Genomic DNA, 56,471 nt, shown 5'->3' with positions numbered 1-56,471 from the left:
ACTCCGCAGACCCGGCCCCGGCCGGTCAGCTTGCGGGTGTACAGGCCGAGCGCGACGCCGGTGACCTCGGCGTACGGCGGTCCCTCGGCCTCGTCCCACTGGAAGGTGAGGTTCACGGACGGGTGGGGGACGATGTGGGAGGCGTAGGGCTCGGGCAGGTCCCAGTCGATGAGCCAGTACCACTCGACGTACCGGCGCAGCGGCTCGGCGGGCTCGTGGCGGCGGAACCGTACGCGGGTCAGCAGTTCGGACGGGTCGACGATCCCGCGGGTGTCGTGGCGGGGTGCCTCCATGACGGGATCGTATGTCGCGTTTCTTCAAGAAGGGCGGCCGCCGGGGTGCCTACGGTCGGGGCATGGACGCGAACGGTGTGAAGACGTACGGCATCGGTGAGCTGCTGGCGATGGCGCGCGAGCGGGCGGTCGGGGTGGTGCGGGGCATCCGGGACGCGGACCTCGCCGGTCCGACGCCCTGTGCCGAGTACGACGTGAAGGCCCTGGTCAATCACCTCTACCAGGTGATCGTGCAGTTCCAGCGGCTGGCCGCGAAGGAGGCGTCGGACTTCGGCGACACCCCGGACCGGGTCACGGGGAACGCCGAGTGGCGCGAGGAACTCGCCCGGGAGGCGGACCTGCTGGTGGCGGCCTGGTCCGCGCCCGGGGCCGAGGAGGGGAGGACCGGCGGGATGGACATGCCCGCGCGACTGGTCGGCTCGATGGCGCTGCTCGATCTGACGGTGCATGCGTGGGACCTGGCGCGGGCGACCGGTCAGGACTACCCGGGTGCCGACGAGGCGGTCGTCGCGGAGCTCGCCGGCGCGGTGGACACGCTGGCGCCGACGGCCAGGAAGATGGGGGTGTTCGGGGAGCCGGCTCCCGAGCCGGAGGGCGCGTCACCGTTCGAGCGGCTGCTTGCGCGGACCGGGAGGGATTGCCGCTGGGGCTAGGGCCGAGCGGGGGCGATGGGGGTGCGCCCGCGCGAGGTTGTTCGAGCGTGGGGGAGTCGGCGAGTGACGACAACGCGGCTGGGGTCCCCTCACGTCTTTAGGGCGGTGGGGGAGGGCGTGCCAGACCCCGCGACGCCGGCGTGATCCGCCGGACAGGCTCTGGCCACGACGGGCCGGGAATAGTCCGCCCAGGGTCTCCGTTCTCGGGTATAGTTGAACCGTCAACAACCTGGAGGGTGAGCGACCATGCAGTTCGGGATCTTCAGCGTCGGCGATGTGACGCCGGACCCCACCACGGGCCGTACGCCGACCGAGCGCGACCGCATCAAGGCCATGGTCGCCATCGCGCTGAAGGCCGAGGAGGTCGGACTCGACGTCTTCGCGACCGGTGAGCACCACAACCCGCCGTTCGTGCCGTCGTCGCCGACGACGATGCTCGGCTACATCGCGGCGCGGACCGAGCGGCTGGTGCTGTCCACCTCCACCACGCTCATCACCACCAACGACCCGGTGAAGATCGCCGAGGACTTCGCGATGCTCCAGCATCTGGCCGACGGGCGAGTCGACCTGATGATGGGGCGCGGGAACACCGGCCCGGTCTATCCCTGGTTCGGGCAGGACATCCGGCAGGGCATCAACCTCGCCGTCGAGAACTACGCCCTGCTGCACCGGCTCTGGCGCGAGGACGTCGTGGACTGGGAGGGCAAGTTCCGTACGCCGCTCCAGGGCTTCACCTCCACGCCCCGCCCGCTGGACGGCGTCCCGCCCTTCGTCTGGCACGGCTCCATCCGCTCCCCGGAGATCGCCGAGCAGGCCGCGTACTACGGCGACGGCTTCTTCCACAACAACATCTTCTGGCCGGCCGACCACACCAAGCGGATGGTCGAGCTCTACCGGAGCCGCTACGCCCACTACGGGCACGGCACCGCCGAGCAGGCGATCGTCGGGCTCGGGGGCCAGGTCTTCATGCGGAAGAACTCTCAGGACGCGGTGCGCGAGTTCCGGCCCTACTTCGACAACGCGCCGGTCTACGGCCACGGGCCCTCCCTGGAGGACTTCACGGAGCAGACCCCGCTCACCGTCGGCTCCCCGCAGCAGGTGATCGAGAAGACGCTCGCCTTCCGCGACTACGCCGGTGACTACCAGCGCCAGCTGTTCCTGATGGACCACGCCGGGCTGCCCCTCAAGACCGTCCTGGAGCAGCTCGACCTGCTCGGGGAAGAGGTCGTGCCGGTGCTGCGCAAGGAGTTCGCGAACGGCCGTCCGGCCGAGGTGCCCGAGGCGCCCACGCACGCCTCCCTGCTCGCCGCCAAGGAGGTGACCGTCGCATGAGGATCGTCGTCGTGTCCGCGGGGCTGAGTGTCCCGTCCTCCACGCGGCTGCTGGGTGACCGGCTGGCCGCGGCGGTCGGCAGGCACTCGGGCGCCGCCGTCGAGTTCGAGGTCGTCGAGCTGCGCGACCTCGCCGTGGAGATCGCGCACCACCTCACCAACGGGTTTCCGGGGCGGAAGCTGGGCGCGGCGATCGATGCCGTGACCTCGGCGGATGGGCTGATCGTCGTCACGCCCGTCTTCTCCGCGTCGTACAGCGGGTTGTTCAAGTCGTTCTTCGATGTGATCGAGAAGGACGCGCTGGCGGGCATGCCGGTGCTGATCGCCGCGACGGGCGGCACGGCCCGGCACTCGCTGGTCCTTGACCATGCGCTGCGTCCGCTGTTCGCGTATCTGCGGGCCGTGGTCGTCCCGACCGGGGTGTACGCCGCCTCGGAGGACTGGGGTGCGCAGGGCCTGGACGGGCGGATCGAGCAGGCTGCGGGGGAGCTGGTGGGGATGATGGCCGGACGTGCTGCCAGGAGGACGGCTGAGCCCGAGGTGGTGCCGTTCGCGGAGCGGCTGGCGGCGCTTTCGGGATCGTCCGGAGCCTGAGGATCTCTCAGCCCGTCCGGCGTTTGAGGACGAGGCCGTTCAGGCCGAAGCGGGGGTCTGGGGGCGGCAGCCCCCATGGCGGCGGTGTGAGGGTGAGATCCCAGTAAGAAGGGTGATCGTAAGCTCCCTCACACGGCCGAACCGCCGGAGGCCTTGGCACTATGAACCCGTGTCCCAGACTGTTCTCCTCGCCGAAGACGACCGCGCCATCCGCCACGCCCTGGAGCGGGCGCTGACCCTGGAGGGCTACCAGGTCACCGCGGTCGCCGACGGGGTCGAGGCGCTGGCGCAGGCCCATCGCACGCCGCCGGACGTGCTCGTACTGGATGTGATGATGCCCGGCATAGACGGGCTCCAGGTCTGCCGGGTGCTGCGCGCCGAGGGCGACCGCACCCCGATCCTGATGCTTACGGCGCTCGTGGAGACCCAGGACCGCATCGCCGGTCTGGACGCGGGCGCCGATGACTATGTGGTGAAGCCCTTCGATGTGGAGGAGGTCTTCGCCCGGTTGCGTGCCCTGCTGCGCCGTACCAGTGAGACGAACGGCGCTGCCCCCGTCGACGTACCGAAGCAGCCCGCGCCCGAGGTGTCCGGGCGGCTGATCGAGGCGGCGGGGCTGCGGATGGACCCGCAGGCGCGGCGGGCCTGGCGGGACGGGCGGGAGCTGGAGCTGACGCGGACCGAGTTCGAGCTGCTCGAACTGCTGGTGCGCAACTCCGGGATCGTCCTCGACCACTCCACGATCTACGACCGTATCTGGGGCTACGACTTCGGCCCCGGGTCGAAGAACCTCGCGGTCTACGTCGGCTATCTGCGCCGCAAACTCGATGCGCCGGGCGCGCCGCAGCTGATCCACACGGTGCGTGGCGTGGGTTACGTGCTGCGGGAGGACTGAGTGGGCGCCGGCCGGGCGGGACGCCGGTTCGCCCGGCTGCTGACGGGACGGCGGCGGACGGGGCTGGTCTCGCTGCGCTCCACCTTCGCCGTGTCCTTCGCGGCCGTGACCGCCGTGGTCACCGTCCTCGTCGGGCTGCTGTCCTACACCGCCGCCGCCCGGCTGGTGCGGGTCGACCAGGAGTCCGTGTTCGACGAGGTCGTGCAGGACCTGCGGGGCGAGGTGCGGCAGCGGTCGATGAGCCCGCAGGACTTTTCGTCCTCCGCGCCGGGGCATGATCTCGTACGACCCGCCCGTACGGATGTGCAGGTACTGGGCCCCGATGGCGCTGTCGTCGACCCCGGGCGGCCGGGGCTGCCGGTCACGGCCGGGGACCGGCGGATCGCGGGCGACGGTACCGCCGGGACGATGGTCCAGTACCGGGACGTCGGGGTCGGCAGCGATGTGTACCGCGTCGCCACCGTCGCGCTCGGCGGGGGGCGGGGCGCGGTGCAGATCGCCCAGGAGTTCAGCGACACCGAGGATCTGCTGCGGGCGCTCCAGCAGCGGACGCTGCTGCTGATGGCGGCCGTGGTGACGCTCGCGGGGCTGTTCGGGTGGTGGCTGGCCCGGCGGATCACGCGCCGGCTGGTGGTGCTCACCGATGCCGCCGAGGACGTCGCCCGTACGCGGCGGCTGGGCATTCAGGTGCCGGTCACCGGGTACGACGAGGTCGGCCGGCTGGGGCGGGCCTTCGACCGGATGCTGGGGCGGCTGGCCCAGTCCGAGGAGGACCAGCGGCGGCTGGTGCAGGACGCGGGGCATGAGCTTCGTACGCCGCTGACGTCCCTGCGTACGAACATCTCGCTCCTGCGCCGGATCGATGAGCTGCCGCCCGGCACGCGTGAGGAGCTGGTGGCCGATCTGGGGCAGGAGGCCCGTGAACTGACCGATCTCGTCAATGAGTTGGTCGATCTGGCGGCCGGGCAGTCGGATGCCGAGCCTGTGCGACGGGTGGATCTCGCCGAGATCGCGGAGGATGTGGCCGTCGTCGCCCGGCGGCGTACCGGGCGGCGGATTCTTGTGCGTGCGAGTGGTGATACGGCGGTGCAGGGGCGGGCGGGGATGCTTCAGCGGGCGGTCACGAATCTTGTGGAGAACGCGGCGAAGTTCGACCGTGACGGCAGTGCGGCGATCGAGATCAATGTCGCCGGGCCTGCTCGGCCGGGGGTGGTGCGGGTCGAGGTGCTCGACCGGGGGCCCGGGATCGCCGAGGACGATCTGATTCGGGTTTTTGACCGGTTCTATCGGGCTGCTGATGCGCGGTCGCTGCCGGGGTCGGGGCTGGGGCTCTCGATTGTGCGGGAGGTGGCGTTGGCGCATTCGGGGGCGCCGTTCGCGGTGCGGAGGGAGGGTGGGGGGACGGCTATCGGGTTCACGGTGGGTGGGGTGGGCTGAGGGCGGGGGTTTGTGCGCGGGTGTGGGCGTGTGCGGGTGGGTGGGCACGCGGCCTTCGGCCGCGTCGGGTGTTCCCACCCGCACCACCCGCACCGCCCGTGCGAGTTTCGTGGTCGGGTGCGGGTGGCCCTTGTGGGGCCTCTTCGCCGTCGGCGGCTGCGGATGCCTCGTCCGAATGCGGCACCATCTGATCGGGCGTGCTGTGCGTCGCGTCATGTCGGTGGCCGTGGGGAGGAGTGTCATCGTGCTCAGTGATGTCGAGCGGGCCGTGCTCGACGGGATCGATGAAGCCGGTATCGGGCGGGCGCTGCTGGAGTTGATCTCCGTGCCCAGTGTGACCGGTAGTGCGGCCGAGGCGGAGCTTCAGCATCTGCTGGCCGGGCGGCTGGAGCGGCTCGGGCTGGACGTCGATCTGTGGTCCATGGATCTGGACGCGCTGCGCGCGGATCCGGGGTTTCCGGGGGCGGAGGCCGAGCGGGAGGAGGCCTGGGGGCTGGTCGGGGGCATGGGGGACGGTGGGGACGGGCCCGTATTCGTGCTGCAAGGGCATGTGGATGTCGTACCGCCGGGGGATCCTGACGCCTGGGACGGTGATCCGTTCGTGCCGAGGGTCGTCGGGGACGTCGTGCACGGGCGGGGTGCCTGTGACATGAAGGCGGGTCTTGCCGCCCATCTCGCCGTGCTCGGCGCGATACGGGCCGCCGGGGTGCGGCTGCGCGGGCGGGTCGGGGTGCACTTCGTGGTGGGGGAGGAGGACGGCGGGCTGGGTGCCTTCGGCACGCTGTGGCGCGGTCACCGGGGTGACGTGTGCGTGATCGCCGAGCCGACCGGCGGCGACCTCGTCACCGCCAACGCCGGCGCGCTGACCTTCCGGCTCGCCGTGCCGGGCAGGGCGGCGCACGGCAGCGCCCGCGACCAAGGCGTCAGCGCCGTCGACCGCTATCTGCCGCTGCACCGGGCACTGGCCCGGCTCGAGACCGAGCGCAACCGCGACCCACATCCCCTGATGGCCGGGCATCCGATCCCTTACGCCCTGTCCGTGGGCACCGTGCGTGCCGGGGACTGGGCGAGCAGCGTGCCCGATCTGCTGGTCGCCGAGGGGCGGTTGGGGGTGCGGCTCGGGGAGGACCCGGCCGGGGCGCGGGCCGACTTCGAGCGCGTCGTCGCCGAGGCGTGCGCCGCCGACCCCTGGCTCCGGGCGCATCCGGCGACGGTGACCTGGCCGGGCGGGCAGTTCGCCAGCGGGCGGCTGCCGGAGGGGCATCCGCTGCCGGACGTGATCCGGGGCGCCCACGCCGATGCCGGGGGAGTCGCGGAGCCGCGGGAGTGCGGGGCGCCGTACGGGAGCGATCTGCGGCTGTACACCGGGGCCGGGATACCGACCCTGCAGTACGGGCCGGGGGACATCCGGGTGGCGCACAGCGCGCGGGAGCGGGTGGCGGTCCGTGAGGTGGTGGAGGTGGCCCGGACACTGGCGGTCACCGTCCTGCGAACCGTGGGCACCAAGTGAGCCGGGACCTTGAGAGGGTCCTGTGCTCGTCCGTATGAAGTCCCGTGAAAGCGGTCACCGCCGGGCGGGCACTCCGTACACTCCGTGACCGTGTTGACGCTGAAAGCCGGGCACCAGGTCGCCGGCCGCTACCTCCTCAAGGAACCCATCGGCAGAGGCGGGATGGGCGTCGTGTGGCAGGCCTGGGACGAGACGCTGAAGCGGATCGTCGCGGTCAAGTGCGCGCGCCCGGACGACGATCAGGCCGCCAGGAGACTGAAGAAAGAGGCGCAGTACGCCGCACGGCTGCACCACCCGAACATCGTGCCCGTCTTCGACTTCGTCGAGGAGAGGGAGGAGGGAGACGGGGAGGGCAGCGGGAGCGGCGAGGCCACCTGCTGGATCGTCATGGAGTACGTCCCCTCCCGCAGCCTCGCCCAACTCGTCGAGGCCGAGCTGCTGTCGCCCGAGGACGCCGGTTCCGTCGGCTGCCAGATAGCGGCCGCGCTCGCCAAGTCCCATGCCCTCGGCGTGGTGCACGGCGATGTCACCCCGGAGAACATCCTGGTCACCGAGGACGGCGTCGCCCGGCTGACCGACTTCGGCATCGCCCGCGCCCTGTGGAGCGATGTCACGCTGACGCACACGATCACCGCCGGGGTGGTGCGGGGCAAGCCCAAGTACCTCGCGCCCGAGCTGGCCAAGGGGCGGCCCGCGGACGAGAAGGCCGACGTGTTCTCGCTCGGCGCCAGCCTCTTCGCCGCCGTCGAGGGGCACTCGCCGTACGGCCAGGTCGACCACCCGATGGCCTACGTCGCCCGTGCCATCCAGGGCCATCTCGAACCCGCCGAACGCGCCGGCCGGCTCACCGACCCGCTGACCGCCCTGCTGGAGCTGGACGCCCGGCGCCGCCCCGACGCCGCCGAGGCCTACCGGCTGCTGACCCGGGCCGCCCCGCCGCCCCCCGAGGTGCAGAGCCGGCTGGTCGACCACAACACCCTCCACCTCGCCTCGCTCACCCTGCGGCTGCCGCGTGCCGTACGGCGTCGGCGGCGGCCCCTGGGCCTCGCGGCGGGGGCGCTGGCCGCGGCGATCGGGATCACGGCCGGGATCATCGGCCTGACCTGGGGCGACGACAAGGGCGCGGGGCCCGACCCGAAGCCCTCCGCCCCGGCCAGTGCGCACGCCGGCGCGATCGGCGACGTCTTCACGGCCGACCCCTGCGGGCTGCTGGACGCCGCCTCCATGAGCCGGTTCGGGAACACCGAGATCGACCCGGACTACGGCGAACTGGACCGCTGCGATGTGCTCGTGCTGAGCGACGACGGTGACGAACTGGCCGGCGTCGATCTCAACTTCTCCAGCGACGGCCGGCAGTTCGACGCCGGTGTGCCGATCCGGCGGGTCGGTAATGTCGAGGTCGCGAGCCTGACGCGGGCCGGCGACGACTGCGAGCGGTTCATCTCGACGTCCGACGGCCGCGGCATCTTCGTCGTCGGCACCCGGCGGGAGGCCGCCGCGCCCGACCCCTGCGCCCTGGCCGACGCCGCCACCGACCACGCCGTCGCAGTCCTCGACCAGGGCCCGGTGCCCCGGCGCCCCGCTCCCTGGCCCACCACCTCCCTGGCCCGGCTCAACGCCTGCCAGCTGCTCGACACCGCCGCGCTCAAGCGGCTGCCGGGCCTGCGGACACAGCCCTCGGACCACGGTTTCGCCGACTGGGAGTGCGACTGGTCGAGCGTGGACGGCGACCAGGCCTTCGTACAGCTGTCGTTCACCCGCGACAACCAGCTGGAGGACAACGGCGATCCGACGACCATCGCCGGCACCAAGAGCTACGTCTCGCCGGAGGAGGACGGCGAGCGCAGCTGCGCGGTCTACGTACCGCACCGCACCTACACCAACTCCGTCGGCGACGGCACGACCGAGCTGTTCCGGCTGACGGTGAGCGGGGAGCAGCCGACGGAGAAGGCGTGCGCGACGGCCGAGACGCTGTCCGCCATCGCACTGAGGAACATCCGCGACCGACTGCCGGAGGACAAGTGACCGTCGGCCACCGCGCCCAGGGACGCACCCGCCCCGCCCCCGGTGACGGCCGTACTCTCCCGCCCACCCACGGCAGCCTCGCCCGCGGCGCCTCTTCCCCCGTACCCGGCACGCTCTTCGCCCTCGCGCTCGGCGGTGGCATGACGCTGGGCCCGGGGGAGGGCCGTGAGGTGCTGTTCGGGCGCAACCGGCCCGAGGTGCACGTCTGTCTGGGTGAGGACGACCCCCAGGTCAGCCGTCATCACGGCACGCTCACCCATCGCGCCGGGCGCTGGTGGGTGAGCAACAGCGGGCGGCTGCCGATCCGTTGCGCGGCAGGAAGGCTGTTGTTCCGCGGCGAGGAACCACTCCCCCTGGACACCGGCTACACCCCGCTCTTCGCGGGCGGCTCGCGCGGCCGTGAGCATCTGCTGGAGGTCTTCGTCACCGACGCCGAGGGTGGCCAGCGGCGGCCCCGGCACGAGGACGTCACCCGGCCGCCCCGCGTCTGGACCCTCACCGACGCCGAGCGCCTCGCCCTGATCGCCCTCGGCCGCCGCTACCTCCTGCACGAACCCCGCCCCCAGCCCCTGACCTGGCGCCAGACGGCGGCCCAGCTCGCCGAGGTGCGGCCCGACGAGGGCTGGACGGACAAACGCGTCGAGCACCTGGTAAACGCCGTACGCCTACGCCTCTCCCGCGACGGCGTCCCCGGCCTGACCCGGGAGGAGGTCGGCGAGCCGGTCGGCAACTCCCTCAACGACCATCTGATCCGGGCCCTGCTGGCGTCGACGACGCTGGTGCCGATGGACCTGGCCGTGATCGACGGGGCGTGAGCCGCTGGCCGCCCGCTCGCCGGGTTTCCGCCGTCGCCCCCGAGGACCCCGTCGGCCGGGTCTGCGCCGTCGCCCCCGGGAACCCCGTCGGCCGCCCACCAGCCGGGCCTCCGCCGTAGCCCCCGAGGACCCCGCCCGCCGCGTCTCCGCGAACAGCCCCAGGGACCCCTCCCCTCCCGGCCCCCTACCCTCCCCCGCCATGACGACGACCACCTTCCGACGCCGCCTCGCCCCCACGGCCGTGGCGGCGCTGCTCGCGGCCCTGGCCGCCCTGCTGCCGCCCGAGGCAGCTGCCGCGCCGTCGCGGCTGGTCATCACCGAGGGCGGTACCGCCGAGCGCCCCGCCGTGTACCGGGGGCAGGGGCGCACCGTCGACGGCATCACCGTCGAGGCCGACCATGTGATCGTCGAGGGCTACACCGTGGACACGCCCGAGGCCCCCGGCATCGAGGTCACCGGTGACGACATCACCGTTCGCGGCAACACCGTGACCCGTCCGCACGGCGGCGACGGCGACGGGCTGCGCTTCTTCGGCGACGACCTGCGGATCCTGCGCAACACGATCCGGGGCACCTCCAACCGGCATGGCCACGCCGACTGCATGCAGACCTTCGCCGACGACACCCCGTCCAGCCGCCGGGTGCTGATCGAGGGCAACCGGTGCGAGGACATCGACAACATGTGCCTGATGGCCGAGGGCCCGAACGACGGTGAGGGCGACGGGCGGGGCCACACGTACGGCTTCACGATCAGGGACAACTACTGCGAGACCCTCAAGGCGTCGCAGACCCTGATGTTCGAGGACGTCCAGAACGCCACGATCACCGGCAACACCTTCGCCGCCGCCCCCGACCACGCGATCGGCCTCGCCATCGGCTCGACCGGCGCCCATGTCGAGGGGAACGAGGTCGATCCGCGGATCCGCTACGAGGTCGGCATCGACGAGTCCTCGCTGCCGGGCTACGAGGGGCCGGAGCCGGGTGGGGCGCCCTGAGATGACGCCGGGCTCGCCGGGGGTCACATGTGCACCACGGGTGCCGCCAGCAGCTCACCGCCACGGCCGAGACGCTGGCGGCGCTGGTGGTCAACGGGCTGCTGGCGACGGGGCCGGTGCCGCGCTAGCCGGCGTCTCGTGACCCCGCGGCCACCCCGAGGACATCGAGCATCGCCCGCGTCGCCGGGCTGGGGTTGAACCGGCTCCACACCAGGTACTCCAGCCGGTGCGGCCCGTCGAGCACGCGGACCAGGGCGAGTTCGGGGTCGTCGGCGGCCAGCGGGCGGGCGTACGCCGAAGGCAGCAGCGCGATGCCGAGTCCGCGTACGACCAGCCGGGAGATCAGCTCGACGACCCCCGCCTCGTAGGCGACGTCCCGGACCAGACCCGCGGCGGCGAAGGCCCGGTCGGACTGGGCGCGGGCGGGTGTCCCGGCCGCGAAGTCCACGAAGGTCTCCTCGGCGATCTCCCGCAGCGCGATCCGGGTGGCGCCCGCGAGCCGGTGACCGGCCGGCACGATCAGGGCGTGCTCGTCGTGATCGAGGACGAGGGCCTCCACACCGGACGGCCGTTCGCCCTCGGGCAACCCCAGGAAGGCGATGTCCAGTTCGCCGTCCCGGACCGCCGCGGCCAGCTCGTCGCTGCGTCCGGAACGCAGCACGACCCGCACATCCGGGTACCGCTCCCGATACCGCCGCAACAGCTCCGGTACGTCCACCGCGGCCGTGGTCACGATCACGCCCACCGCGAGCCGGCCCCGTACGACTCCGGTCGCGGCGGCGGCGTCGGCGACCGCGCGGTCGGCGGCGGCCAGGCACTCGCGCGCGGCGGCCACGAACGCCACTCCGGCGCTGGTCGCCTCGACGCGGCGGCTGGACCGGGCGAACAGCTTCACCCCGAGCTCCCGTTCCAGCGCGGCGATCCGGTGGCTGAGGGACGACTGCACCACGAAGCAGCGCTCCGCCGCGCGCGTGAAGTTACGGGTTTCGGCCACGGCGACGACGTAGCGCATCTGCTGGAGGTCCACGGATCGATCGTCACCGTTCATGGCTGCGATGACAACCATGTGTTGGAGTCATGGGGCGAGGCTGCGGAGACTGCTTCTCATGCATCCCTCGACCGAGCGGTCACCGGGCCCGCCGCGCAGCTCCCGTGCGCTGCCGCTGGCAACCGTCGCACTCACCGCCCTCGCCCCCGCGGCCTGGGGCACCACCTACGCCGTCACCACCGAACTCCTCCCGCCCGGCCACCCCATGTTCGCCGGGCTCGCCCGCGCCCTGCCCGCCGGACTGCTCGCCCTGGCCATCACCCGACTGCTGCCGCGCGGCGACTGGTGGTGGAAGGCCGGTGTCCTCGGCGCGCTCAACATCGGCACCATGTTCCCCCTGCTGTTCCTGGCCGCCGAACGCCTCCCCGGCGGTGTCGCCGCCACCCTCGGCGCCGCCCAGCCCCTCCTGGTCGCCGGGCTCGCCATCGGGGCGCTCCACGTCCGCCCGACGGTCTGGCGCTGGACCTGGGGCGTGCTCGGCGTGGCCGGGGTCGGACTCGTCGTGCTCGGTCCGGACGCCCGGCTGGACACCGTGGGGGTGCTCGCCGGTCTCGGCGGTACGACGGCCATGGCCTGCGGCACCGTCCTCACCAAGCGCTGGGGGCGACCTGCGGGCGTCGGCCCCCTGACCCTGGCCGGCTGGCAACTCACCTTCGGCGGCGTGCTGTTGCTCCCGCTCACCCTCGTGATCGAGGGGCTGCCGCCGAGTGTCGACACAGGGGCGGCGGCGGGCTACCTATGGCTCGGCAGCGTGGGCGGGCTGATCGCGTACACGCTGTGGTTCCGCGGCATAGGGAAGCTGTCGGTGGGCGCGTCGGCCCCGCTGGTGCTGCTGTCTCCGCTGGTCGCGGCCGTGGTCGGGCTGGGGCTGGGGGAGTCGCTGAGCGTCGTGCAGTGGGTCGGGTTCGCGGTGGCGTTGGCCGCGTTGCTGGCGGCGCAGTGGGAGGGGCGGGCGACGGTACCGGCAGTGGCGCCGGGATCGGGTTCGGGATCGGCGGATGCGGCGGTCGATGTGCCGGTCGTCATAGCTCGGAGGTAGCTGGCGGATCGCCATGCTGGGCGCCCAGGTGTTGTACCCGTAGCTATGGTGGACGGTAAGTGGACAGCAGTCCGGTACCGGGGGTGCCGTAGTGGAGGAGGACCCATGGGGTCGAGGAGCGACGCCCCTCAGCGTTCGGACGCGCAGCGCAACCGCGAGCGGATCCTGGAGGTCGCGCTGGCGGAGCTCTCGCGCTCCCCGGACGCCCCGCTGAGCCTGATCGCCAAGAAGGCGGGGGTGGGGCAGGGCACGTTCTACCGGAACTTCCCCGACCGTGAGGCCCTCGTCCTGGAGGTCCACCGCCAAGAGGTGCGGCAACTCACCGACAGCGCCGCGGAGTTGGTGCGGACGCGGGAACCCGACCGGGCGCTGCGCGAGTGGATGGACCGCCTCGCCGACTTCGCCATGGCCAAGTCCGGCCTGGCCGACGCCCTGCGGCAGGCCACCAGGGCGACGGGCGCCCCGGCCCGGCCGGGCTACGAGTTCGTCGTCGCCGCGATCGACCTCCTGCTCGACGCGTGCCGGGAGGCCGGCGCCATCCGTCCCGACGTCACCGCCGACGACTTCGTCCTCGCTATCGCCGGTATCTGGCAGATCGACCCCGAGGGGGAGTGGCGGGTGCGGTCGACGCGGCTGCTGGACATCGTGATGGACGGATTGCGGGCGGGGGCGAAGGGTGCCCGGGGCTGAGCGCGGCCTTGCTAAGCGGACAGCTGTCCGTTACGTTCTTTCTCGTAGCGGACAGCTGTCCGCTTAACGTGCCCCCTTCGGGAGGAAGCCCAGCATGAAACTGCTCATCCTCGGCGCGACCGGCCCCACCGGCCGCCATCTCACCGACCTGGCCCTGCGATCCGGCGACACCGTCACGGCCCTGGTGCGCAACCCGGCGGGCCTCGGTGACCTCGCCGAACGCGTCACCCCGGTCACCGGCGACGCCACCTCGCACCGCGATGTGTCCGCCGCGGCGGCCGGGCAGGACGTGATCCTCTCCGCGCTCGGCAGGGGCAACTCGGTGCGCGCGGACGGCCTGTTCACGCGGGCCGCGACGGCCGCGATCGACGGCGCCAGGGACGCCGGCGTCGCGCGCCTCGTCTGGCTCTCGTCCTTCGGCGTCGGCCACACCTTCGACTGGTCGAGCACCGCGCAGAAGCTGATCTACGGCACCCTGCTGCGGTCCCTCTACGCCGACAAGGCGATCGCCGACGAGGACATCCGCTCCAGCGGCCTCGACTGGACCGTCGTCCTGCCGACCAAGCTGACCCACGGCCCGGCCAAGGGCACCTTCCTCGCGGACGACCGGCTGCCGATGAAGGGCAACCCGTCGATCAGCAGGGCGGACGTGGCCGCGTTCATGCACCGGGCGGCGCACGGTGACGAGTGGAACCACCGCAGCCCGGTGATCACCGACTGACGGCTCACCGCTTTCCGATCGCCGTCTCGATGAGCGCCCGCAGCTGCTCGGCGGTCCGGTCCAGCGGCTCGGTGCTGCGCTTGGCCCGGCACATGGCCACGGTCCCCTCGACGGCCGCGACGACGAGCGTCGCCAGCTGAGCGGCCTGCTCGGGCTCGGCCCCGTGCTCCCGCAGCGACCCGGCCAGCAGCCCCTCCCACTCCTCGAACACCTCGGCCGCGGCCAGCAGGGCGGCCGGAGTCTCGTCGACGGGCGGTTCCTCGATGGATACGGCGAGGACGGGACACCCGGCCCGGAAGTCGGTGTCGACGACGATCCCGCGCCACAGATCAAGGAAGGCGAGCAGCCCGGCGACGGGCCCTGCCGCGAGCTCCTTGCGCAGACTCCGAGCCACCCACGCACCCGTGAAACGGACGGCCTCGGTGGCCAACTGCTGCTTGCCGTCCGGGAAGTAGTGATACGTCGAGCCGAGCGGCGCCTTGGCGTGCTTGGCCATCTCGCGGATGCTCGTCGCGTTGAGACCACGCCGGCTGATCATGTCGGCCGCACCGGCCACGATCCGCTCACGGGCTGTAGGGCTGGGCTTGCTCACGTACGCGGTCCCTTCCGACCCCACTGGCTATAACGGCCGTCATAGTCTAGCGTGACTGCCGCCTATAACGACTGTCATAGGGCGGAGAGGGGTGTGCCCGGGGTGTGCCCCTCACTGTCATAGATCAGAGAGAGGGGTATGCCCCCATGCCGATGATCCGGCTCACGGCCCCGGCCGGTGCCCTGACCGAACAGGGCCGCGACAGCGTCCAGCGGGACCTCGCCGCCGTACTGCTGCGCTGGGAGGGCGCGCCCGACACGGCGTTCTTCCGCGCCCAGGCCTGGAGCTACCTGGCCGAACTCCCGGCCGGCGCCCAGACCACCGCCGAGGACGACGACCCGCGCTTCCTGGTGGAGGTCACCGTCCCGCAGGGCGCCCTGTCCGAGCGCCGCAGGGCGGGCCTGGTGGAGGAGGCGACGAAGACGGTCCTGTCCGCGACCGGACTGTCCGCCGAGGAGGCCCTACGGGTGTGGGTCCTGGTGCACGAACAGCCCGACGGCACATGGGGAGCGGGCGGCTCGGTCATCCGCCACGCCGACCTGGTGGCGCTGGCCGCCGCGGGGACGAAGGGACAGCGGACCGATGCGTGAACTCACCTACGTGGCCCGCCGTACCGTCGAGTGGCGCGAGGCACCGGACCCGAGGCTCCAGTCGGACGGCGAGGCGATAGTCGCCCCGATCGCCGCGACCCCCTGCGACGTGGACTCGGCGATCCTGGCGGGCCACGGCTTCGTGGACCCACCGTTCGCGCTGGGCCACGAGTGCGTGGCAAGGGTGGTGGACGTGGGCGCCACAGTGACCGCGGTCGCCCCCGGCGACCTGGTGGTGGTCCCCTGGTCCATCAACTGCGGCACCTGCGACCGCTGCCGTGCGGGCCTGACCGCGCACTGCTCGACCGTCCCCTACATGGCGATGTACGGCGCCCCGATCGGCGGCACCTGGGGCGGCCTCTTCTCCGACCTGGTCCGAGTCCCGTACGCCGACGCGATGCTCGTCCCGCTCCCCACGGGGTTGGACCCGGTGGCGATGGCCTCGGCAAGCGACAACTGGTCCCTCGCCTGGCGCCTGGTGGCCCCCCACCTGGAGGCCCGCCCCGGCGCCCGGGTCCTGGTCGTGGCCCGCGGCAGTATCGGCCTCTACGTCTCCGACATCGCCCGCGCGCTGGGCGCCTCGGACGTCCTCTACGTCGACCCGGACCCCGAACACCGAGCGCTCGCCCGCGGCTACGGCGCCGCCACCGCCGACTCCCTGGACCCCCTCCCCCAGAACTACGACATCGCCGTCGAGGCCACCGGCCGCGTCGACCAACTCGCCCTCACCGTCAAGTGCCTGACCCCCGAGGCCATCTGCGAAAGCGCCGGCAACCACTTCCGCCCCGGCGAACTCCCCCTCCTCGACATGTACCTCACCGGCACCACCCTGCGCATCGCCCGCGACAACGTCCGCGCCCACATCCCCGACGCCCTGAAACTCGCCGCATCCGGCAAGGTCGCCCCCGAGAAGGTCGTCTCCCACATCATCGACTGGGAGAACCTGCCGACGGCCCTACCGGAGCAACACCTGAAGCCGGTGTTCGTACGCCGCGACGCCTAGCATTCGGCGCTCATCCGCTCCCGACACATGACGAAGGCGGGGTCCGAAAACCCCGCCCGAATCCACGGAAACCCCAGTTCAGCGCCGATCAGAGTCGATCAGGGCCACACCAGGCAATAAGGCTGATGCCCCGCCTCATGCAACCGATGGCTGAAGTCCTGCCACTCATGCAGCAGTTGGTACACATTGAACGCATCCCGGGGCCCACCCCGGTCCGGCACCGTCGACCAGATGAACGCGGCCGCGCCGACCGCTTCCTCTCCTATGCCCCGCAGCGGGTCCACCACCGTCATGGGCAGCTTGACCACCGCGTAGTCGGGGTGCAGGACCACGAGCTCCAGCGGGGGGACCTTGTGCAGTGGTACGCCCTCGATGCCCGTGAGGACCATCGCGGCCATCGTCTCCGGCTTGATCTTGGTGAACATGCCGTTCATGCCGAGCTCGTCGCCGCCCAGCTCCTCGGGGCGCATCGAGATCGGGACGCGGGCCGCGGTGGCGCCGTCCGGCGCGCCGAAGTACTTGTACGTCACCCCCACCCGACCACCATTCCTGCTCACCCTCAGCCGATCGCGTCGGTCGGCCCGCTCTGACTCGTCAGGTACACCCGGCATATCCGGTACTACGTGTTCCTTGCGCGCTTCGTTCGAATCCTCCGCGTCGCGTCGGTGCTTGCCTCGCCGGGCACGTCGAGGACCCAGGTCATCAGTCCCCTCGCCCAGCCCGCCACCGCGATGCATATCTCCACCCGACTGCTTTTCTAGGACGCGTGGCCCCCGCCGCGCAACCCGATCATCGTGTCAGTGACCTCCCCCACGGCCGCCCGCCGAAACGTGCGTTGAAACACCTGTCCGCGGGATCTTTTCAGTCCCCGACCACCACGCCCCGCATGAGCTGTGTGTATCACGTCCAGTCTCGCAGATCCCCGGCGAGGTGACGGGGGGTGAGGGGAGGACGGGAGGGGCGTGAGGGGGCGGGAAAGGGTGGCGGAGGGCGGGGGACGGGGGGTGTCCGGGGCCGGGGGCCGTAGCGGGCCGCTGGCGTCCTCGCCCCCTGGCCTACCCTGAGTAGGTCACTGGCAACCGGAGTCCGAGATCGTCGGAGTAGGTCAGAGAAGGTCGGAGTAGTCGCAGGTCATGAGCGAAGCGCCCTCTAATCAGGCTTCAGGGACGCCCTCCGCGGGAGCCCCTTATCCATACGATGCGCCTGCCTCGCAGGCTCTGTTCGACCGTGCGGCCGCCGTCACCCCCGGCGGCGTGAACTCCCCGGTGCGCGCCTTCCGCGCGGTCGGCGGCACGCCCCGGTTCATGGTGTCCGGCACCGGCCCGTACCTGACCGACGCCGACGGGCGTGAGTACGTCGACCTCGTCTGCTCCTGGGGGCCCATGATCCTCGGGCACTCCCACCCGGAGGTCATCGCCGCGGTCCAGGACGCCGTATCGCGCGGTACATCCTTCGGTACGCCGGGGGAGGGCGAGGTCCTGCTCGCCGAGGAGATCGTCGACCGTATCGAGCCCGTCGACCAGGTGCGGCTCGTCTCCAGCGGTACCGAGGCGACCATGTCGGCCATCCGGCTCGCCCGCGGGTTCACCCAGCGGTCCAAGGTGATCAAGTTCGCCGGGTGCTATCACGGCCATGTCGACTCGCTGCTCGCCGCGGCCGGGTCCGGGGTCGCCACCTTCGCGCTGCCCGACACCCCGGGCGTCACCGGTGCCCAGGCCGGCGACACCCTCGTGCTGCCGTACAACGACCTCGAGTCCGTGCACGAGGCCTTCCACCGCTACCCCGGTGAGATCGCCTGTGTGATCACCGAGGCCTCGCCCGGCAACATGGGCGTCGTCCCGCCGCGGCCCGGCTTCAACGAAGGGCTGAAGGATGCCTGTCAGAAGAACGGCGCCCTCTTCATCTCCGACGAGGTCATGACCGGGTTCCGGACCTCCCGCGCCGGGTGGTACGGCGTCGACGGGGTCAAGCCCGACCTCATGACCTTCGGCAAGGTCATGGGAGGCGGCTTCCCCGCCGCCGCCTTCGGTGGGCGCGCCGATGTCATGGGCCACCTGGCGCCCGCCGGGCCCGTCTACCAGGCCGGCACCCTCTCCGGGAACCCGATCGCCACCGCCGCGGGCCTCGCCCAGCTGCGGCTCCTCGACGAGGCCGCGTACGCCAAGGTCGACTCGGTGTCGGAGACCATCCGGTCCCTCGTCACCGAGGCCCTCACCAAGGAAGGCGTCGCGCACCGGCTGCAGAACGCCTCCAACATGTTCTCCGTCTTCTTCACGGACCGAGAGGTCCGCACCTACGAGGACGCCAAGCGGCAGGAATCCTTCCGCTTCAACGCCTTCTTCCACTCGATGCTGGCCCAGGGCGTCTATCTGCCGCCCTCGTCCTTCGAGTCCTGGTTCGTCTCCACGGCCCACGACGAGCAGGCGATCCAGCGCATCGCCGACGCCCTCCCGGCGGCGGCCCGAGCGGCGGCGGAGGCCACGGCGGAATGAGCAGCGAGATCATCAGTAACAGCAGCAGCGACGTCACTGTTGTCCACGTCATGCGGCACGGTGAGGTCGCCAATCCCGACGGGATTCTCTACGGCCGTCTGCCCGGCTACCACCTCTCCGAGCTCGGCCGGCAGATGGCCGACCGGGTCGCCGAGCATCTCGCCTCCCGTGATGTGACGTACGTCTGCGCCTCCCCGCTGGAGCGGGCGCAGGAGACGGCCACCCCCATCGCCAAGGCGCACGGCCTTGACCTCGCCACCGACGGGCGGCTCATCGAGGCCGGCAACGTCTTCCAGGGCAAGACCTTCGGCGTGGGCGACGGCGCGCTGAAGAAGCCGGCGAACTGGAAGCACCTGGTCAACCCGTTCCGGCCGTCCTGGGGTGAGCCGTACGTCGACCAGGTCGTCCGCATGATGGGGGCGCTCGACGCCGCCAAGGACGCGGCGCGCGGGCATGAGGCCGTGCTGGTCAGCCATCAGCTGCCGATCTGGATCGTGCGCTCCTACGCCGAGAAGCGGCGGCTGTGGCACGACCCGCGCAAGCGGCAGTGCACCCTCGCGTCCCTGACGACCTTCACGTACCAGGGCGACAAGATCGTGTCCGTCGGCTACACCGAGCCCGCCATCGACCTCGTGCCCGCGCATCTGCGGGCCGGCGCCAAGCCGGTGCAGGGGAAGGACAAGGCCTTCGGCGCCTAGGCGTCCAGACGTCCAGGCGTCCGGGACGCGTTACGCATTCGCCCACCTGACGCCCATGACACGTTTGTGACATTTGTTGCGAATCCTCCGTGATCCGGAGGAACCTCCCCGTTCGCCGTGCCCTCTGACTGGGTGACCACCCACAGAAGCACGACGGACGGGGCAGTAATGCGCAACTTCAGCCGAAGGGGAGTTCTCGGACTCGGTGCCGGAGCGGCCGCCGGCCTCGGACTCGCGGGGTGCGGCACGCTCACGTCGTCAGACGGGTCGAACCACTCCGGAGGTTCCACCGACGGCGCGGACAACAAGCCCGGCGCCCAGGCCGACCGCGCCCGCCCCATAGGCGACGGCTCCACGTCGTACACCGGCAAGCAGCCGAACCAGCCGGGCAAGCCCGAGCCGCTGGAGCCGGGACAGGAGCCCCCGCAGTTCGTCGTGTTCTCCTGGGACGGTGCCGGCGAGGTCGGCAACGGCCTCTTCCCGCGCTTCCTCGAACTCGCCAAGGAGAACGAGGCGCACATGACCTTCTTCCTCTCCGGGCTGTATCTGCTGCCCGAGAGCAAGAAGCGGCTCTACGACCCGCCGAACAACCCGCGCGGCGCCTCCGACATCGGCTACCTCACCGACGAGCACATCAAGGCGACGCTGAAGGGCGTGCGCCAGGCCTGGCTCGACGGCCATGAGATAGGCACCCACTTCAACGGCCACTTCTGCGGCGGCACCGGCACCGTCGGCAACTGGACCCCGCAGCAGTGGCGCAGCGAGATCGACCAGGCCAAGTCCTTCGTCAAGGAGTGGCGAACCAACTCAGGCTGGACCGATCTGCCCTCGCTCCCCTTCGACTACGACAAGGAGCTCGTCGGCGGCCGCACGCCCTGCCTCCTCGGCCAGGACAACCTCCTGCCCACCGCCAAGGAACTGGGCTGGCGCTACGACGCCTCCTCGCCGGGCGGGCGTCAGGTGTGGCCCACGAAGAAGCAGGGGGTGTGGGATCTGCCGTTGCAGCAGATACCTTTCCCCGGACGTTCGTTCGAGGTCCTCTCCATGGACTACAACATGCTCGCCAACCAGTCGGTCAACTCCACGAACGCCCCCAGCCACAACTACCCGGGCTGGCGCGAGCAGTCGGCGCAGGCGTACATCCAGGGCTTCAAGCGGGCATACGAGACAAACCGCGCCCCCTTCTTCATAGGCAACCACTTCGAGCAGTGGAACGGCGGCATCTACATGGACGCCGTCGAGGAGGCCCTCAAGCACATCGCACGCGAGAAGGAGAAGGGCGCCGACATCCGCCTCGTCTCCTTCCGGCAGTTCGTGGACTGGATGGACGTACAGAAGCCGGATGTTCTGGACAAGCTCCGCACTCTGGACGTCGGCCAGCAGCCCGCCGGGGGCTGGAAGTCCTTCACCAGGGGCGGCTCTTCCATGAGCACTCAAAACGCTGCCTGAAATGCGGGTTTACGTCCGGGAGGGGGGTGCGCAAGATCCCCGGAACGGGCATGCGAAACTTTTCACATGAGTGCCGCCCGTCGCGCCCGTAGCCGTACCGCCCTGCTCGCCGTCACCAGCACCGCAGCCGCCGCGCTGGCCCTGTCCGCGTGCACCTCGGGCGGTACGTCCGGTGGCGGCGGCGACACCAACTTCGTCACCGGTAACAACGGCATCGACACCGCCACCCAGGGCAAGCGCGCCGCGGCGCCGGACCTGTCCGGCGAGACCATCGACGGCAAGCAACTCGACACCGCCACCTATAAGGGCAAGATCCTCGTCATCAACGTGTGGGGATCGTGGTGCCCGCCCTGCCGCGCCGAGGCGAAGAACTTCCAGACCGTCTACGACGACGTCAAGGACCAGGGCGTCGAGTTCGTCGGCATCAACACTCGTGACACCAGCACCACCCCCGCGAAGGCCTTCGAGAAGGAGTTCGGGGTCACCTACCCGAGCCTGTACGACCCCACGGGCAAGCAGATGCTCCGCTTCGGCAAGGGCACGCTCAACCCGCAGGCGATCCCCTCCACGCTCGTCATCGACCGGGACGGCAAGATCGCCGCACGTGCGCTGCAGCCGCTGAGCGAGGAACGGCTGCGCAGCATGATCAAGCCCGTCCTCGCGGAGAAGTGACGTGAGCGCTGTCACCCTGCTCGCCGACGGGCCGAACCAGACGGTGATGAGCGGCGCCCTGCTGCTCGCGCTGCCGATCGCCCTGCTCGCCGGACTCGTCTCCTTCTTCTCTCCCTGCGTTCTGCCGCTGGTGCCCGGCTATCTCTCCTACGTCACCGGCGTCAGCGGTACCGATCTGGCCGAGGCCCGGCGGGGCCGGATGGTCGCCGGTGCCTCCTTGTTCGTGATCGGGTTCACCGTCGTGTTCGTCTCCGGCGGGGCGCTGTTCGGCTTCTGGGGCGAGACCCTTCAGGCGAACAAGGATGTTCTGACGAAGGTCCTCGGTGTCCTCATGGTCCTCATGGGCCTCTTCTACATGGGCCTGATGCCCTGGCTCACCCAGCGGGAGTTCCGCTTCCACACCAGGCCGGCCACCGGGCTGGTCGGCGCTCCGCTGCTCGGCGCCCTCTTCGGGATCGGCTGGACGCCCTGTCTCGGGCCCACCCTCTCCTCCGTGACGATCCTCGCGGCCAACCAGGGCAGCGCGGGCCGGGGCGCCCTACTCACCGTCGCCTACTGCCTCGGCCTTGGTCTCCCCTTCGTGCTCGCTGCCGTAGCCTTCCGCAAGGCCCTCGGTGCCTTCGCCTGGGTCAAGCGGCACTACGTCTGGGTGATGCGGATCGGCGGCATCATGATGATCGCGACCGGCGCGCTGCTGCTGACCGGCGCCTGGGACCGCATCGTGCAGGAGATGCAGGTCTGGTCCAATGGCTTCACTGTGGGGATCTGATCGATGAGCAACACGACCGACAAGGCCGCCCCCGCCGCCGGTGAGGAGGACCTGGACGCCGCCGGCTCCCAGCTCTCCACCGCCCCCACCGAGGAAGCGCCGGGTCTGCCGTCCCTCGGAGTCATCGGCTGGGCCCGCTGGTTCTGGCGGCAGCTGACCTCGATGCGGGTCGCTCTGCTGCTGCTCCTGCTGCTGTCGCTCGGCGCGATCCCCGGCTCGCTCATCCCGCAGACCGGCATCGACGAGATGAAGGTCGCCGAGTTCCGCAAGGCCCATGAGACCCTCGCGCCGATCTACGACAAGCTCGGCCTCTTCAACGTCTACAGCTCGGTGTGGTTCTCCGCGATCTACATCCTGCTCTTTGTCTCCCTCATCGGCTGTATCGTCCCGCGCACCTGGCAGTTCGTCGGCCAGCTGCGGGGCCGTCCGCCAGGCGCACCCAAGCGGCTGACCCGGCTGCCCGCCTACACCACCTGGCGCACCGAGGCCGAGCCCGAGGAGGTCCGCGCCGCCGCGCTCGCCCTGCTGAAGAAGCGCCGCTTCCGTGCCCACGCCTCCGGCGATGCCGTCGCCGCGGAGAAGGGCTATCTGCGTGAGGTCGGCAACCTCGCCTTCCATATCGCGCTGATCGTGATGCTGATCGCCTTCGCCTGGGGCCAGCTCTTCAAGTCCGAGGGCAACAAGCTGATCGTCGAGGGCGACGGCTTCTCCAACACCCTCACCCAGTACGACGACTTCAAGTCCGGCAGTCTCTTCAGCCAGGACGACCTCGACCCGTTCAGCTTCCAGGTGAAGAATTTCGTCGGCACCTACGAGGCATCCGGCCCCAACCGGGGCACCCCGCGTGTCTACAAGGCGGACGTCACCTACAGCGTGGGCGCCGACGGCAAGGAGCGGAAGTCCACCATCAAGGTCAACGAGCCGCTGGAGATCGGTGACTCGAAGGTCTACCTCGTCAGCCATGGCTACGCTCCCGTCATCACGATCCGCGACGGCAAGGGCACCGTCGTCTACAGCGACGCCGCACCCCTCCTTCCTCTCGACGGAAATGTCACCTCCACCGGTGCGATCAAGGTCATGGACGGCTACCGCAACGCCAAGGGCGAGCGGGAGCAACTCGGCTTCCAGGCCTTCTTCCTGCCCACCTACGTCAAGGGCAACGAACTGGCCTCGCAGTTCCCCGCACTGCTGAACCCGGTGCTGAACCTGGAGGCCTACCACGGCGACCTCGGTGTGGACGCGGGTATCCCACAGAGCGTGTACCAGCTGGACAAGAAGAACCTGAAGGGCTTCAAGGACGCCAAGGGCAAGCAGGTCAGGGAGAACCTGAAACCCGGCGAGACCATGAAGCTCCCGAACGGCGCCGGCACGATCACCTTCGAGAAGGAGATCAAGGAGTGGGCCGGCTTCCAGGTCGCCCGCCAGCCCGGCAGCGGCTGGGCCCTCGCCGGTTCCCTCGCCGCGATCTTCGGTCTCGCCGCCTCCCTGTTCATCCAGCGCCGCCGTGTGTGGGTGCGGGCCACCACCGGCGCCGACGGTGTCACGGTCGTCGAGATGGCCGGCCTCGGCCGCAGCGAGTCCGCCAAGGTGCCCGAGGAGCTCGGTGATCTCGCCGCGATCCTGTACGAGCAGGCGCCGGGGGCAGCCGACCCCGACGACGACCCCGCAGAATCCGAAGCTTCCCCCGACCCTCAAGTCGACCCCCAAGTCGCACCCGCCGAAGGGGCTGAGACCAAGTGACTCTCGCCGCCGCGACCGAGCTGGCCGCCGCCACCAACGAAAACCTCGCGAACATCAGCAACACGCTGATCTACTCGTCGATGGCCGTCTACACCCTGGCCTTCTTCGCCTACATCGCCGAATGGCTCCTCGGCAGCCGCAGCAAGGTCGGCCGCACGGCCGCCGCGCTCACCCCGGCCAAGGCCAAGAAGGCCGAGGCACCCGCCGTCACCGTGAAGAAGGGCGGCTCCACGGCCGTACTGGAACGGCCGAAGGTCGTCGTGCGGGCCACGGCCGGGCAGCGGGACGTGCCGGACGGGCCCGGGGCACACGGGGGTGACGCGCAGGGCGACCTCTACGGGCGTATCGCCATCTCGCTCACCGTCCTCGCCTTCCTGATCGAGTTCGGTGGGGTGCTCACACGGGCCCTGTCGGTCGAGCGGGCGCCGTGGGGCAACATGTACGAGTTCAACATCACCTTCTCCACGGTCGCCGTCGGTGTGTACCTCGCACTGCTGGCCCTGAAGAAGAACGTGCGCTGGCTGGGGCTGTTCCTGGTCACCACGGTCCTCCTCGATCTCGGCCTCGCCGTCACTGTCTTGTACACCGCCAGCGACCAGTTGGTTCCCGCCCTTCACTCGTACTGGCTGTACATCCACGTCTCCACGGCGATCTTCTGCGGCGCGGTGTTCTACGTCGGCGCCGTCTCGACGCTGCTCTACCTCTTCAAGGACAGCTACGAGAACAAGCTCGCGAACGGCGGCACCCCCGGCCGTTTCGCGAACTCCGTCCTGGACCGGCTCCCCGCCTCGGCGTCCCTCGACAAGTTCTCGTACCGCGTCAACGCGGCCGTCTTCCCGCTGTGGACGTTCACGATCATCGCGGGCGCCATCTGGGCGGGCGACGCCTGGGGCCGCTACTGGGGCTGGGACCCCAAGGAGACCTGGTCCTTCATCACCTGGGTCGCCTACGCCTGCTACCTGCACGCCCGCGCCACGGCCGGCTGGAAGGGCCGCAAGGCCGCCTACCTGGCCCTCATCGCCTTCGGCTGCTGGCTGTTCAACTACTACGGCGTGAACATCTTCGTCTCGGGCAAGCACTCGTACGCCGGGGTGTGACCGCCCCGGCCGGTCCGTAAGCGTGTGACAAAGGCCCCGGCCGGGGCCAGGCTGGTGTCATGACCGGTTCCATCGAGCAGGGCACCAGCCAGACCCACGGGAACACGCACATCCTGCATTTCCTGGTGCGGCTTCCCCGCCCCATGGACGCGGTCTGGCCCCGGCTCGCCACCCCGGAGGGCCTCACGGCCTGGTGCACCCCGGTCGACACCCTCGAACCACGCCTCGGGGGCGCGATCGACCTGCGGGACCTCGGCGGCGGGCGGATCACCGCCTGGGACGTGGACCGGGTCGCCGAGTACACGGTGGAGGGCGGCCGGATCCGCTTTCACCTGGAACGGGACGGCGACGACGGGACCGCGCTCCGCTTCACCCATGAGTTCCAGGGCGAGGCGGAGACGGAGCAGCGCTGGCGGGCCCGCTTCGAGCGGCTGATCGAGGTGCTGGAGAGCCCCTGAAGCGGCCCACGGGAGACCTACGCCGTCGAGGCGATGATGTCCCGCAGCCGCTCCACGTACAGCCGCATGTTCTTCTGCGCGACATCGGTGTCCGGGTAGCGCCCCGCGAACCACAGGCCCTCGTGGAGCCTGGTGACCCAGGCGCACAGCTGGTCGCCGTAGGACACCCTGATCAGGCCGCTCGCCTTCTGCCGGACCCAGTGCTCGGAGCCGGGGATGTCGCGGGTGTCCACGTAGGAGACGGTCGAGTAGAGGTCGGGCGAGGTGGGACGGAAGTCCGTGCCGAGCAGTCTGAGGACCCGGGGGAGCGGCATGCGGGCCATGTGGCGGTTGGCGTGCAGCGCGTCACGGGCCGTCCGCAGTGCGGTGGGGAGGTCGCGGGCCTCGGTCATGGGGATCTCGACGGGGGCGCCGCCCACGTACCAGCCCACGGAGTCCGACCACCGTGACTTCACCCGGGTGTGGAAGGGCACGACCGTGCGGTAGACGGGTTGTCCGCCGATCTCGTGGACGATGAGGGCGGTGGCGGCCAGCACCCCGACCGCGCTGCCACCGTAGGGGCGGCAGTAGGCCTCGAAGGCGGCGGCGGCGTCCGGGTCGGTGAGCGGTTCGCACACGAGCTTCTGAGTCGGCAGCGGGCCCTCGGGATCCAGGCCGAGGTCGACCGGAAAGGCCGGCGGCTTCCCGCCGCAGCGGCGGATGAACTCCCGCCAGCGGGCGACGATGTCGTGGCTCTCGTCGATCCGGTCGGCGTCCGTCCGCTCGATCTCGCAGAAGTCGACATAACTGCCGGCCGGCGAGGGCTCCATGTCCCGGCCCGAGGAACCCGCCGCGTACAGCTCGTGGATCGCCGCGGGGATGCGGTAGATGGAGTAGGCGTCGACATTGCTGTGGTCGAAGGCCATGTACACGCTGGTGGAGTCGTCGCGTACGACGGCGGTGTAGATCAGGTTCGGCCAGCGCAGCGCGTCCGCCGTGGCGTCGAAGCGGTCCTGGAGATGCCGCACCAGGTCCTCGGGATCGGTGAAGTCGCCCACCTCGGTGCGCTGCAGGGACACCGCGTCCGCGTCGAGCGTGAACCGGCGCATCCCGTCGCCGCTCTCGCCGGTCCAGCGGAAGCCGCTGCGCAGCGTCTCGTGCCGCAGCGTCCAGCGGCGCAGCGCCTCCTCCAGCGCGTCGAGGTCGGCCCGGCCCGCGATGTCGAAGGCGGCGCCGATCCACGTCGGCGCGAACATGCCGTCGTCCCGCATGGTCCGGGCCGTCCTGAGATGCGACTCCTGGTTGTACGCCGGTGGCCTGGAGTCCTCCGGCAGGCCCGTCGCCGTCGCGATGGTCGCCGAGCTGAGCGTCCATTCGACGAGTCGCCCGGGCCGGACGTCGCAGCGCTGGATGTCAGTGATTCGCACGGGCGGCTCCATTCACGGCAGGGGCACCCGAAAGGGTGGTATCCCGCCCAACGAGGCAACCCATACTCAGAAACGGTTCGCCGATCAGCCGAATCACCGGCCCCCGGCCGGATCAGTCGACGGTGATCGAGTCCAGTTGCCGGCGCAGATACACATGCGAGTCGACCGGTTCGTACGCCACCCGCCCCACCGGCGCGGGCACCGACTCCACGCGCGTGCCGGGAGTGCACTCCCCGAAGTACACCAGTGACATCAGTTCCTCGGCGGGCGCGTCCGCGGGCGGCGGCAGCACCCGGTGCCGTCCCGACCGCCACCGGTCACCGGTCCAGCGGGCCATCAGATCACCGATGTTGATGGTGAAGGCCTCCGGGTCGTAGGGCGCGTCCTCCCAGCCGCCGTCGTCCGTGTAGACCTGCAGCCCGCCCTTGCCGGCCTGCCGGTCGAGGACCGTCACCGTGCCGAAGTCGGTGTGCGGTCCGATACGGAACTGGCCGGGCTCCGGGTCACCGAGGACCTCCCTCGCCGGATACCAGTTGATGTTGAAGCCGTACGTCGGGCGGTCCATGTGCCGGGTGAAGAAGTCGGGTTCGAGGCCGAGGGCCTCGCCGAGCAGGGAGAGCAGCCGGTTCTCCAGCTCGCCCATGCGCGCGAGGTACTCCTCGACCAGCGCCCTCAGCTCGGGCACCTCGCCGGGCCAGACGTTCGGCGCGTACCACTCGGCGTTGACCGCCGGGTCCTCGAAGGGCTCGTGCGTCGCGAAGCTCAGCGACTCCTTGAGGTCGGGCGGGGTCTCGGTGCCCTCCGCGTACCCGTTGGCCTCCGCGCCGGGCCCGAGCCAGCCGCGTCCGCCGACCTTCACCGCGTACGCCTCCTTGGCGTCGGCGGGGAGCGTGAAGAAGGCTCGGGCGGCGGTGCGGATACGGGCGCGCAGGGCGGGGTCCACGCCGTGCCCGGTGACCAGGAGGAAACCGGCGGTCTGCAGGGCCTCGTCGACGGTGCGGGCGATGGCCGCGCGGGTCTCGGCGTCGCCGCTCACCCAGGGGCGGAGGTCGATCGTGGGGATACGGGGTTCAGGCACCGATGTCCTCGTTCCAGAGAGCCGGGTTCTTCTCGATGAAGTCGCGCATCAACGCGACGCACTCGGGGTCGTCCAGGAGCACGATCTCCACACCGTGCTCGGCCAGCCAGTCGTGCCCGCCCCGGAAGGTGACGGCCTCGCCGATCACCACCCGGGAGATGCCGAACTGCCGGACCAGTCCGGAGCAGTACCAGCACGGCGAGAGCGTGGTGACCATCGTCGTGCCGCGGTACGTCCGCTGCCGTCCCGCGGCCCTGAAGGCGGCCGTCTCCGCGTGCATGGAGGGGTCCCCGTCCTGCACCCGCCGATTGCGTCCCCGCCCCAGCGGCACCCCGTCGGCCCCGTACAGCGCGGCGCCGATCGGGATGCCGCCCTCCGCCAGCCCGGCCCTGGCCTCCGCGAGGGCGGTGCCGAGCAGGCCGTGTGCCTCTGTCCGACCCATGCCCTCACTCTCCAGTGACGGGAGTGCCATGGCAACGGCGGACGGGGGTGAGCCGGCTCAGCGGCGGAGCGTGACCAGGCTCTCGCCGTTGAACGGGGCGAAGCAGGTCACCGTGTCCGGGGTGCGCAGGGTGTCGTCCTCGGCGAACAGCCGCCGCGCCTCCTCGTGGGACACCTCGCCGCACACGACGGGGGAGACACGGTCGTACAGCTCACGGGCCGCGTCCGACAGCGGCTGCCCGGGCTCGCCGTCGTCCTCGCCCCAGACGTCCCACAGCAGGGTCTCCACCTTGTTGAGCGCCGCGAGGTCGAGCCGGACGTTGCCCGCGACGAACCGCTCTCCCCAGAACGGCCCCTCCTGCGGCGGATGGAGCCCGAACGCCCTGTGGTCGGCGCCGCCTTCGCGGATCGCCCGCCAGGCCTCGCCCGCGACCAGGAAACGGTCGCGCGGTACGTCCATCGGGTCGAAGTCGACATGCCAGTTCCCGGTGATCGCCGGGTCGGCGAGCTGGGCGTCGGCGAGGAGCCAGGCGCCGCGCTTGTCGTCCCAGTACTCGGTGACGACATGGTCGACATGGAAGTCGTCCGAGCCGTCTTTCCTGAAGTAGTCGGCGAAGCCGGACCGGATACGCGCCGGGACGCCCATGTGGCGCAGGAACGAGCAGTGCAGCAGGGCGAAGTCCCGGCAGACGCCGACGAACCGGTCGCCGGTCGCGCGCCGTCGGCCGAGCGGGGCGTCGTCGCGGTCGACGAGGATCCGCAGGATGTCGTCGACGTAGCGGGTCTCGGCGTCGTTGTGAAGCCGGTCCGTGGGGTGGGTGTGGCCGAACAGCTCGCCCTCTCCGCGATGGATCATCAGATCGCGTACGACACGGGCGAGTCCGGCCGGATCGGCCGGCAGACCGGCGTACCGGGACACCAGGTCGCCGGGGTCGGAGAACGGGCTCTGGGCGACGTAGAAGGCGGAGGCGGGGGGAGGGGCAGGGGTGGCAGTCACGGCTGTACTCCCAGGGGGCATCGACCACGCGTTCGATTGCGGGGCGGTGCACCTCACCGTGTCAAAATTCGCCGCGAATTGTCCAGGGTCCGGCAGTTGACCGGAGCCCTGGTACCGAGGTGACGTCCGGTCAGGGCTCGTCGCGCTTGTTCTTGTCGTCGTCCTCGTCCGTGGACTTGTCGTCGTCGCCCAGGGACTTCAGGAAGTCGGGGTTGTCGTCCGGCGCGACCCACTGCCGGCCCTTGCCGCCGCGGTCCCGTACGCCGGACCAACCCTCCGCCGCGGGGCTGCGCTTCTTGCCCGCGATCAGCCAGGAGATCGAGCCGACCAGCGGGAACACCAGCACGAGGATCGCCCACAGCGGCTTGGGCATGTGGCGGATGTCCTCCTCCTTCGTGCTGATGCAGTCGATGAACGCGTACACGCTCAGCGCCAGTGGCACGAGGAACATCAGCACCCGGAGCATGGGTCCTCTCCAGCGAAACGGTCGTCGGGCCGGGGGCGCGGCCCCCGGGTTCAGGGCCAGGGTAGCCGCTCGGGGATACTTGACCCCATGGCTTACGACGATCTTCGTTCCCTGCTCAGGGCGCTGGAGCGCGAGGGCGACCTCAAGCGTGTCAAGGCTGAGGTCGATCCATATCTGGAGGTCGGGGAGATCGTCGACCGGGTACAGAAGTCCGGCGGTCCCGCGCTGCTCTTCGAAAACGTGAAGGGCTCCTCGATGCCCCTCGCGATGAATGTCTTCGGCACCGACCGACGGCTGCTCAAGGCCCTCGGCCTGAAGTCGTACGGCGACATCTCCGACAAGATCGGCGGGCTGCTCAAGCCCGAGCTGCCGCACGGCTTCGTCGGTGTGCGCGAGGCCTTCGGCAAGCTCGGCGCGATGACGCACGTGCCGCCGAAGAAGGCCAAGGAAGGGCCCGTCCAGGAGGTCGTGCTCACGGGCGACGACGTCGACCTCGACCAGCTGCCCGCCCTCTTCACCTGGCCCAAGGACGGCGGCTCCTTCTTCAACCTGGGGCTCACCCACACCAAGGACCCGGAGACGGGCGTACGGAATCTGGGCCTTTACCGCCTCCAACGCCACGACAAGCGCACCATCGGCATGCACTGGCAGATCCACAAGGACAGCCGGAACCACTACCAGGTGGCGGCGCGGAGGGGCGAGCGGCTGCCGGTCGCGATCGCCTTCGGCTGCCCGCCCGCCGTGACGTACGCCTCCACCGCCCCGCTTCCCGGTGACATCGACGAGTATCTGTTCGCCGGCTTCGTCGCGGGCAAGCGGATCGAGATGGTCGACTGCAAGACCGTCCCGCTCCAGGTGCCGGCGCATGCCGAGGTCGTGCTGGAGGGCTGGCTGGAGCCGGGGGAGATGCTCCCGGAGGGCCCCTTCGGCGACCACACCGGCTTCTACACCCCGCAGGAACCCTTCCCCGCGCTGAAGATCGACTGCGTCACGATGCGCCGCCGACCCCTCCTCCAGTCGATCGTCGTAGGCCGCCCCCCGACGGAGGACGGACCCCTCGGCCGTGCGACGGAACGCTTCTTCCTCCCCCTGCTGAAGATCATCGTCCCGGACATCGTGGACTACCACCTGCCGGAGTCCGGCGGCTTCCACAACTGCGCCATCGTCTCGATCGACAAGAAGTACCCCAAGCACGCCCAGAAGACGATGCACGCGATCTGGGGCGCGCACATGATGTCCCTGACCAAGCTGATCGTCGTCGTCGACTCCGACTGCGACGTCCACGATCTGCACGAGGTCTCCTGGCGGGCCCTCGGCAACACCGACTACGCCCGTGACCTCACGGTCGTCGAAGGCCCCGTCGACCATCTCGACCACGCCTCCTACCAGCAGTTCTGGGGCGGCAAGGCGGGCATCGACGCGACGAAGAAGTGGCCCGAGGAGGGCTACACGCGCGACGGCGGCTGGCCGGACATGGTGGAGTCCGACCCCGAGACGGCGGCGAAGGTCGACCGCCGCTGGAAGGAGTACGGACTGTGAGCAGCGCCTCCGCCGCGATTCCGCAGCCAGGACGCACCAAGGCGTTCCTCCGCCTCGTCATGATCGAGCACTCGGTGTTCGCGCTGCCCTTCGCGTACACCGCCGCGCTGACGGCCATGTTCCAGCTGGACCGGAACATCCACTGGGGCCGGCTGCTCCTGGTGACGATCTGCATGGTCGGCCTGCGGACCTTCGCGATGGCCGTCAACCGGATCATCGACCGCGAGATCGACGCGCGGAACCCCCGGACCGCGCATCGCGAGCTGGTCACCGGCGCGATGTCGGTCCGGCACGCCTGGACGGGCGCCCTGATCGCCCTGGTGATCTTCCTGGGCTCGGCGGCCCTGCTGAACCCCCTGTGCCTGGCCCTCGCCCCCATCGCCGTGATCCCGATGGTGGTGTACCCGTACGGCAAGCGGTTCACGAACTTCCCGCAGGCCATCCTGGGTCTCGCCCAGGCGATGGGCCCGGTCGGCGGCTGGCTGGCCATCACCGGCACCTGGTCCTGGGACGCGGTGATCCTCGGCCTCGCCGTCGGCATCTGGATCGGCGGCTTCGACCTGATCTACGCCTGCCAGGACGTCGACACCGACCGCGAGGTCGGCGTGATGTCGGTGCCGGCCCGCTTCGGCATCCCGGCAGCGATCTGGGGAGCACGGGTCTGCCACGCCGTCACCACGGCCCTGTTCGCCTGGTACGCCCTCGCCACCGACGCGGGCGCCTTCTTCTGGCTGGGCCTGCTGATCGTCGCCGGCGCGTTCGTGTACGAGCACTCGATCGTCCGGCCCCATGACCTGTCCCGCCTCAACAGGGCGTTCTTCAGCGTCAACGGGTTCATCGGGATCGCCCTGTTCGTGTGCGCGCTGCTGGATCTGCTGGTGCGGGGGCTGACGGTTTAGCGGGAGGCCGGCCGCCACGGCGAAGGCCAAGCCGGTAGTGCCGCCCCGGCGGGCGTATGCCTTTCCGGAACCCCAGACACGGACCGGTCCTGAACGTCCCCCCGCCCGCCGGTAGGCTCAGGGTGTGAACGCAGGAGAAACGCAGCGAGTGCCTTGGATCGTGGGGGTTTCCGGGGCGTCCGGTACCCCATACGCCGCCGCCGTGCTGCGTGCGCTCCTTGACGCCGGGGAGAGCGTCGACCTGGTCGTCAGCCGGGCGTCGCGGCTCACCCTGCTGGACGAGACGGGGATCTCCTTCCGGGACGCCCACTGGCAGGACGACCTGCGGGAGTGGCTCGCCCGGGGCGCCGACGGCAAGCCCGGCACCTTCGACGTGGACATCGAGGGCGTCCGGTACTGGAACGCCGGGGACCTCGCGGCCGGGCCGTCCTCGGGGTCGTATCGCACCAAGGGCATGCTGATCGTGCCCGCGTCCACCGCCGGTGTCGCCGGAGTGGCCCTCGGGCTGTCCAAGGACCTGCTGCAGCGGGCGGCGAGCGTGACCCTGAAGGAGGGGCGCCCCCTGGTCGTCGCCGTGCGGGAGACGCCCCTGAACGGGCAGATGCTGCGCCACCTCGTGACACTGGACGACGCGGGCGCGAGCGTCGTACCCGCCTCGCCCGCCTTCTACGCGGGAGCCACCCACATCCAGGACCTGGTGGACTTCGTCGCCGGACGCGTCCTCGACGCGGCGGGCGTCGAGCACCGGCTCTACCGCCGCTGGAAGGGCGAACTGGGCGGAGGCGCCCGGACCGACTGAGCGGCACACCACCGCATCACGCGGCTGCAGTAGCACTCATCACTTCAAGGCTCAGTTCAGCAAGTACGTCAGACCTCTTCAGCGGAAGGCTTTCAATCGCATGGACGCGGTGGACAGGCAGCTCATCCAGGCCCTGAGGGAGAACGGCCGGGCCTCCTACGCGGAGCTGGGACGCCTCGTCGGCCTGTCGGGCCCCAGCGTCACCGACCGCATCAACCGGCTGGAGGCGGCCGGAGTCATCACCGGCTACCGCGCCACCGTCGACGCCGCCTCGCTCGGACTCGGCGTGACCGCGCTGATCGGCATCTCGCTCTCCGACGCCACCGACCACGAGGACGTGGCGAACCGGCTGCGGGACCTGGGCGAGATCGAGGACTGCTGGTTCATCGCGGGCGACGACTCCTACATGCTCAAGGTGCGCGCGGCGGACGTCGACGGACTGGAGAAGATCATCCGGCGGCTCAGCGGGACCACGGGTGTCTCCAGGACCCGTACCACCATCGTGTTGTCCACGAAGTGGGAGAACCGGGTGGGCGGGCTGCCTGAGGAGGTCTGAGGAGCCCAGGGGGACGCCCACAGGGCTGGGCGTACGGTTGACGGAGTCTGATCGAGAGAGGTGCACGCATGGATGTCGGGCTCAAGCGTGAGCTGGAGGACAAGGTCAGGGCGGGTGTTCGTCTGACCCGTGAGGACGGCATCGCGCTGTACGAGTCGGACGACCTGGCGTGGCTCGGCGGCCTCGCCCACGAGGTGCGCACGCGCAAGAACGGCGACGTCGTCCACTTCAACGTCAACCGTCACCTCAACATGACCAACGTGTGCACGGCCTCGTGCGCGTACTGCTCCTTCCAGCGCAAGCCGGGGGAGAAGGACGCGTACACGATGCGCATCGAGGAGGCGGTGAAGCTCGCCAAGGCGATGGAGGGCGAGAACCTCACCGAGCTGCACATCGTCAACGGCCTGCACCCCAACCTGCCGTGGCGCTACTACCCGCGCTCGCTGCGGGAGCTGAAGGCCGCCCTGCCGGACGTCTCGCTGAAGGCCTTCACGGCGACGGAGATCCACCACTTCGAGACGATCTCCGGGCTGTCCGCCTCCGAGATCCTCGACGAGCTGATCGACGCGGGCCTGGAGTCCCTCACCGGCGGCGGTGCGGAGATCTTCGACTGGGAGGTCCGGCAGCACATCGTCGACCACCGCACCCACTGGGAGGACTGGTCGCGCATCCACCGCCTGGCGCACGAGAAGGGCCTCAAAACCCCGTGCACCATGCTCTATGGCCACATCGAGGAGCCGAAGCACCGGGTCGACCATGTGATCAGGCTCCGTGAACTCCAGGACGAGACCGGCGGCTTCCAGGTCTTCATCCCGCTGCGCTACCAGCACGACTTCGTCGACATGAAGGACGGCAAGGTCCGCAACCGCCTTCAGGAGCGCACCCAGATGGCGACCGGCGCGGAGGCCCTGAAGACCTTCGCGGTCTCCCGTCTGCTCTTCGACAATGTCCCGCACGTCAAGGTCTTCTGGGTCATGCACGGCGTCCAGACCGCGCAACTGGCCTTGCAGCACGGCGCGGACGACATGGACGGCTCGGTCGTCGAGTACAAGATCACCCACGACGCGGACAACTACGGCACGCCGAACAAGCTGACCCGTGAGGATCTGCTGGACCTGATCCGGGACGCCGGCTTCCGGCCGGTGGAGCGGAACACCCGGTACGAGATCATCCGGGAGTACGACGGTCCGGACGCGGCGCGCCGGGAGTCGCCGCAACCGATGCGTCTCTGAGTGCGACGGAAGTCTCCCCGTCCGCGGGTCGGTAATAGGTACGATGAGCCGGTGTCCCTTACTTTCACACTCGACCCGGCCGTCACTCCCGCCCTGCGTGACGGCATCCTCGACCTGTGGACCGATGTCTCCAACGCGGGCGGAGCCGTCGGCTTCGTCCCGCCGGTGACACCGGAGGAGATCCGGCCGGAACTGGTGCGCCAGTTCGCCGCGATGGCCGACGGAAGCAGAAGGCTCCTCGTCGGCCACGACGAGGAGGGACGGGTCGCCGCGACCGCGTTCCTCACCTTCAACTCGCACCGGCTGATGACCCACTGGATCTGGCTGTACACAGTGATGGTGCATCCCCGCCACCAGGGCCGGGGCTACGGCCGCGACCTGCTGGCGGCCGCCGAGGAAAGCGCCCGGACCTTCGACGGCGTCGACGCGATCCGGCTCACCTGCCGCGGCGGACTCGGTCTGGAGCGCTTCTACGGCTCCTGCGGCTACAAGGAGGTCGGCCGGATCCCGAACGCCATCCGGGTCGCGCCGGGCGACGACCGCGACGACGTCATCATGTTGCTGCCACTGCACTGAGGCCGGTGCCGCGCACCCCCCTGCAAGATCGGGGGCCGACCGTGCTTCACTGGACAGTGGCCCTTTTTGGAATCGGAAGACTGGATTGAGATGCTCCGCTACACGCTGATGCGCCTCGGGATCTTCGCGGGCTGCCTCGTGGTCGTCTGGGGCCTCGTCTACTCCGGCCTCGCCCCGCGCGGCCTCGGCGACTCCAACGGCATGTGGATCATCATGCTAGCCCTGGTGATCTCGGCCCCGATCAGCTTCGTCGTGCTGCGCAAGGAGCGCGACCGCGCGTCCGTCGGAATCGTCCAGCGCGTCGACCGGATGAAGGCCAACCTGGACGCGAACCGCAGCCAGGAGGACTCCGTCGACGACACCGCCCAGGCGCAGGGCCAGGCCTCTTAGCGTCCGGTCGCTTCCGGATCCCGGCAGTACTACCGCCGGGTAACTGTCAAGGGTGCCCCCCTTACCCTTGTCCGGATCATGTTGTGGGATGACTGGAACCACATCGGCTCGACCGGTGTAACACCAGTAGGACCCACGGCCAACGGGCTGGGGAACACAAGGGGGAACCGTGGCACGAGCGCGAGCCCGCGCGAAGCAGGGCGCACAGCGCGTCGCCGACGCCGTCGTATCCGGTACCGATCCGCGGCAGGCCGCGCGGGACGAACTGCGGCGACAGGCCGGCGGACGCGCGGAGGGCGGCACCGAGTACGACGCCGAGGGCTGGGGCCTGGACCCGGCCGACTTCCCGGCCGCCCGGGAGCAGGGCGGCGGCGCCACCGCCACCGTCATGCGGCAGAAGACGGTGCCGCTGGACGAGGCCGGAGAGGCGCTCGGCCGCAGCGAACAGGTGCGTGAGGGCACCGAGATGGTGCACGCCATCTGCCCGATGGTGATGCCCAAGGGCCGCTCGTTCGTCTCCATGCTGCCGGTGCTGTCACTGCTCGTGCTGGGCGTGATCGGCGCGTCGATCGTGGGCGCCGCCGGAGCCGATGTCCTGACCAACCCGCTGTTCGGCGTGCACTACTGGGTCGTCTCGGTCCTCGCCGTCGGCTTCGTGTGGTGGCGCCAGGGCATGGTCATGGTGCCCGACGGCTGCCAGGCGCTGATCACCAAGTTCGGCAAGCTGGAAAAGGTCGTCGGACCGGGCCGGGTCGTGCTGCTGAGCCCGTGGAAGCGGGTGTCGTACATCGTCAACACCACACGCGAGTACCCGTTCAACGCGCCGGTGCGCGAGGCGCCCACCAAGGGCGGCGTGAAGGCGTCGATCGACCTGTTCATCCAGTTCCGGATCAGCGACCCCACCGAGTTCGTCTACACCCTGGGCGCGGTGCGCGGCTTCGAGGAGAAGCTGAGCAACGCCGTCAGCGAGACCATCCGCAGCCTCATCTACGAGCAGGAGGCCGCCGGAATCTACGACATGGTCGGCGAGGACAGCGGCCGTCTCCTGGAACAGCTCAACCAGCAGTTCCGCCCGGCCGTCGAGCTGACCAACGCCAACATCACCCACGCCGAGCCCTCCGACCAGCGCTACCGCATGGACCTGGCGGCGCCCGAGATGGTGCGGGTGGCCAAGGAGGCGTACACCCACGAGTACGCGCTCCAGCTCCGCAAGGAGCAGGACGAGGGCGACCTCACCCGGGAACTGGCCTCCAGCCAGGAGACGCTCTCCGCGATCCAGGCCGACATCGCCCAGTACCAGGCGCAGATGGACACGGCCGTCGAGCGCGAGACCAACCGCGCCGAGGCCCTCGCCCGGCAGCGCTATGTCCAGGCCGAGTCGGAGGCGAAGGCCAACGCGGCCCTCCTGGAGGCCCAGGCCCTCGACATCCGCGCGGTCACGGCGGCGGAGGCGCCGGAGATCCTGGAGTACCGCTACCAGCAGCAGGTCCTGGACACCCTGGAGCAGGTCGCCGACCATCTGCCGCGCCTGGTGCGCATCGGCGGTGCCTCGGACGGCGGCGTCGCCGGGATCGACTTCCTGGAGCTGGCCCGTGAACTGGTCGGCGAGCGCGGCACGGAGCTGTTCAGCGACGAGGACATGGCCGCCGTACGGGCGCGGCTGAGCGAGGTGTCCGAGCGGATCGCCGCGCGTGAGGCGGAGATCGGCGTGCTGCTCGCCGCCGAGCGGCCCACGGTGCCGCAGGTGCCGGAACAGGCCGTGGCGACCGACGTTTCCACCGCGCCCGCCGCATCCGTCTCGACCGACCCGTCCGAGCCCGCCGAGGAGGCCGACCAGTGAGCAGCGCCCGCACCAACCGACGGTCGGTCATCTCCGAAGCCGTCGCCCCCTGGACCGATATCGCACGGCTGCTGCGCGGCGGCGAGGCCGACACCCTGATCCCGGTCATCATCCCCCGCCACCGGCGCCGAGTGTGGTGGATGCTGCCGCTGTGGCTCGGCGTATACGCCCTGCTGACGGGCCTGGTGCTGTCCCTGGGCGAGGCGGACTCGACCGCCGGGGAGCTCGCCTACGGCACCCTCGCCGCCCTCTGCTTCGCCGGCGGTGCCGTCCTGGTGCTGATCGGCGTCCTGTGGTGGTGGCGTTCCTCGATCGTGGAGATCGAGCAGGGCACCCACGGCGTGCTGACCCGCTACGGCGCCGTCACCCGCACCCTGGACGCTGGCCGCCACTATCTGTGGCACCCCTGGTCCCGGGTCGACTTCGTCGTCGACACCGCCACCGAGATCCCGTACTCCGCACCGGTGATGGCCTGCCCCACCCAGGAGAACGTGCCGCTGCGCTCCATCGAGTTCTTCCTGAAGTTCCGCATCACCGACGCTGTGCTGTTCGTCCGCACCATCGGCGCGGGCAATTTCGACCTGGTGCTCTCCAGCGCCGTACAGGACGCGATCCGCCAGCGGGCCCGGAAGATGCGCACCGAGCGGGCCTACGATCTGCGCGGCTCGGACGTGGCCGATATGCAGGAGCTGCTCAACCGCCAACTGTCCGGCTACGGCGTGCGTATCACCGGCTCCAACATCCCGGATGTCCAGCTGCCGACGCAGTACCAGCAGCACCTGGCCACCAGGGAGCGGATCGCCAAGGAGCGCACCGCCTACGATCAGGAGTGGGGCCTGATCCGTAAGCGCCGGATCGACCAGCTGGGTATGGACATCGAGCGGGCCAAGAAGGTGCGGGACGCCCGGATCGTCGAGGTCAGGGCTGCGCTGAACCGGGCCCGCGAAGAGGTGGCCCAGCTCCTGGAGCAGCAGGAGACCAACGCCCAGCGCGTGCGGTTCGAGATCGAGACGCGGGGCCGCAGCGGCCTGATCGCCGCGGAGAACGAGGCCCGCGCGCAGCGCGCCCTCGCCAAGGCCTACCGCGACAACCGCGCGGTCCTGCAGTACGAACTGGCTCGGCGCCGACTGGAGGTGGGCGCCAAGCTCGCCGGCAGGGCCCCGCAGCCGGTGGTCGTACGGACCGACGGCACCGGCGCCGACACCTCGGCCCTGTCGACCCTCCTCACCGCCCAGCTGCTGCCGAGGCTGACGGCCCTGCCGTCCGCGGCCGTGGACGGGCAGCCGTGGATGGACCGGGTGGCACGACTCGCGGACGATGTGAGCGGCGACGAGTAGGGACGAGAGGGACGAGTAGGCAGGAGTAGCACAGTGGTTGGCCGCGGGCCGGGTGGGATCGCCCTCCCGGCCCGTACGCTAATCGGCATGGGTGCTGTCAAGACCAAGCGGATGCCGCGGGCCGTCCGTGAGCAGCAGATGCTGGATGCCGCCGTGCGGACCTTCGGGCAGCGCGGGTACATGGCCGCGTCGATGGACGAGATCGCCGAACTCGCCGGCGTGTCCAAGCCGTTGGTGTACCTGTATCTGAACTCCAAGGAAGATCTGTTCACCGCCTGCATCCGCCGCGAGGCCGCCGCGCTCACCGCGGCCGTGCGCGCCGGCGTCCGGCGCGAGCTGCCCGCCGACCGCCAACTCTGGGAAGGCCTCGGCGCGTTCTTCGCGCACACCTCGCTGAACCCGGACGGCTGGTCCGTGCTGCACCTCCAGGCCCGCACCCATGGCGAGCCGTTCGCCTCCGAGGCCGCCGCGATGAGGGCGGAGATCGTGGCGTTCGTGACCCAGCTGATCCTCGCCGCCGCCCGCGAGGCGCACCGCGACCCCGACTTCCCCGAGAGCGATGTCGTCGGTCTCGCCGAGGCCCTGGTGGGGGCCGCCGAGGCGCTCGCGGACTGGGCCAACGCCACCCCGGGCGTGACGGCGCGACAGGCGGCGGCCACCTTGATGAACTTCGCGTGGTCCGGGCTGGGCAACCTGATGGACGGACAGCCCTGGACACCGCCGGACGCCGCTCACGAGGCGAGCGGATAGACCTCCCCGGCCACATGCAGCCGGTCCGCGCCGCCCCGCAGCTCGAACCGGCCACCCTCGGCCGCGTAGGTCACCGTCCCCGGCAGCAGCACCGGCGCCCGGAACCGGGCGTCCACCCGGACCCGTTCGGGCACCCCGTGCGCGGCGAGACAGCGGGCCACCGTCCACATGCCGTGCGCGATGGCCCTCGGGAAGCCGAACAGGCGGGCGCTGAGAGGGTGCAGGTGGATGGGGTTGCGGTCGCCGGAGGCGGCGCCGTAGCGGCGGCCGACATCACCGGCGAGGCGCCACTCGGCGACATCGGGCAGCGGCTTGCGCACGTCCTGCGCCGACTCGGAAGCCTCAGCGGCCTCCGCGATCGTGGGGGCCTGGCGTGACGTGCGATGCCGAGCCAGATACGTACTCCTCGACTCCCACACGACCTCGTCACCGGCCCGCAGCTCGGTGATCACGGCGGCTTCCGTGCCGCGCCGATGCGGCGCCAACCCGTCGACCCGCACGGAGAGTTCGTACTCCCCGGTGGCCGGGAGAGCTGTGTGCTGGGTGATCGAGATCGACGTGTGGACGAGCCCGAGCAGCGGCAGCGGGAACTCCCGGCCGCTCATAAGCCGCATCGCCAGCGGAAAGCCCAGCACATGCGGATACGTCACCGGCAGGGCGTCCTCCCCGGTGGGGAAGCCGCACACCCTCTCGTACGAGGACAGCCGGGCGAGGTCGATGCGAAGTCCCGGCAGAACGAGGCGGGTACGCGGGAACTCGGCGTCGGGCCCCGGACGTTTGAAGAGTGACAGCAGGGCGCCCTGCGTGAACAGCGGCGGAAGGGAAGGAGCACGGGTGAGGACGAGATCCATCAGGCCCCCAGAAGGCTCTGGCCGCATACGCGTACGACCTGCCCGTTGACGGCTCCTGAGCCCGGGTCCGCCAGCCACGCGGTCGTCTCGGCGACATCGATCGGCAGCCCGCCCTGCGCCAGCGAGTTCATCCGCCGCCCCGCCTCCCGGATGAACAGCGGGACGGCGGCGGTCATCCTCGTCTCGATGAAGCCCGGCGCGACCGCGTTCACCGTCACCCCGTGCTCAGCCAGAGCACGCGGCGCCAGTGAGCGGACCAGACCGGCGATGCCCGCCTTGCTCGCACCGTAGTTGGTCTGCCCGGCGTTCCCGGCCAGCCCCGCGATCGACGCCGTCGCCACGATCCGGCCGCCCCGCCGGAGCGTCCCGCCGGCCAGCAGCGCGTCCGTCGTGCGCAGCACACTCGCGAGATTGACGTCGAGCACCGAACTCCAGCGCTCGGCGGGCATGTTGACCAGCCGTCGGTCACGGGTGATGCCGGCGTTGTGCACCAGGACGTCCAGTCCGTCCGGCAAGGCGTCCGCGATGCGCGCGCCGGCGTCGGGGGCGGTGATGTCGAGCGCGAGCGCGATGCCGCCGAGCCGGTCGGCCACCCGCCGGGCATCCTGCTCGGCTGACGGCACATCGAGCACGACGACCCGGGCACCGTCCCTGGCCAACGTCTCGGCGACGGCCTCACCGATACCCCGCGCGGCACCGGTGACGAGGGCGATGCGACCGGCGAGGGGGTGCTCGGGGTCGGCGGGGGAGCGGTCGGGGACGCCGGGCACGGCACCGGCGGCGCGCGGCGAACCTGCCTGGGTCGAGCCTGCTTCGGTCGAGCTTGCCTTGGCCAAGCCCGCTTCGGCCAAGCCCGCCCTGGTCGAGTCCGCCTCGGTCGAGCCCGTGTGGGCCGAGCCAACCGCGGCCGTCCCGACCCCGGTCGTGCCCACCTCGATGACCTGCCCACTGACATAAGCCGACTTGGGAGAAAGGAGGAAACGGAGAGTCGACCCGGCGGCGGGTGCGTCCGTCAGGCGGATGAGGTTCACGGTCCTGCCCCGGCCGACCTCCTTGCCGAGCGAGCGCGTGAAGCCCTCCAGGGCCTGCTGGACGGCGGCCTGGTGATGGTCGGCGGGGTCGAGGGGAGCGCCGAGGACGACGATCCGGCCGCTGTCGGCGACCGACCGCAGCACCGGGTGCAGGGCGGCGTGCACCTCGGCGAGCGTCTCGACGTCCCGGACCCCGGTGGCGTCCAGGACGACGGCGGCGGGCTTCTCGGCGGGGGCCGTCAGTTCGGGTCCGGTCGTGGTCAGGGCCAGGTCCGTCGAGGCCAGGTCCAGGTCCGACTTGCCGGCGGTCAGCAGGAGCCGGGCGCCCTCCAGTGCGGGCCTCTGTGGTGACCAGCGTTTGAGGGCCGCGGGTTGCGGCAGTCCGAGCCGGCGGGTGAGGAAGCGGCCGGGCGCTGTGCCCGTGAAGCTCAGATAGCGGTCGGCCATGTGCCACTCCCAGTGCTCCGGTACTGACTCCGGAGTAAGGTTACCCGAGGTAAGTCCATGGTGGAGGTGAGGAGAGGGTGGAGATGAGCTCCCTGTTGGCGCCGGCGGTCCGGCGCGTGGCGGTCATCGGCGGCACCCGTATTCCGTTTGCCCGCTCCGACGGCCCGTACGCCACCGCGTCCAACCAGGACATGCTCACGGCGGTGGTCGACGGCCTGGTCGAGCGGTACGGGCTGGGCGATCCGGGCATGGTCGGTGAGCTGGTCGCCGGGGCGGTGCTGAAGCACAGCCGTGACTTCAATCTCGCCCGCGAGACCGTGCTCGGCTCGAAGCTGGACGCGCGTACGCCCGCGTACGACATCCAGCAGGCCTGTGGCACCGGACTTCAGGCCGTCATCGCCGCCGCGAACAAGATCGCGCTCGGTCAGACCGAGTCGGCGATCGCGGGTGGCGCGGACACGGCGAGCGACGCGCCCCTCGGCGTCAATGACGAGCTGCGTCGCATCCTGCTGGAGGCGCGGCGGGCCAAGTCGCTGGGCGGGCGGGTCAGGGCGCTGGCCCGGGTGCGGCCGTCCCACCTCGTCCCGGACATCCCCCGCAACGCCGAGCCGCGCACCGGGCTCTCCATGGGCGAGCACGCCGCCGTCACGGCCCGTGCCTGGGGCGTTTCCCGGGAGGCGCAGGACGAGTTGGCGGCGACGAGCCATCGGCGGTTGGCTGCGGCGTACGAACGCGGCTTCTTCCAGGACCTGGTCGTGCCCTTCCGGGGTCTGGAGCGGGACCAGAATCTGCGGCCCGGTTCGACACCGGAGAAACTCGCCGGGCTGAAGCCGGTGTTCGGCCTGGACAGGGACGACCCGACGATGACGGCGGGCAATTCGACGCCGCTGACGGACGGGGCGGCGGTGGTGCTGCTGGCGAGCGAGGAGTGGGCGGAGCGCAGAGGGCTGGAGCCGCTGGCCTACCTCACGGCGTACGAGACGGCGGCCGTGGACTTCGTACGGGGTGATGTCGCCGATGGTGAGGACGGGCTGCTGATGGCACCGGCGTACGCTGTCCCGCGCATGCTGGAGCGTGCCGGGCTCGGCCTCGCCGACTTCGAGTTCGTGGAGATCCATGAGGCCTTCGCCTCCCAGGTGCTGGCCACGCTGGCGGCGTGGGAGAAGCGGGGGCTCGACCCCGTGGAGCGGGCTCGGCTGAATGTCACCGGCTCGTCGCTGGCGACCGGTCATCCCTTCGCGGCGACCGGTGCGCGGATCGTGGCGACGCTGGCCAAGACGCTGGCGGAGCAAGGGGGTTCGGGGCGCGGGCTGATCTCGGTGTGCGCGGCCGGCGGGCAGGGGGTGACCGCGATCCTTGAGCGAAGGTAAGGATCAGGTGAGGCGAAGCTGAGTACCCCTCACATAACCCCCGAGGTTGCACATACCCGGCTCCGTACCACCGCCGAACCCGCACAACCCCCACACGCGCGAGCCGTACGATCACCTGCCTAACCAGCGGTAACCCCTTTCCGCAGGCCTCCGCAGGTGAACGCCATGGTGCGCGAGGCACGTACCTCATGCAGCAAGCAGTTTTCTCCGCTGCAAGCCCGTCGCAGGAGCCGCCCGTGTCGACCTCGCTTCCGTCCTTCGCCCCCTCGGCCGCCTACGACGACGCCCCCGGCCCGAACCTCGTACAGCCCGAGACACGGCGGCTGGACGGTGTCGTGCGGGAGGCGTACGTACCGCCGTTCGCGCCGTCGGTGACCCATGGCTCCCTCGGGGATCTGCCGTTCGACAACGCGGCCGCCGCACCCGACGCCGTGGTGCTCAGCCGCAGGGCGGAGGACGGGCGGTGGGTGGATGTGACGGCGGCTCAGTTCGCCGAGCAGGTGCAGGCGGTGGCGAAGGGGTTGATCGCCGAGGGGATGATGCCCGGCGACCGGATCGCGATCATGGCCCGCACGGTCTATGAGTGGACGCTGCTCGACTTCGCGGCATGGGCGGCCGGGCTGGTGACGGTGCCGGTCTACCCCACCTCCTCCGTCTTCCAGACGCGTTGGATCCTCCAGGACTCCGGCGCGGTGGCCCTGGTCACCGAGACCAGTGCCCAGGCGGCCGCCCTCGGCCCCGAGCTGGACCGGGTACCCGATCTGCGGCACATGTGGGTGATGGACAAGGGCCACGTCGAGCGGCTGGGCGAGCTCGGCGCGCAGCAGCCGGACGGGGAGGTGGGCGTCAGGCGGGGCATGCTGGTGCCCGACACGCTGGCGACGCTGATCTACACGTCCGGTACGACGGGCCGCCCCAAGGGCTGCGCCCTGACCCACGGAAATTTCTTCGCCGAGGTGGACAACGCCGTCGAACTGCTCTACCCGATCTTCAAGACCCGGACCAGCGAAGAGGCCTCGGTGCTGCTCTTCCTGCCCATGTCGCATGTCTTCGGACGCATGGTGGCCGTCGCGTGCATTCGGGCCAGGGTGCGCCTCGGCCACGCGCCGAGTCTGAAGGCCGAGGAACTCCTCCCCGACCTGGCGGCATTCCGCCCCACCTGTCTCCTCACCATCCCCTACATGCTGGAGAAGGTCTTCAACAGAGCCCGCGCCAAGGCCGAGACCGGCGGCCGTGTCTCCTCCTTCGACCGCGCGGCATCGGTGGCCGAGCGCTACGGCGAGGCGCTGGAGGCCAAGGCGGGCGGCACGGGATCGGGCCCGGGCGCGGCGCTGAAGACGGCCCGCGCCTTCTACGACCCGTTGGTCTACCGCCGTATCCGCAACGCGATGGGCGGCCGCGTGAAGTACGCGATCTGCGGCGGCTCCCCCCTCGGCCGGCGCCTCGCCGCCTTCTACGCCGGGGCGGGCATCGAGATCTACGAGGGCTACGGCCTGACCGAGACGACGGGCGCGGCCACGGTGACACCGCCGCTCAAGCCCCGCCTGGGCACGGTCGGTTGGCCGCTCCCCGGCACCCGTATCCGTATCGCCGCCGACGGCGAGATCCTCATCGCCGGTGACCAGGTGCTGCGCGGCTACTGGGACCCGGCCGCGGGCGGCGTCGTCCCGGCGGCCGCGGACGGCTGGCTGCCCACGGGAGACATCGGCGCCCTCGACGACGAGGGCTACCTCACCATCACCGGCCGCAAGAAGGAACTGCTGATCACGGCCGGCGGCAAGAGCGTGGCCCCGGCGCCCCTGGAGAACTGGCTGCGCTCGCACCCGCTGATCTCCCAGTGCATGGTCCTCGGCGACCGCCGCCCCTATGTCTCCGCCCTGATCACCCTGGACATGGACGGCGTCACGCACTGGCGCCGGATGAACGGCAAGCACTCCGTCCCCGCCGAACTCCTCGTGGACGACCACGAGTTGAAGGCGATCCTGCAACGCGCCATCGACGAGGCGAACAAGCTGGTGTCCCGCCCGGAGTCGATCCGCCGCTTCACGATCCTGCCGACGGACTTCACCGAGATGGACGGCCATCTGACCCCGTCGATGAAGCTGCGCCGGGAAGCGGTGATGCGGGACTTCGCGGCGGAGGTGGAGGGGTTGTACACGAGCGACACCGACCGTGGATAGCGGCTCGGCCGCCGTCGATCACCACCTCGCGGGCACCGTCGCGGAAAACGGTTGCACTCTCGTTACGACAACCGCTTGACGTGACATGGCGTCCCCGCGTTGGCTACCGCCAACCCGGGTAGCACCGCCGCTCCTCCGCTCGGAAGGCCCAGTAGTGAACGCTCGTACCCCCCACACCTCCCCCGCGCACCGCATAGGCACGGCCCTCCTGGCCTGCGCCTCGGCCCTGTCGCTCACCGCCTGCGGTGTCATCGACGGCATCGGAGGCGGTGACAGCTCGGCAGCGCCGGAGAAGGGGGACGACATCACGGTGGGACTGCTGCTGCCCGACAAGGACACGGCACGTTTCGAGAAGTTCGACTACCCGCTCATCAAGAAGGAAGTCGGCACGCTCACCAAGAACAAGGGCAAGGTCGTCTACGCCAACGCCGAGGCGAGCCCCGAGAAGCAGAGCCGGCAGTTCCAGCAGATGATCTCCGACGAGGTGGACGTCATCCTGGTGGACGCGCTGGACTCCAAGGCCATCGCGTCGGATGTGCAGAAGGCGAAGGACGCCGGCATTCCGGTCATCGCCTACGACCGTCTGGCCCAGGGGCCCATCGACGCCTATGTCTCCCACGACAACGAACTCGTCGGCGAGGTCCAGGGCCGCTCCCTCGTCGAGGACCTCGGCTCCAAGGCCGCGACGAGCAAGGTCGTCATGATGAACGGCGACCCCGCCGACCCGAACACGGGACTGGTCAAGAAGGGCGCCCTCGGCGAGCTCGACGGCCAGGTGAACATCGTCAAGAAGTACGACACCGACAAGTGGTCGCCCGAGGCCGCCCAGGCCAACATGAAGAAGGCGATCGCCTCCGTCGGCATCGGCAACATCGCCGCCGTCTATTCGGCGAGCGACGGCTTGGCGGACGGTGTCATCAAGGCCTTCAAGGAGGCGGGCGCGAGCAAGATCCCGCCGGTGACCGGGCAGGACGCGAACCTGGACGCGGTGCAGCGGGTCGTCTCGGGCGAGCAGTTCATGACCGTGTACAAGTCCTTCCTGCTCGAGGCGACCAACGCCGCGAAGATGGCCGTGTACAAGGTCCAGGGCCGCGACATCGAGTTCGACGCGCTCACCCAGGACTCGGTCGACAGCCCCACCCAGGACGACATCCCGGCACAGCTGGTGTCGGTGGTCGCCCTCACGAAGAACAACATCGAGGAGACGGTGATCCGGGACGGCGTCTACACCGCCGACCAGATCTGCACCCCCGAGTACGCGGCGGACTGCGCGGCGATCGGACTGAAGTAGCCGCTCAGGGCCGGGTGCGACAGCTCTCCACCAGGTCCGCGAAGGCCCGCGCCGGCGGGCTGAGCGCCTCCCAGCGGCGCACGGCCCAGCCGACCGGCAGCGGCCGCAGCCCGGGGACGGGGACGAGCCGCAGATCGCCGTCGCCGGGCACCCGCAGCCCCGGCAGCGCGGGCACCACCGCCCGCCCGACCCCCAGCTCGGCCAGCAGCAGCGCCGTGTCCCAGTCGGCGACGCTCGTGTCGTGCGCGAACCGGACGCCCGACTCGGCGCAGGCGGCGTCCAGATGAGCCGCCGAGGCCGAGTTCGGCGGCAGCCGGATCAGCCGTACGTCCGCCAGATCGGTGCCGGCGTCGACGTACGGCCGCAGGGCCAGCGGATCGTCGGCCCGTACCGCGAGGACCCACGGCAACTCCACCACCGGCCGCTGCTCGATACCGCGCACCGGCGGGCCGAGGGTGATCCAGGCCAGGTCGAGCGTGCCGTCGGCGAGCGCGTCGAAGCTGCCCCGGCCCGAACTGACCGTGCGGAACTCCAGGTTGACCCGGGGATGGCGGCGCCGGTACGCGACGACGGCCTCCGACATGAAGTGCCGTACGGTCGTCGCCCCCGTCGCCACCCGTACGGACCCGCTGTCGCCGTCGAGGAGATCCCGCAGCTGTCGTACCGCGAGGTCCAGCCCGGATATCCCCTCGGCGGCGGCCGCCTCCAGCACCCGCCCCGCCTGCGTGGGCACCACGCCCCGGGGCTGGCGCTCCAGCAGGGCGACGCCGGTCTCCCGCTCCAGCCGTTTCACATGCTGGCTCACCGCGGACTGGGTGCAGCCCAGCTCCCGCGCCACCGCGCTGAGACTTCCGGCCCGGCACACGGCCACGAACACCCGTAGGTCATCGAGGGTCATGACCTCCAAGTTAATGCTTGGGTCCGATGACAAATCCCAAGGATTGACTGGGCTTTGCCCGATGGACGACGATTTCGGAAGGGCCCGGGCGGCAACCCGCTCCTCGCCTCCGCCGGAGTCCGGACCATGGCGGGGGAGGGGGGCGGGTGCCGACCCACCGCGCATGTCGCACGTCAACTGCCGTGCTCCGCGCTTGACTTCACAAGGCATCCGCGTCACATTCGCATTTCTGACACACCCTCAGAAATGCGGAGCCGTCCAGGCGGGAGCTGGCCCATGACCATCAGCGCGCACCCTTCCCGAAGACACGTCCTCGCCGCCGGTGCCGCGGGCACGGTCACGGCCTCCCTCGGGCTCACCGCCGCCCACGCGGCCGACCTGCCCCTGCTCGGCACGTACGACGTCGTGGTCGTCGGCTCCGGGGCCGCCGGCATGACCGCCGCGCTCACCGCCGCCCGGCAGGGCCTGAGCTGTGTGGTGCTGGAGAAGGCGCCCACCTTCGGCGGATCCGCCGCCCGGTCCGGCGCCGGGATCTGGATCCCCAACAACTCCGTGCTGCTCGCGGCGGGCGTACCGGACACCCCAGCGAAGGCCGCCGCCTATCTCGCCGCCGTCGTCGGCCCGGACGTGCCCGCCGACCGGCAGCGGGCCTTCCTCGCCCACGGCCCGGCGATGCTCTCCTTCGTCATGGCGAGCAGCCCCCTGCGCTTCCGCTGGATGGAGGGGTACAGCGACTACTACCCCGAGCTGCCAGGCGGCCTGCCGAACGGTCGCTCCGTCGAGCCCGACCAGCTCGACGGCAACCTCCTGGGCGCCGAACTTGCCCGGCTGAACCCGCCGTACATGGACGTGCCCGCCGGCATGGTCGTCTTCAGCGCCGACTACAAGTGGCTCGCCCTGGCCGCGGTGAACCTCAAGGGGGCCGCGGTGGCCGCGGAGTGCCTCGCGCGGGGCACGGCGGCGGCGCTGCGCGGGGAGAAGCCGCTGACCATGGGGCAGTCGCTGGCGGCCGGGCTGCGACTGGGGCTGCGCTCGGCCGGGGTGCCCGTGTGGCTCGGCACACCGCTGAGCGACCTGTATGTCGAGGGCGGTGCCGTGAGCGGAGCGGTCGTCACCCGGGACGGTGCTCCCGGCCTGGTTCGCGCCCGCCGCGGCGTCATCGTCGGCTCGGGTGGCTTCGAGCACAACGCGGCGATGCGCGCGCAGTACCAGCGCCAGCCCATCGGCACGGACTGGACGGTCGGCGCGAAGGAGAACACCGGCGACGGCATCCGGGCCGGTCAGCGTCTGGGCGCCGCCCTCGGCCTCATGGACGACGCCTGGTGGGGCCCCGCGATCCCGGTTCCCGGCCAGCCGTACTTCTGCCTGGCCGAACGCACCCTCCCCGGCGGCCTGCTGATCGACGCCGGCGGCACCCGCTTCGTCAACGAGGCCGCGCCCTACAGCGACGTCGTCCACACCATGTACGACGTCAACGGCACCGACCCCGCCATCCCGTCCTGGCTGATCGTCGACCAGAACTACCGCAACCGCTACCTCTTCAAGGACGTCCTGCCGGCCCTGCCGCTGCCCGCCGACTGGTACGCCTCGGGCACCGCGCACAAGGCCTGGACCCTGGATGCGCTCGCCGGCTCGATCGGCGTCCCGGCGGCGGCCCTGCGCACCACGGTGGACCGCTTCAACTCGCAGTCCCTGAAAGGGAAGGACCCCGACTTCCATCGGGGCGACAGCGCCTACGACCACTACTACACGGACCCGTCCGTGCTGCCCAACTCCTGCCTCGCCCCGCTCTGGCTGCCCCCGTACCACGCCTTCCGTATCGTCCCCGGCGACCTCGGCACCAAGGGCGGCCTCGTCACGGACGCCCGCGCCCGGGTACTGCGGGAGGACGGCTCCGTCATCCGGGGCCTGTACGCCGCGGGCAACGCGAGCGCGGCCGTCATGGGGCACAGCTATGCGGGCGCGGGCTCGACGATCGGGCCGGCGATGACGTTCGGGTACATCGCGGCGAGGGACCTGGCGGGGAGCCTTTAAGCCGCCGGTTTCCGGGCGATCAGGAACGCCTGCGGGACCGTCTCGTCCAGCGCCGGGTCCGGCTCGCGGACCGTACGGGAGACGAGGGCGAAGCCGGCCCTCGTCAGCAACTCGACCATGTCCTCCGGCCGCCGCCGCTGGAAGGTGAGTGCGACCGGGTGGCCGAAGGGCCGGTCGTGGTGCCGGTGTTCGTCGCCGGCCTGGAAGGCGACGAACAGCGGCGCGCCCGGGGCCAGCACACGGTGGAACTCCGCGAAGAGGGCGGGCAGCCGGTCCACCGGTGTGTGGATGGAGGAGTAGAAGGACAGCGCGCCGGCCAGTGCCCCGTCTTCCAGGTCCAGTTCCATCATCGAGCCCTGCTCGAACCGCAGCCCCGGGTTCTCGCGGCGGGCGATCGCGAGCATCGACTCCGACAGGTCCAGCCCGAACACGGGCAGCCCGAGACCGGCGAGGCGGGCGGTCGTGCGACCGGGGCCGCAGCCGAGGTCGGCGACCGGGCCGTCCCCTTCCACGAGTTCGGCGAACATGGTCAGGAGCGCCCGCTCCAGCGGCCTTCCCACCAGCTCGTCCTGGAAGAGGGTCGCGTAGTCCTCGGCGATGGCGTCGTAGAAGGTGCGGGTGGTGGTCAGGAAGTCTGCGTCGGTCATGGCCGGGGACCCTAGCGAACGCCACTGACAAGGCCGACGACTATGCGCCGTCCTGCTCTTCCGGTTCGCCGCCACCGCCGCGCGCCGCGCTCGCCCCGATCGCGGTGCCGATCGCGAGACCCGTGCACATCCCCAGGGCGAGCCCGAGCCCCAGGTCGAAGACGGTCATCCCCAGGACGAGTCCGATGGCCGTGCCGAAGGAGATGCCCAAGGACATCCCCATCGCCAGCCTGTTGTTGGCGGGGGTGCCGCCGCTTTCCCCGTGATCGTTCTCTTCACCGCTTGTCACCTGGTGATTTTCCCAGCCGGGTCGGCTCAGGCCAAGCCCGCCGCCCGCAGTACCGCCGTGACCCCCGCCGCCCCGAGGACCACCACCGGGAACGGCGCCCTCCGCCACGCCAGCACACCCCCGACCAGCACCCCGGCCGGCCGCGCCCACCCAGCGAAGCCCCCGCCCTCGGTCAGCGCCCCCGTCGCCAGCAGCGCCACGAGCAGCACCACCGCGGCCGCCGCCAGCAGCTCCTGGACCCGCGCGGGCAGTTCCACCCGCCCGTGCAGCGCCGGGCCGACCAGCCGGAAGGCGTACGTCCCGACCGCCAGCGCCAGGATCATGGCGACCGTGGCGTTCACGCCGACGCCTCCTTGCGGCCGTACCGGACCAGCCCCGCCAGCGCCAGCAGCACCGGCACCCCCGCCGGGACGGCCGGTGTCACCGCGAGGGCCACCGCGGCGCCGAGCAGCGCGCAGCGCCGGACGCGGGCGTCGGTGCGCAGGGTCGGCAGGACCAGAGCCACCAGTACGGCAGGGAAGGCGGCGTCGAGTCCGTACGTCGCCGTGTCGCCGAGCGCGGTTCCGGCGAGCGCGCCCACCAGGACCCCGGTGTTCCAGGCGGCGAACAGACCGAGCCCGTTCACCCAGAAGGCCGCCCGGCGTCGTACGGGATCCGGCTGGGCGAGGGTGAAGGCCACCGTCTCGTCGGTGACGAGGTGGGCGCCGAGGAGACGGGCGAGACGGCCGCGGCCACCGAGGACATCGGAGACGGCCAGGCTGAAGGCGGCCGTACGGGTGTTCAGGAGCAGCCCGGTGGCAGCCGCGGCCAGCGGTCCGCCCCCGGCCAGCAGTACGCCGACCGCGCTGAACTGCGCCGACCCCGCGTACACGACCAGCGACATCACCACCGGCACCCAGACCGGCAGCCCGCCCGCGACCGAGATCGCGCCGAAGGAGAGCCCGACGACACCACTGGCCAGCCAGACCAGTGCACTGTCGCGCACCAGGGGTGCCATCATCGGTGTCATCGGTGTTCGGAGAAGCGAACGCATGTTTTCCAGAATGAACGCGAGGGTGCCTGTTCGTCAAGGCGAACGAACGTACCCGCAGAACGAACAGAACGGGAAGTGAGCCGCATGAGCGAGCCCCTCACGTGGATCGCCGCCTCCCTGCGCCGCGAGCGCACCCGGGCCGGACTGTCACTGTCCGAGCTGGCCAAACGGGCGGGGATCGCGAAGTCCACGCTGTCCCAGCTGGAGACGGGCGGTGGGAACCCCAGCGTGGAGACGCTGTGGGCGCTGGGGGTCGCGCTCGGGGTGCCGTTCAGTGTGCTGGTGGAGCCGCCGACACCGGCCGTACAGGTGATCCGGGCGGGCGAGGGGCCCACCGTCGCCTCCGAGCGGGCGGACTATGTGGCGACCCTGCTCTCCGCCAGCCCGCCGGGCGCCCGCCGGGACCTCTACCACCTGCGCGCGGAACCCGGCCCGGCCCGGGTGTCGGAGCCGCACATTCCGGGGAGTGTGGAGCATCTGATCGTCGGCACGGGGCGGGTGAAGGCGGGGCCCCGGGGCGAGGAGGTCGAGCTGGGGCCCGGCGACTACATGGCGTATCGCGGTGATGTGCCGCACTCGTACGAGGCGCTGGCGCCCGGGACGACGTTCGTGCTGGTCATGCAGCACATCTAGCCCGCCAGGCGCAAAAGGCAGGAGCCCCGTCGCCTTGCGGCGCGGGGCTCCTTGGGTACTGCTATCTGTTCCGGATCAAAGCACCAGGCTCCGAGACCGAATGATCAGACGGGGGTGACGTTCTCCGCCTGCGGGCCCTTCGGGCCCTGGGTCACGTCGAAGGAGACCTGCTGGTTCTCCTCCAGCGAACGGAAGCCGCTCGCGTTGATCGCGGAGTAGTGAACGAAGACGTCGGGGCCGCCGCCTTCCTGGGCGATGAAGCCAAAGCCCTTTTCGGCGTTGAACCACTTCACGGTTCCGGTAGCCATAAGCCCTCCTTGGGCCCAAAGGGTTGCCCTGCTCCAGAACCCTGCAAGTGTGAAAACAAAGTCCCGCACAACTGCATACGTCTGAAAACGACGAGAGCCCGCGGTTACATGCTCCGCAGGCTCTGTACTGCAAGGGAAACCAAACTGCAACTTGCGGCGAGCCTAGCACGCGGGCAGCCGAAAGCAATAGAGGTCAAGATCACGTCACTCGGACGTTTGAAGCCCCGTGTCGGGATTGACGGTGAGGTGGTGACCTGGGTGTCACCGGAGAGTCGCCACCCTGAGGGCTGCACGCTACCTCATAGGGTCTAGCCTCGCGATGTGGACAATTCCCGCACTCGGCCGCGCGTAGGCCACATCCAGTTCCTGAACTGCCTGCCCCTGTACTGGGGCCTCGCGAGAACGGGCACCCTGCTCGACTTCGAGCTGACCAAGGACACGCCGGAGAAGCTCAGCGAGCAGCTGGTCCGGGGCGATCTCGACATCGGGCCCATCACCCTCGTCGAATTCCTGCGCAACGCCGACGACCTGGTCGCCTTCCCCGATATCGCGGTCGGCTGCGACGGCCCGGTGATGTCGTGCGTGATCGTCTCCCAGGTTCCGCTGGACGAGCTGGACGGTGCCCGCGTGGCCCTCGGCTCGACCTCGCGCACCTCGGTGCGCCTGGCCCAGCTCCTGCTCGCCGACCGCTACGGCGTACGGCCCGACTACTACACCTGCCCGCCCGACCTCAGCCTGATGATGCAGGAGGCGGAGGCGGCCGTACTCATCGGAGACGCCGCGCTGCGGGCCAACCTCCTCGACGGCCCGCGCTACGGCCTGGAGGTGCACGATCTCGGCTCGCTCTGGAAGGAGTGGACCGGGCTGCCCTTCGTCTTCGCGGTGTGGGCGGCCCGCCGGGACTATCTGGAGCGCGAGCCGGTCATCACCCGCAAGGTCCACGAGGCGTTCCTCGAATCCCGCAACCTCTCCCTGGAGGAGGTCGGCAAGGTCGCCGAGCAGGCGGCCCGCTGGGAGGCCTTCGACGAGCGGGTGCTGGAGCGGTATTTCACGACCCTCGACTTCCGTTTCGGCGGCCCGCAGCTGGCGGCGGTCGCGGAGTTCGCGCGACGGGTGGGGCCGACGACGGGATTTCCGGCGGATGTGAAGGTGGATCTGCTCCAGCGCTGAAGGGTGCGACGCGCGCCCATTAACCTGCTGGGGAAGGGCCGCGAGGCCGTACGGGGGAGGGGTGGACGCCGATGCAGCCGCTCGGAGTGGACGAGCCCACGGTCGTCGGGCCGTACCGGCTGCTCGGCCGGCTCGGCTCCGGCGGCATGGGACGGGTGTACCTGGGCCGCAGCGCGGGCGGCCGTACGGTCGCCGTGAAGATCGTGCATCCGCATCTCGCCCTCGACGAGGAGTTCCGCGCCCGGTTCCGCCGCGAGGTGGAGGCGGCGCGACGGGTCGGCGGCGCCTGGACGGCGCCGGTGCTGGACGCAGGACCGGACGCGGCGGTGCCATGGGTGGCCACGGCGTACGCGGCGGGCCCGTCGCTGTCGTCCGCGGTCGCCGACTCGGGCGCGCTGCCCGCGCATTCGGTACGGGCACTGGGGGCGGGGCTCGCCGAGGCGCTCGCGGCCGTGCATGAACTGGGCCTGGTGCACCGGGACGTGAAGCCGTCGAACGTCCTGCTCACCCTGGACGGTCCGCTCCTCATCGACTTCGGTATCGCACGCGCCATGGACGGCACGGCGTCGCTCACCTCGACGGGCGTGTCGGTGGGCTCGCCCGGCTACATGTCGCCCGAGCAGATCATCGGCAAGGGCGTCAATGGAGCGGCCGACGTCTTCTCGCTGGGCGCGGTCCTGGCGTACGCGGCGACCGGCGAACCGCCGTTCTCCGGGGACTCCTCGGCGGCCCTGCTCTACAAGGTCGTCCACGAGGAGCCCGAACTCGGCTCGCTGGACGGCGAATTGCGGGAACTGGTGGCCGCCTGTCTGGCCAAGGACCCCGCCGCCCGGCCCACACCGGGTGAGGTGGGCCGCCGGCTCGCTCCGGACGGGGCGGCCCGGCTGGTGGCGGGCGGGTGGCTGCCGGGAGCGCTGGTCGAGCAGGTCAGCCGGGGTGCGGTACGGCTGCTGAACCTGGACGTGGCGGAGGAGGCCGCGTCGGGTCCTGTGGCCTTCAGCCGTCCGGCGACGGTGGGGGAGTTCGGGCCGCCGCCGGTGATGCCGGCTTCCCTGCCCCAGGCGCCCGCCGCCGTACCCGAACCCCGTGACGCCGCCCCGCCCCAGGACGCCGTCCCGGCTGCGGACCAGCGCCCCGGCAAGCTCTCCGTGTCCGTCGCGGCGGCCTCCACGCCGGGGGAGGGCGGGCGTGGGCGGAGGCTGAGCTGCACGGTGGCGTTGGCGGTCGCGGGGGCCATGGCGGCGGTGACGGTGGGATCGGTGTTCCTGTTCGACCTGCTGCCGGGGCGGGACCAGGACACCAACGCGGGGGCCGACACCGCCTCGTCCCCGGCGCCCAGCAAGGAGGCCACCACCCCGGCCGGGAACTCGGTGCCCGCCCGCTACCTCGGCACCTGGGAGGGCAAGGCCACCGTCCTCGACGGCGCCCTGTCGGCGGGCACCTTCCGGCTCACCGTGCACAAGGCCGAGGTCGGCGACGAGGTCGGCACCCTCCGCCAGACCGACCTGATCGGCGGTGCCTGCAATGACGTACTCACCCTGAAGCAGGTGACCGCGAAGGAGCTCGTCGTCACCTCCGTGGGCCGCGAGACCAACCACGGCGGCTGCAACCCGAAGCCGCACACCGTCCGGATCATCCCGACCGGCGACGACCTGCTGTACCGCTCGGAGAGCGACGCGGAGGGCAATCCCGAGGCGCGGCTGTCGAAGGTCGAGTAGCGGTGAGCGCCCGGGGCGGTCGGGCCGGCGCCCCCCGCTCAGTCGCCGCCGCCTCCACCACCGTCGCCGCCCCCGCCGTCGCCACCACCGGAATCCCCGCCGTCCCCGCCGTCCGAGCCCCAACCGTCGCTGCCACCGGGCTCGTTGTCGTCGCTGCCCCGGCCGAGGTTGGTGAACCAGGGGCGGTCCCAGCCCTCGTCGGTGGCGATGGGCTCGTCCCTTTCCGCCGGGCGGCGTCGTTGGGAGCGGAAGCGCGCCAGGCCCGTGGTGTCCCCGAGTCCGAAGGCGACGGCGAAGACGTGGGCCATGACGGCGTCCAGCGGGTCGGGGCTCTCGTACCGCACAGGGGACAGCGGCAGCAGGACCGTGCCCGGCTCGGGCACCGGTCGGCGGGCGGGGCGTGTCAGCAGGGCGACCCGGCGTTCGTCGCGCAGCAGCCATGAACTCGTCGCGTCCTCCCGCCGCAGCACCCAGTGCTGCCCGGGCAGCCGCACCTCGACGGAACTCCTGGACTTGCGCAGCTTCTTGACGAGGCTGAGCTGCGCCGTCGCCTCCCCGACGGTCAGCAGCAGGCCCTTGGCCGGCTGCGGGGAGTCACGCTGGAAGCCATGGGGCGCCCGGACCCGTACGACGGGAGCCCCGGACCCCCACACGTCCACG

The 56,471-nt window shown here is 70.8% G+C and carries 57 protein-coding genes (2 of these 57 only partly in view); 39 read left to right on the top strand and 18 right to left on the bottom strand.

The features are described from left to right. Positions 1-293, bottom strand: partial view of a helix-turn-helix domain-containing protein gene (locus tag IE325_RS33080; RefSeq protein WP_190073791.1) — the beginning only. 544 nt of this gene lie to the left of the window's left edge; only the first 293 of its 837 coding nucleotides appear in the window; the start codon lies at positions 291-293; its stop codon lies off the left edge, out of view. Positions 294-355: 62 nt separating this feature from the next. Between IE325_RS33080 and IE325_RS33075 the strand changes: the two genes are divergently transcribed. From IE325_RS33075 to IE325_RS33035, 9 genes are all read left to right on the top strand, one after another. After that, positions 356-946, top strand: a complete 591-nt coding sequence (locus tag IE325_RS33075) for a TIGR03086 family metal-binding protein (RefSeq protein ID WP_229912172.1) — start codon at positions 356-358, stop codon at positions 944-946. Positions 947-1,192: 246 nt separating this feature from the next. Beyond that, positions 1,193-2,278 carry an LLM class flavin-dependent oxidoreductase gene (locus IE325_RS33070; RefSeq protein ID WP_190073789.1) on the top strand — a complete coding sequence of 362 codons (1,086 nt, stop codon included), beginning with the start codon at positions 1,193-1,195 and terminating at the stop codon, positions 2,276-2,278. After that, on the top strand, positions 2,275-2,871 hold the full coding sequence (locus tag IE325_RS33065; RefSeq protein WP_190073788.1) for an FMN reductase: 597 nt from the start codon (positions 2,275-2,277) through the stop codon (positions 2,869-2,871). The genes IE325_RS33070 and IE325_RS33065 overlap by 4 nt, the downstream gene beginning before the upstream one ends. A 169-nt stretch (positions 2,872-3,040) precedes the next feature. Then, on the top strand, positions 3,041-3,766 hold the full coding sequence (locus tag IE325_RS33060) for a response regulator transcription factor (RefSeq protein ID WP_190073787.1): 726 nt from the start codon (positions 3,041-3,043) through the stop codon (positions 3,764-3,766). Beyond that, entirely contained in the window at positions 3,767-5,203 is a 1,437-nt protein-coding gene (locus tag IE325_RS33055) for a sensor histidine kinase (protein WP_373315263.1), read from the top strand. 244 nt (positions 5,204-5,447) lie between these two features. Further along, positions 5,448-6,713, top strand: coding sequence for an ArgE/DapE family deacylase (locus IE325_RS33050; protein ID WP_229912171.1), 1,266 nt, complete (start codon positions 5,448-5,450; stop codon positions 6,711-6,713). 90 nt (positions 6,714-6,803) lie between these two features. Continuing rightward, entirely contained in the window at positions 6,804-8,738 is a 1,935-nt protein-coding gene (locus tag IE325_RS33045; RefSeq protein ID WP_229912170.1) for a serine/threonine-protein kinase, read from the top strand. Next, entirely contained in the window at positions 8,735-9,553 is an 819-nt protein-coding gene (locus IE325_RS33040; RefSeq protein WP_190073785.1) for an FHA domain-containing protein, read from the top strand. Before IE325_RS33045 ends, IE325_RS33040 begins: the two co-directional genes overlap by 4 nt. A 199-nt stretch (positions 9,554-9,752) precedes the next feature. Then, entirely contained in the window at positions 9,753-10,547 is a 795-nt protein-coding gene (locus IE325_RS33035) for a right-handed parallel beta-helix repeat-containing protein (RefSeq protein ID WP_190073784.1), read from the top strand. A 124-nt stretch (positions 10,548-10,671) separates the two neighbouring features. Here the strand turns inward: IE325_RS33035 and IE325_RS33030 are convergent, their stop codons facing one another. Continuing rightward, positions 10,672-11,574, bottom strand: coding sequence for a LysR family transcriptional regulator (locus IE325_RS33030; RefSeq protein WP_190073835.1), 903 nt, complete (start codon positions 11,572-11,574; stop codon positions 10,672-10,674). Between the two features lie 79 nt (positions 11,575-11,653). Here IE325_RS33030 and IE325_RS33025 point away from each other — a divergent pair, with 79 nt between their 5' ends. From IE325_RS33025 to IE325_RS33015, 3 genes are all read left to right on the top strand, one after another. Beyond that, positions 11,654-12,634: an EamA family transporter gene (locus tag IE325_RS33025; protein WP_190073783.1), complete on the top strand. Its 981-nt coding sequence runs from the start codon at positions 11,654-11,656 to the stop codon at positions 12,632-12,634. A gap of 105 nt (positions 12,635-12,739) precedes the next feature. After that, positions 12,740-13,324: a TetR/AcrR family transcriptional regulator gene (locus tag IE325_RS33020; protein WP_190073782.1), complete on the top strand. Its 585-nt coding sequence runs from the start codon at positions 12,740-12,742 to the stop codon at positions 13,322-13,324. 94 nt (positions 13,325-13,418) lie between these two features. Beyond that, a complete protein-coding gene (locus tag IE325_RS33015; protein WP_190073781.1) occupies positions 13,419-14,045 on the top strand; it encodes an NAD(P)-dependent oxidoreductase in 627 nt (208 codons plus the stop codon). 4 nt (positions 14,046-14,049) lie between these two features. Here the strand turns inward: IE325_RS33015 and IE325_RS33010 are convergent, their stop codons facing one another. Then, positions 14,050-14,637, bottom strand: a complete 588-nt coding sequence (locus IE325_RS33010) for a TetR/AcrR family transcriptional regulator (RefSeq protein WP_190073780.1) — start codon at positions 14,635-14,637, stop codon at positions 14,050-14,052. 146 nt (positions 14,638-14,783) lie between these two features. Here IE325_RS33010 and IE325_RS33005 point away from each other — a divergent pair, with 146 nt between their 5' ends. Continuing rightward, a complete protein-coding gene (locus tag IE325_RS33005) occupies positions 14,784-15,227 on the top strand; it encodes a tautomerase family protein (protein WP_190073779.1) in 444 nt (147 codons plus the stop codon). After that, a complete protein-coding gene (locus tag IE325_RS33000) occupies positions 15,220-16,230 on the top strand; it encodes a zinc-dependent alcohol dehydrogenase (RefSeq protein WP_190073778.1) in 1,011 nt (336 codons plus the stop codon). Before IE325_RS33005 ends, IE325_RS33000 begins: the two co-directional genes overlap by 8 nt. 98 nt (positions 16,231-16,328) lie before the next feature. On the opposite strand, the gene IE325_RS32995 is transcribed toward IE325_RS33000, so the two are convergent. Next, positions 16,329-16,766 carry a hypothetical protein gene (locus IE325_RS32995; protein WP_003974483.1) on the bottom strand — a complete coding sequence of 146 codons (438 nt, stop codon included), beginning with the start codon at positions 16,764-16,766 and terminating at the stop codon, positions 16,329-16,331. Positions 16,767-17,363: 597 nt separating this feature from the next. Between IE325_RS32995 and hemL the strand changes: the two genes are divergently transcribed. From hemL to IE325_RS32955, 8 genes are all read left to right on the top strand, one after another. Beyond that, positions 17,364-18,722, top strand: a complete 1,359-nt coding sequence (gene hemL, locus IE325_RS32990) for a glutamate-1-semialdehyde 2,1-aminomutase (protein ID WP_190073777.1) — start codon at positions 17,364-17,366, stop codon at positions 18,720-18,722. Further along, entirely contained in the window at positions 18,719-19,420 is a 702-nt protein-coding gene (locus tag IE325_RS32985; RefSeq protein WP_190073776.1) for a histidine phosphatase family protein, read from the top strand. The genes hemL and IE325_RS32985 overlap by 4 nt, the downstream gene beginning before the upstream one ends. A 168-nt stretch (positions 19,421-19,588) precedes the next feature. Continuing rightward, positions 19,589-20,869, top strand: coding sequence for a polysaccharide deacetylase family protein (locus IE325_RS32980; protein WP_190073834.1), 1,281 nt, complete (start codon positions 19,589-19,591; stop codon positions 20,867-20,869). Between the two features lie 66 nt (positions 20,870-20,935). Next, complete coding sequence (locus tag IE325_RS32975) at positions 20,936-21,541, top strand: TlpA family protein disulfide reductase (protein WP_190073775.1); 606 nt, start codon at positions 20,936-20,938, stop codon at positions 21,539-21,541. Positions 21,542-21,587: 46 nt separating this feature from the next. Next, positions 21,588-22,310, top strand: coding sequence for a cytochrome c biogenesis CcdA family protein (locus IE325_RS32970; RefSeq protein WP_190073833.1), 723 nt, complete (start codon positions 21,588-21,590; stop codon positions 22,308-22,310). A 3-nt stretch (positions 22,311-22,313) separates the two neighbouring features. Then, a complete protein-coding gene (gene resB, locus IE325_RS32965) occupies positions 22,314-24,050 on the top strand; it encodes a cytochrome c biogenesis protein ResB (RefSeq protein ID WP_190073774.1) in 1,737 nt (578 codons plus the stop codon). Next, positions 24,047-25,147 carry a c-type cytochrome biogenesis protein CcsB gene (gene ccsB, locus IE325_RS32960; protein ID WP_190073773.1) on the top strand — a complete coding sequence of 367 codons (1,101 nt, stop codon included), beginning with the start codon at positions 24,047-24,049 and terminating at the stop codon, positions 25,145-25,147. Before resB ends, ccsB begins: the two co-directional genes overlap by 4 nt. A gap of 59 nt (positions 25,148-25,206) precedes the next feature. Next, a complete protein-coding gene (locus IE325_RS32955) occupies positions 25,207-25,605 on the top strand; it encodes an SRPBCC domain-containing protein (RefSeq protein ID WP_190073772.1) in 399 nt (132 codons plus the stop codon). Positions 25,606-25,622: 17 nt separating this feature from the next. On the opposite strand, the gene IE325_RS32950 is transcribed toward IE325_RS32955, so the two are convergent. The 5 genes from IE325_RS32950 to IE325_RS32930 form a co-directional block, all read right to left on the bottom strand. Next, entirely contained in the window at positions 25,623-27,011 is a 1,389-nt protein-coding gene (locus IE325_RS32950) for a condensation domain-containing protein (RefSeq protein ID WP_190073771.1), read from the bottom strand. A 112-nt stretch (positions 27,012-27,123) separates the two neighbouring features. Continuing rightward, complete coding sequence (locus tag IE325_RS32945; protein WP_190073770.1) at positions 27,124-28,089, bottom strand: isopenicillin N synthase family dioxygenase; 966 nt, start codon at positions 28,087-28,089, stop codon at positions 27,124-27,126. Continuing rightward, positions 28,082-28,531, bottom strand: coding sequence for a nucleoside deaminase (locus IE325_RS32940; protein WP_190073769.1), 450 nt, complete (start codon positions 28,529-28,531; stop codon positions 28,082-28,084). The genes IE325_RS32945 and IE325_RS32940 overlap by 8 nt, the downstream gene beginning before the upstream one ends. A gap of 57 nt (positions 28,532-28,588) precedes the next feature. After that, on the bottom strand, positions 28,589-29,527 hold the full coding sequence (locus IE325_RS32935) for a transglutaminase-like domain-containing protein (protein WP_229912169.1): 939 nt from the start codon (positions 29,525-29,527) through the stop codon (positions 28,589-28,591). 130 nt (positions 29,528-29,657) lie between these two features. After that, positions 29,658-29,993 carry a PLD nuclease N-terminal domain-containing protein gene (locus IE325_RS32930; protein ID WP_190073767.1) on the bottom strand — a complete coding sequence of 112 codons (336 nt, stop codon included), beginning with the start codon at positions 29,991-29,993 and terminating at the stop codon, positions 29,658-29,660. Between the two features lie 87 nt (positions 29,994-30,080). On the opposite strand from IE325_RS32930, the gene IE325_RS32925 reads away from it, so the two are divergent. From IE325_RS32925 to IE325_RS32880, 10 genes are all read left to right on the top strand, one after another. After that, positions 30,081-31,532 (top strand): menaquinone biosynthesis decarboxylase, encoded by a 1,452-nt coding sequence (locus tag IE325_RS32925; protein ID WP_190073766.1) that lies wholly within the window; start codon positions 30,081-30,083, stop codon positions 31,530-31,532. Continuing rightward, entirely contained in the window at positions 31,529-32,431 is a 903-nt protein-coding gene (gene mqnP / locus IE325_RS32920) for a menaquinone biosynthesis prenyltransferase MqnP (RefSeq protein WP_190073765.1), read from the top strand. Before IE325_RS32925 ends, mqnP begins: the two co-directional genes overlap by 4 nt. A 148-nt stretch (positions 32,432-32,579) precedes the next feature. Further along, entirely contained in the window at positions 32,580-33,230 is a 651-nt protein-coding gene (locus IE325_RS32915) for a UbiX family flavin prenyltransferase (protein WP_190073764.1), read from the top strand. 100 nt (positions 33,231-33,330) lie between these two features. Next, positions 33,331-33,786 carry an Lrp/AsnC family transcriptional regulator gene (locus IE325_RS32910; RefSeq protein ID WP_190073763.1) on the top strand — a complete coding sequence of 152 codons (456 nt, stop codon included), beginning with the start codon at positions 33,331-33,333 and terminating at the stop codon, positions 33,784-33,786. 68 nt (positions 33,787-33,854) lie between these two features. Beyond that, positions 33,855-35,018, top strand: coding sequence for an aminofutalosine synthase MqnE (gene mqnE, locus IE325_RS32905; RefSeq protein ID WP_190073762.1), 1,164 nt, complete (start codon positions 33,855-33,857; stop codon positions 35,016-35,018). A gap of 51 nt (positions 35,019-35,069) precedes the next feature. Further along, on the top strand, positions 35,070-35,594 hold the full coding sequence (locus IE325_RS32900) for a GNAT family N-acetyltransferase (protein WP_190073761.1): 525 nt from the start codon (positions 35,070-35,072) through the stop codon (positions 35,592-35,594). A 90-nt stretch (positions 35,595-35,684) separates the two neighbouring features. Next, a complete protein-coding gene (locus IE325_RS32895) occupies positions 35,685-35,984 on the top strand; it encodes a DUF4229 domain-containing protein (protein ID WP_190073760.1) in 300 nt (99 codons plus the stop codon). Between the two features lie 169 nt (positions 35,985-36,153). Next, the gene (locus IE325_RS32890) at positions 36,154-37,824 is read left to right on the top strand and encodes an SPFH domain-containing protein (RefSeq protein WP_229912168.1); all 1,671 of its coding nucleotides are present in this window, start codon (positions 36,154-36,156) and stop codon (positions 37,822-37,824) included. Continuing rightward, entirely contained in the window at positions 37,821-39,161 is a 1,341-nt protein-coding gene (locus tag IE325_RS32885) for an SPFH domain-containing protein (protein WP_190073759.1), read from the top strand. The genes IE325_RS32890 and IE325_RS32885 overlap by 4 nt, the downstream gene beginning before the upstream one ends. Positions 39,162-39,248: 87 nt before the next feature. Then, complete coding sequence (locus IE325_RS32880) at positions 39,249-39,911, top strand: TetR/AcrR family transcriptional regulator (protein ID WP_190073758.1); 663 nt, start codon at positions 39,249-39,251, stop codon at positions 39,909-39,911. Here the strand turns inward: IE325_RS32880 and IE325_RS32875 are convergent. Both IE325_RS32875 and IE325_RS32870 read right to left on the bottom strand, forming a co-directional pair. Then, positions 39,893-40,762 (bottom strand): MaoC/PaaZ C-terminal domain-containing protein, encoded by an 870-nt coding sequence (locus tag IE325_RS32875; protein ID WP_190073757.1) that lies wholly within the window; start codon positions 40,760-40,762, stop codon positions 39,893-39,895. The genes IE325_RS32880 and IE325_RS32875 overlap by 19 nt on opposite strands. Beyond that, positions 40,762-42,240 carry a 3-oxoacyl-ACP reductase gene (locus IE325_RS32870; RefSeq protein WP_190073756.1) on the bottom strand — a complete coding sequence of 493 codons (1,479 nt, stop codon included), beginning with the start codon at positions 42,238-42,240 and terminating at the stop codon, positions 40,762-40,764. The genes IE325_RS32875 and IE325_RS32870 overlap by 1 nt, the downstream gene beginning before the upstream one ends. An 83-nt stretch (positions 42,241-42,323) precedes the next feature. On the opposite strand from IE325_RS32870, the gene IE325_RS32865 reads away from it, so the two are divergent. The 3 genes from IE325_RS32865 (at position 42,324) to IE325_RS32855 (ending at position 47,081) form a co-directional block, all read left to right on the top strand. Then, the gene (locus tag IE325_RS32865; protein ID WP_190073755.1) at positions 42,324-43,610 is read left to right on the top strand and encodes an acetyl-CoA C-acetyltransferase; all 1,287 of its coding nucleotides are present in this window, start codon (positions 42,324-42,326) and stop codon (positions 43,608-43,610) included. A 236-nt stretch (positions 43,611-43,846) separates the two neighbouring features. Then, the gene (locus tag IE325_RS32860) at positions 43,847-45,790 is read left to right on the top strand and encodes an AMP-dependent synthetase/ligase (protein ID WP_190073754.1); all 1,944 of its coding nucleotides are present in this window, start codon (positions 43,847-43,849) and stop codon (positions 45,788-45,790) included. 154 nt (positions 45,791-45,944) lie between these two features. Continuing rightward, on the top strand, positions 45,945-47,081 hold the full coding sequence (locus IE325_RS32855) for a sugar ABC transporter substrate-binding protein (RefSeq protein ID WP_229912167.1): 1,137 nt from the start codon (positions 45,945-45,947) through the stop codon (positions 47,079-47,081). A gap of 4 nt (positions 47,082-47,085) precedes the next feature. On the opposite strand, the gene IE325_RS32850 is transcribed toward IE325_RS32855, so the two are convergent. Next, positions 47,086-47,979, bottom strand: a complete 894-nt coding sequence (locus tag IE325_RS32850; RefSeq protein WP_190073752.1) for a LysR family transcriptional regulator — start codon at positions 47,977-47,979, stop codon at positions 47,086-47,088. Positions 47,980-48,255: 276 nt separating this feature from the next. Here IE325_RS32850 and kstD point away from each other — a divergent pair, with 276 nt between their 5' ends. Next, complete coding sequence (gene kstD / locus IE325_RS32845) at positions 48,256-50,013, top strand: 3-oxosteroid 1-dehydrogenase (protein ID WP_190073751.1); 1,758 nt, start codon at positions 48,256-48,258, stop codon at positions 50,011-50,013. On the opposite strand, the gene IE325_RS32840 is transcribed toward kstD, so the two are convergent. Genes IE325_RS32840 through IE325_RS32825 form a run of 4 tightly spaced genes read right to left on the bottom strand, consistent with a single transcriptional unit; the run spans position 50,010 to position 51,982 of the window. After that, positions 50,010-50,660: a class I SAM-dependent methyltransferase gene (locus IE325_RS32840; protein WP_190073750.1), complete on the bottom strand. Its 651-nt coding sequence runs from the start codon at positions 50,658-50,660 to the stop codon at positions 50,010-50,012. The genes kstD and IE325_RS32840 overlap by 4 nt on opposite strands. A gap of 40 nt (positions 50,661-50,700) precedes the next feature. Continuing rightward, entirely contained in the window at positions 50,701-50,949 is a 249-nt protein-coding gene (locus tag IE325_RS32835; protein WP_190073749.1) for a glycine zipper domain-containing protein, read from the bottom strand. A gap of 26 nt (positions 50,950-50,975) precedes the next feature. Continuing rightward, positions 50,976-51,272 (bottom strand): AzlD domain-containing protein, encoded by a 297-nt coding sequence (locus IE325_RS32830; RefSeq protein ID WP_373315266.1) that lies wholly within the window; start codon positions 51,270-51,272, stop codon positions 50,976-50,978. Positions 51,273-51,286: 14 nt separating this feature from the next. Then, on the bottom strand, positions 51,287-51,982 hold the full coding sequence (locus IE325_RS32825; RefSeq protein ID WP_190073747.1) for an AzlC family ABC transporter permease: 696 nt from the start codon (positions 51,980-51,982) through the stop codon (positions 51,287-51,289). Between the two features lie 84 nt (positions 51,983-52,066). Here IE325_RS32825 and IE325_RS32820 point away from each other — a divergent pair, with 84 nt between their 5' ends. Continuing rightward, a complete protein-coding gene (locus tag IE325_RS32820) occupies positions 52,067-52,615 on the top strand; it encodes a helix-turn-helix domain-containing protein (protein WP_190073746.1) in 549 nt (182 codons plus the stop codon). Between the two features lie 104 nt (positions 52,616-52,719). Here the strand turns inward: IE325_RS32820 and IE325_RS32815 are convergent, their stop codons facing one another. After that, positions 52,720-52,923 (bottom strand): cold-shock protein, encoded by a 204-nt coding sequence (locus IE325_RS32815; protein ID WP_003992177.1) that lies wholly within the window; start codon positions 52,921-52,923, stop codon positions 52,720-52,722. Between the two features lie 321 nt (positions 52,924-53,244). Here IE325_RS32815 and IE325_RS32810 point away from each other — a divergent pair, with 321 nt between their 5' ends. Next, the gene (locus IE325_RS32810; protein ID WP_190073745.1) at positions 53,245-54,093 is read left to right on the top strand and encodes a menaquinone biosynthetic enzyme MqnA/MqnD family protein; all 849 of its coding nucleotides are present in this window, start codon (positions 53,245-53,247) and stop codon (positions 54,091-54,093) included. Positions 54,094-54,164: 71 nt separating this feature from the next. After that, positions 54,165-55,811: a serine/threonine-protein kinase gene (locus IE325_RS32805; protein WP_190073744.1), complete on the top strand. Its 1,647-nt coding sequence runs from the start codon at positions 54,165-54,167 to the stop codon at positions 55,809-55,811. 38 nt (positions 55,812-55,849) lie between these two features. Here IE325_RS32805 and IE325_RS32800 read toward each other — a convergent pair whose 3' ends face one another. Continuing rightward, a protein-coding gene (locus tag IE325_RS32800; RefSeq protein ID WP_190073743.1) for a hypothetical protein crosses the window boundary here: on the bottom strand, positions 55,850-56,471 show its 3' portion. Its footprint extends 440 nt past the window's final position; the window shows 622 of its 1,062 coding nt (coding positions 441-1,062); its start codon lies beyond the right edge, outside the window; its stop codon occupies positions 55,850-55,852.

The sequence above is a fragment of the Streptomyces lanatus genome, assembly GCF_014655715.1.
In the GTDB taxonomy this organism is placed as follows: Bacteria; Actinomycetota; Actinomycetes; order Streptomycetales; family Streptomycetaceae; genus Streptomyces; species Streptomyces lanatus.
Note: the sequence above shows the minus strand (reverse complement) of the source record. Positions and strands in the feature narration are given on the sequence as shown.

Coding starts and splice junctions, on each gene's coding strand:
- IE325_RS33075 (WP_229912172.1), top strand. CDS start 356: ATGGACGCGAACGGTGTGAAGACGTACGGCATCGGTGAGCTGCTGGCG.
- IE325_RS33070 (WP_190073789.1), top strand. CDS start 1,193: ATGCAGTTCGGGATCTTCAGCGTCGGCGATGTGACGCCGGACCCCACC.
- IE325_RS33065 (WP_190073788.1), top strand. CDS start 2,275: ATGAGGATCGTCGTCGTGTCCGCGGGGCTGAGTGTCCCGTCCTCCACG.
- IE325_RS33035 (WP_190073784.1), top strand. CDS start 9,753: ATGACGACGACCACCTTCCGACGCCGCCTCGCCCCCACGGCCGTGGCG.
- IE325_RS33025 (WP_190073783.1), top strand. CDS start 11,654: ATGCATCCCTCGACCGAGCGGTCACCGGGCCCGCCGCGCAGCTCCCGT.
- IE325_RS33020 (WP_190073782.1), top strand. CDS start 12,740: ATGGGGTCGAGGAGCGACGCCCCTCAGCGTTCGGACGCGCAGCGCAAC.
- IE325_RS33015 (WP_190073781.1), top strand. CDS start 13,419: ATGAAACTGCTCATCCTCGGCGCGACCGGCCCCACCGGCCGCCATCTC.
- IE325_RS33005 (WP_190073779.1), top strand. CDS start 14,784: ATGCCGATGATCCGGCTCACGGCCCCGGCCGGTGCCCTGACCGAACAG.
- IE325_RS33000 (WP_190073778.1), top strand. CDS start 15,220: ATGCGTGAACTCACCTACGTGGCCCGCCGTACCGTCGAGTGGCGCGAG.
- hemL (WP_190073777.1), top strand. CDS start 17,364: ATGAGCGAAGCGCCCTCTAATCAGGCTTCAGGGACGCCCTCCGCGGGA.
- IE325_RS32985 (WP_190073776.1), top strand. CDS start 18,719: ATGAGCAGCGAGATCATCAGTAACAGCAGCAGCGACGTCACTGTTGTC.
- IE325_RS32980 (WP_190073834.1), top strand. CDS start 19,589: ATGCGCAACTTCAGCCGAAGGGGAGTTCTCGGACTCGGTGCCGGAGCG.
- IE325_RS32975 (WP_190073775.1), top strand. CDS start 20,936: ATGAGTGCCGCCCGTCGCGCCCGTAGCCGTACCGCCCTGCTCGCCGTC.
- IE325_RS32970 (WP_190073833.1), top strand. CDS start 21,588: ATGAGCGGCGCCCTGCTGCTCGCGCTGCCGATCGCCCTGCTCGCCGGA.
- resB (WP_190073774.1), top strand. CDS start 22,314: ATGAGCAACACGACCGACAAGGCCGCCCCCGCCGCCGGTGAGGAGGAC.
- IE325_RS32955 (WP_190073772.1), top strand. CDS start 25,207: ATGACCGGTTCCATCGAGCAGGGCACCAGCCAGACCCACGGGAACACG.
- IE325_RS32940 (WP_190073769.1), bottom strand. CDS start 28,531: ATGGGTCGGACAGAGGCACACGGCCTGCTCGGCACCGCCCTCGCGGAG.
- IE325_RS32930 (WP_190073767.1), bottom strand. CDS start 29,993: ATGCTCCGGGTGCTGATGTTCCTCGTGCCACTGGCGCTGAGCGTGTAC.
- IE325_RS32925 (WP_190073766.1), top strand. CDS start 30,081: ATGGCTTACGACGATCTTCGTTCCCTGCTCAGGGCGCTGGAGCGCGAG.
- IE325_RS32910 (WP_190073763.1), top strand. CDS start 33,331: ATGGACGCGGTGGACAGGCAGCTCATCCAGGCCCTGAGGGAGAACGGC.
- mqnE (WP_190073762.1), top strand. CDS start 33,855: ATGGATGTCGGGCTCAAGCGTGAGCTGGAGGACAAGGTCAGGGCGGGT.
- IE325_RS32895 (WP_190073760.1), top strand. CDS start 35,685: ATGCTCCGCTACACGCTGATGCGCCTCGGGATCTTCGCGGGCTGCCTC.
- IE325_RS32880 (WP_190073758.1), top strand. CDS start 39,249: ATGGGTGCTGTCAAGACCAAGCGGATGCCGCGGGCCGTCCGTGAGCAG.
- IE325_RS32875 (WP_190073757.1), bottom strand. CDS start 40,762: ATGGATCTCGTCCTCACCCGTGCTCCTTCCCTTCCGCCGCTGTTCACG.
- IE325_RS32870 (WP_190073756.1), bottom strand. CDS start 42,240: ATGGCCGACCGCTATCTGAGCTTCACGGGCACAGCGCCCGGCCGCTTC.
- IE325_RS32865 (WP_190073755.1), top strand. CDS start 42,324: ATGAGCTCCCTGTTGGCGCCGGCGGTCCGGCGCGTGGCGGTCATCGGC.
- IE325_RS32850 (WP_190073752.1), bottom strand. CDS start 47,979: ATGACCCTCGATGACCTACGGGTGTTCGTGGCCGTGTGCCGGGCCGGA.
- kstD (WP_190073751.1), top strand. CDS start 48,256: ATGACCATCAGCGCGCACCCTTCCCGAAGACACGTCCTCGCCGCCGGT.
- IE325_RS32840 (WP_190073750.1), bottom strand. CDS start 50,660: ATGACCGACGCAGACTTCCTGACCACCACCCGCACCTTCTACGACGCC.
- IE325_RS32830 (WP_373315266.1), bottom strand. CDS start 51,272: ATGATCCTGGCGCTGGCGGTCGGGACGTACGCCTTCCGGCTGGTCGGC.
- IE325_RS32825 (WP_190073747.1), bottom strand. CDS start 51,982: ATGCGTTCGCTTCTCCGAACACCGATGACACCGATGATGGCACCCCTG.
- IE325_RS32820 (WP_190073746.1), top strand. CDS start 52,067: ATGAGCGAGCCCCTCACGTGGATCGCCGCCTCCCTGCGCCGCGAGCGC.
- IE325_RS32815 (WP_003992177.1), bottom strand. CDS start 52,923: ATGGCTACCGGAACCGTGAAGTGGTTCAACGCCGAAAAGGGCTTTGGC.
- IE325_RS32805 (WP_190073744.1), top strand. CDS start 54,165: ATGCAGCCGCTCGGAGTGGACGAGCCCACGGTCGTCGGGCCGTACCGG.